The organism is Limibacter armeniacum (assembly GCF_036880985.1).
Classification (GTDB): domain Bacteria; phylum Bacteroidota; class Bacteroidia; order Cytophagales; family Flammeovirgaceae; genus Limibacter; species Limibacter armeniacum.
The window spans coordinates 346,029-403,699 of sequence record NZ_JBAJNO010000008.1; the positions used below are offsets into that span (position 1 = coordinate 346,029).

At 40.2% G+C, this 57,671-nt stretch carries 49 protein-coding genes (2 of these 49 cut by a window edge); 30 read left to right on the top strand and 19 right to left on the bottom strand.

Features of this window, described 5'->3' with window-relative positions:
• Positions 1-838, top strand: partial view of a WG repeat-containing protein gene (locus V6R21_RS07330; protein WP_334242242.1) — the 3' end only. Its footprint begins 1,559 nt before the window's first position; 838 of the gene's 2,397 nt are visible here — the last part of the coding sequence; its start codon lies off the left edge, out of view; the stop codon is at positions 836-838.
• An 84-nt stretch (positions 839-922) separates the two neighbouring features.
• Here V6R21_RS07330 and V6R21_RS07335 read toward each other — a convergent pair whose 3' ends face one another.
• Positions 923-2,548: a T9SS type A sorting domain-containing protein gene (locus V6R21_RS07335; protein ID WP_334242245.1), complete on the bottom strand. Its 1,626-nt coding sequence runs from the start codon at positions 2,546-2,548 to the stop codon at positions 923-925.
• A gap of 522 nt (positions 2,549-3,070) precedes the next feature.
• Here V6R21_RS07335 and V6R21_RS07340 point away from each other — a divergent pair.
• The 4 genes from V6R21_RS07340 (at position 3,071) to V6R21_RS07355 (ending at position 9,914) form a co-directional block, all read left to right on the top strand.
• A complete protein-coding gene (locus V6R21_RS07340) occupies positions 3,071-5,629 on the top strand; it encodes an ATP-binding protein (RefSeq protein ID WP_334242247.1) in 2,559 nt (852 codons plus the stop codon).
• Between the two features lie 173 nt (positions 5,630-5,802).
• Complete coding sequence (pyrH, locus tag V6R21_RS07345) at positions 5,803-6,507, top strand: UMP kinase (RefSeq protein ID WP_334242249.1); 705 nt, start codon at positions 5,803-5,805, stop codon at positions 6,505-6,507.
• 96 nt (positions 6,508-6,603) lie between these two features.
• Entirely contained in the window at positions 6,604-7,167 is a 564-nt protein-coding gene (gene frr, locus V6R21_RS07350) for a ribosome recycling factor (protein WP_334242251.1), read from the top strand.
• Between the two features lie 227 nt (positions 7,168-7,394).
• Positions 7,395-9,914 (top strand): ABC transporter permease, encoded by a 2,520-nt coding sequence (locus V6R21_RS07355; protein ID WP_334242252.1) that lies wholly within the window; start codon positions 7,395-7,397, stop codon positions 9,912-9,914.
• Between the two features lie 49 nt (positions 9,915-9,963).
• Here the strand turns inward: V6R21_RS07355 and V6R21_RS07360 are convergent, their stop codons facing one another.
• From V6R21_RS07360 to V6R21_RS07380, 5 genes are all read right to left on the bottom strand, one after another.
• A complete protein-coding gene (locus V6R21_RS07360; protein ID WP_334242255.1) occupies positions 9,964-10,335 on the bottom strand; it encodes a DUF5684 domain-containing protein in 372 nt (123 codons plus the stop codon).
• A 115-nt stretch (positions 10,336-10,450) separates the two neighbouring features.
• A complete protein-coding gene (locus tag V6R21_RS07365; protein ID WP_334242257.1) occupies positions 10,451-10,951 on the bottom strand; it encodes a PAS domain-containing protein in 501 nt (166 codons plus the stop codon).
• A gap of 191 nt (positions 10,952-11,142) precedes the next feature.
• The gene (locus tag V6R21_RS07370; protein WP_334242259.1) at positions 11,143-13,407 is read right to left on the bottom strand and encodes a TonB-dependent receptor; all 2,265 of its coding nucleotides are present in this window, start codon (positions 13,405-13,407) and stop codon (positions 11,143-11,145) included.
• 67 nt (positions 13,408-13,474) lie between these two features.
• A complete protein-coding gene (locus V6R21_RS07375; protein WP_334242260.1) occupies positions 13,475-13,837 on the bottom strand; it encodes a heavy-metal-associated domain-containing protein in 363 nt (120 codons plus the stop codon).
• A gap of 158 nt (positions 13,838-13,995) precedes the next feature.
• Positions 13,996-14,442, bottom strand: a complete 447-nt coding sequence (locus V6R21_RS07380; RefSeq protein ID WP_334242262.1) for an HYC_CC_PP family protein — start codon at positions 14,440-14,442, stop codon at positions 13,996-13,998.
• A 154-nt stretch (positions 14,443-14,596) separates the two neighbouring features.
• Between V6R21_RS07380 and V6R21_RS07385 the strand changes: the two genes are divergently transcribed.
• The 3 genes from V6R21_RS07385 to V6R21_RS07395 all read left to right on the top strand — a co-directional run bounded on the left by V6R21_RS07385 (position 14,597) and on the right by V6R21_RS07395 (position 17,319).
• Complete coding sequence (locus V6R21_RS07385) at positions 14,597-15,130, top strand: YfiT family bacillithiol transferase (protein ID WP_334242263.1); 534 nt, start codon at positions 14,597-14,599, stop codon at positions 15,128-15,130.
• A 415-nt stretch (positions 15,131-15,545) separates the two neighbouring features.
• Positions 15,546-16,217: a hypothetical protein gene (locus V6R21_RS07390; RefSeq protein WP_334242265.1), complete on the top strand. Its 672-nt coding sequence runs from the start codon at positions 15,546-15,548 to the stop codon at positions 16,215-16,217.
• Positions 16,218-16,629: 412 nt separating this feature from the next.
• On the top strand, positions 16,630-17,319 hold the full coding sequence (locus tag V6R21_RS07395) for a hypothetical protein (RefSeq protein ID WP_334242267.1): 690 nt from the start codon (positions 16,630-16,632) through the stop codon (positions 17,317-17,319).
• Between the two features lie 71 nt (positions 17,320-17,390).
• On the opposite strand, the gene folE is transcribed toward V6R21_RS07395, so the two are convergent.
• Positions 17,391-18,122, bottom strand: coding sequence for a GTP cyclohydrolase I FolE (folE, locus tag V6R21_RS07400; protein ID WP_334242269.1), 732 nt, complete (start codon positions 18,120-18,122; stop codon positions 17,391-17,393).
• Complete coding sequence (locus V6R21_RS07405; protein WP_334242270.1) at positions 18,082-18,492, bottom strand: 6-pyruvoyl trahydropterin synthase family protein; 411 nt, start codon at positions 18,490-18,492, stop codon at positions 18,082-18,084. The genes folE and V6R21_RS07405 overlap by 41 nt, the downstream gene beginning before the upstream one ends.
• A 501-nt stretch (positions 18,493-18,993) precedes the next feature.
• On the opposite strand from V6R21_RS07405, the gene V6R21_RS07410 reads away from it, so the two are divergent.
• The 3 genes from V6R21_RS07410 to V6R21_RS07420 all read left to right on the top strand — a co-directional run bounded on the left by V6R21_RS07410 (position 18,994) and on the right by V6R21_RS07420 (position 22,185).
• Positions 18,994-20,463: a phytoene desaturase family protein gene (locus tag V6R21_RS07410; protein WP_334242272.1), complete on the top strand. Its 1,470-nt coding sequence runs from the start codon at positions 18,994-18,996 to the stop codon at positions 20,461-20,463.
• A gap of 66 nt (positions 20,464-20,529) precedes the next feature.
• The gene (locus V6R21_RS07415; RefSeq protein WP_334242275.1) at positions 20,530-21,468 is read left to right on the top strand and encodes a hydrogen peroxide-inducible genes activator; all 939 of its coding nucleotides are present in this window, start codon (positions 20,530-20,532) and stop codon (positions 21,466-21,468) included.
• A gap of 129 nt (positions 21,469-21,597) precedes the next feature.
• Positions 21,598-22,185, top strand: a complete 588-nt coding sequence (locus tag V6R21_RS07420) for a 1-acyl-sn-glycerol-3-phosphate acyltransferase (protein ID WP_334242277.1) — start codon at positions 21,598-21,600, stop codon at positions 22,183-22,185.
• A 54-nt stretch (positions 22,186-22,239) separates the two neighbouring features.
• Here the strand turns inward: V6R21_RS07420 and V6R21_RS07425 are convergent, their stop codons facing one another.
• Positions 22,240-22,896, bottom strand: a complete 657-nt coding sequence (locus V6R21_RS07425; protein ID WP_334242278.1) for a winged helix DNA-binding protein — start codon at positions 22,894-22,896, stop codon at positions 22,240-22,242.
• A 199-nt stretch (positions 22,897-23,095) separates the two neighbouring features.
• Here V6R21_RS07425 and V6R21_RS07430 point away from each other — a divergent pair, with 199 nt between their 5' ends.
• Positions 23,096-25,513 carry a TonB-dependent receptor gene (locus tag V6R21_RS07430; RefSeq protein ID WP_334242281.1) on the top strand — a complete coding sequence of 806 codons (2,418 nt, stop codon included), beginning with the start codon at positions 23,096-23,098 and terminating at the stop codon, positions 25,511-25,513.
• 183 nt (positions 25,514-25,696) lie between these two features.
• Here the strand turns inward: V6R21_RS07430 and V6R21_RS07435 are convergent, their stop codons facing one another.
• The gene (locus tag V6R21_RS07435) at positions 25,697-26,221 is read right to left on the bottom strand and encodes a DUF3124 domain-containing protein (protein ID WP_334242283.1); all 525 of its coding nucleotides are present in this window, start codon (positions 26,219-26,221) and stop codon (positions 25,697-25,699) included.
• Positions 26,222-26,242: 21 nt separating this feature from the next.
• Complete coding sequence (locus tag V6R21_RS07440) at positions 26,243-26,761, bottom strand: GNAT family N-acetyltransferase (protein ID WP_334242285.1); 519 nt, start codon at positions 26,759-26,761, stop codon at positions 26,243-26,245.
• 255 nt (positions 26,762-27,016) lie between these two features.
• Here V6R21_RS07440 and V6R21_RS07445 point away from each other — a divergent pair, with 255 nt between their 5' ends.
• Positions 27,017-27,391, top strand: coding sequence for a VOC family protein (locus V6R21_RS07445; protein WP_334242287.1), 375 nt, complete (start codon positions 27,017-27,019; stop codon positions 27,389-27,391).
• Positions 27,392-27,554: 163 nt separating this feature from the next.
• Here V6R21_RS07445 and V6R21_RS07450 read toward each other — a convergent pair whose 3' ends face one another.
• From V6R21_RS07450 to V6R21_RS07460, 3 genes are all read right to left on the bottom strand, one after another.
• On the bottom strand, positions 27,555-28,250 hold the full coding sequence (locus tag V6R21_RS07450) for an HAD family hydrolase (protein ID WP_334242289.1): 696 nt from the start codon (positions 28,248-28,250) through the stop codon (positions 27,555-27,557).
• Positions 28,251-28,274: 24 nt separating this feature from the next.
• Positions 28,275-28,898 carry a chloramphenicol acetyltransferase gene (locus V6R21_RS07455; RefSeq protein WP_334242291.1) on the bottom strand — a complete coding sequence of 208 codons (624 nt, stop codon included), beginning with the start codon at positions 28,896-28,898 and terminating at the stop codon, positions 28,275-28,277.
• A 152-nt stretch (positions 28,899-29,050) separates the two neighbouring features.
• Complete coding sequence (locus V6R21_RS07460; protein WP_334242294.1) at positions 29,051-30,118, bottom strand: type I restriction enzyme HsdR N-terminal domain-containing protein; 1,068 nt, start codon at positions 30,116-30,118, stop codon at positions 29,051-29,053.
• A gap of 481 nt (positions 30,119-30,599) precedes the next feature.
• Between V6R21_RS07460 and V6R21_RS07465 the strand changes: the two genes are divergently transcribed.
• Entirely contained in the window at positions 30,600-30,899 is a 300-nt protein-coding gene (locus V6R21_RS07465) for a hypothetical protein (RefSeq protein WP_334242296.1), read from the top strand.
• 121 nt (positions 30,900-31,020) lie between these two features.
• Positions 31,021-31,344, top strand: a complete 324-nt coding sequence (locus tag V6R21_RS07470; RefSeq protein ID WP_334242298.1) for a hypothetical protein — start codon at positions 31,021-31,023, stop codon at positions 31,342-31,344.
• A gap of 36 nt (positions 31,345-31,380) precedes the next feature.
• Here the strand turns inward: V6R21_RS07470 and hemE are convergent, their stop codons facing one another.
• Both hemE and V6R21_RS07480 read right to left on the bottom strand, forming a co-directional pair.
• On the bottom strand, positions 31,381-32,421 hold the full coding sequence (gene hemE, locus V6R21_RS07475; protein ID WP_334242300.1) for a uroporphyrinogen decarboxylase: 1,041 nt from the start codon (positions 32,419-32,421) through the stop codon (positions 31,381-31,383).
• 78 nt (positions 32,422-32,499) lie between these two features.
• Positions 32,500-33,915, bottom strand: a complete 1,416-nt coding sequence (locus V6R21_RS07480; RefSeq protein WP_334242302.1) for a CCA tRNA nucleotidyltransferase — start codon at positions 33,913-33,915, stop codon at positions 32,500-32,502.
• A 212-nt stretch (positions 33,916-34,127) separates the two neighbouring features.
• Here V6R21_RS07480 and gldG point away from each other — a divergent pair, with 212 nt between their 5' ends.
• From gldG to murI, 3 genes are all read left to right on the top strand, one after another.
• Complete coding sequence (gene gldG, locus V6R21_RS07485) at positions 34,128-35,810, top strand: gliding motility-associated ABC transporter substrate-binding protein GldG (protein ID WP_334242303.1); 1,683 nt, start codon at positions 34,128-34,130, stop codon at positions 35,808-35,810.
• A 31-nt stretch (positions 35,811-35,841) separates the two neighbouring features.
• Entirely contained in the window at positions 35,842-36,765 is a 924-nt protein-coding gene (locus tag V6R21_RS07490; protein WP_334242305.1) for a DUF4340 domain-containing protein, read from the top strand.
• Between the two features lie 105 nt (positions 36,766-36,870).
• Positions 36,871-37,653 (top strand): glutamate racemase, encoded by a 783-nt coding sequence (gene murI / locus V6R21_RS07495; protein ID WP_334242307.1) that lies wholly within the window; start codon positions 36,871-36,873, stop codon positions 37,651-37,653.
• Here the strand turns inward: murI and V6R21_RS07500 are convergent.
• Positions 37,637-37,996: a YraN family protein gene (locus V6R21_RS07500; RefSeq protein ID WP_334242308.1), complete on the bottom strand. Its 360-nt coding sequence runs from the start codon at positions 37,994-37,996 to the stop codon at positions 37,637-37,639. The two genes, murI and V6R21_RS07500, sit on opposite strands and share 17 nt — an antisense overlap.
• A gap of 15 nt (positions 37,997-38,011) precedes the next feature.
• A complete protein-coding gene (locus tag V6R21_RS07505; protein ID WP_334242310.1) occupies positions 38,012-39,145 on the bottom strand; it encodes a transporter substrate-binding domain-containing protein in 1,134 nt (377 codons plus the stop codon).
• Positions 39,146-39,519: 374 nt separating this feature from the next.
• Between V6R21_RS07505 and V6R21_RS07510 the strand changes: the two genes are divergently transcribed.
• The 12 genes from V6R21_RS07510 (at position 39,520) to glgX (ending at position 56,966) form a co-directional block, all read left to right on the top strand.
• Positions 39,520-40,161 carry a c-type cytochrome gene (locus V6R21_RS07510; protein ID WP_334242312.1) on the top strand — a complete coding sequence of 214 codons (642 nt, stop codon included), beginning with the start codon at positions 39,520-39,522 and terminating at the stop codon, positions 40,159-40,161.
• 300 nt (positions 40,162-40,461) lie between these two features.
• On the top strand, positions 40,462-40,932 hold the full coding sequence (locus tag V6R21_RS07515) for a ribosome maturation factor RimP (RefSeq protein ID WP_334242314.1): 471 nt from the start codon (positions 40,462-40,464) through the stop codon (positions 40,930-40,932).
• A gap of 80 nt (positions 40,933-41,012) precedes the next feature.
• Positions 41,013-42,260 (top strand): transcription termination factor NusA, encoded by a 1,248-nt coding sequence (nusA, locus tag V6R21_RS07520; protein WP_334242317.1) that lies wholly within the window; start codon positions 41,013-41,015, stop codon positions 42,258-42,260.
• 256 nt (positions 42,261-42,516) lie between these two features.
• On the top strand, positions 42,517-45,837 hold the full coding sequence (infB, locus tag V6R21_RS07525) for a translation initiation factor IF-2 (protein WP_334242319.1): 3,321 nt from the start codon (positions 42,517-42,519) through the stop codon (positions 45,835-45,837).
• A gap of 232 nt (positions 45,838-46,069) precedes the next feature.
• Positions 46,070-48,394: a peptidylprolyl isomerase gene (locus V6R21_RS07530; protein ID WP_334242322.1), complete on the top strand. Its 2,325-nt coding sequence runs from the start codon at positions 46,070-46,072 to the stop codon at positions 48,392-48,394.
• Between the two features lie 228 nt (positions 48,395-48,622).
• Positions 48,623-49,315, top strand: a complete 693-nt coding sequence (locus V6R21_RS07535) for a response regulator transcription factor (RefSeq protein ID WP_334242324.1) — start codon at positions 48,623-48,625, stop codon at positions 49,313-49,315.
• A gap of 171 nt (positions 49,316-49,486) precedes the next feature.
• Positions 49,487-50,572, top strand: coding sequence for a sensor histidine kinase (locus V6R21_RS07540; protein ID WP_334242326.1), 1,086 nt, complete (start codon positions 49,487-49,489; stop codon positions 50,570-50,572).
• A complete protein-coding gene (locus tag V6R21_RS07545) occupies positions 50,553-51,266 on the top strand; it encodes an RluA family pseudouridine synthase (RefSeq protein ID WP_334242328.1) in 714 nt (237 codons plus the stop codon). Before V6R21_RS07540 ends, V6R21_RS07545 begins: the two co-directional genes overlap by 20 nt.
• Before the next feature lie 211 nt (positions 51,267-51,477).
• On the top strand, positions 51,478-52,848 hold the full coding sequence (locus tag V6R21_RS07550; RefSeq protein WP_334242329.1) for a M56 family metallopeptidase: 1,371 nt from the start codon (positions 51,478-51,480) through the stop codon (positions 52,846-52,848).
• Between the two features lie 118 nt (positions 52,849-52,966).
• Entirely contained in the window at positions 52,967-53,332 is a 366-nt protein-coding gene (locus V6R21_RS07555) for a BlaI/MecI/CopY family transcriptional regulator (RefSeq protein WP_408612975.1), read from the top strand.
• Positions 53,333-53,355: 23 nt separating this feature from the next.
• Positions 53,356-54,729, top strand: coding sequence for a M56 family metallopeptidase (locus V6R21_RS07560; protein WP_334242333.1), 1,374 nt, complete (start codon positions 53,356-53,358; stop codon positions 54,727-54,729).
• Between the two features lie 161 nt (positions 54,730-54,890).
• Positions 54,891-56,966, top strand: a complete 2,076-nt coding sequence (gene glgX / locus V6R21_RS07565) for a glycogen debranching protein GlgX (protein ID WP_334242336.1) — start codon at positions 54,891-54,893, stop codon at positions 56,964-56,966.
• A gap of 390 nt (positions 56,967-57,356) precedes the next feature.
• Here the strand turns inward: glgX and V6R21_RS07570 are convergent, their stop codons facing one another.
• On the bottom strand, positions 57,357-57,671 hold the 3' portion of the coding sequence (locus V6R21_RS07570) for a helix-turn-helix domain-containing protein (protein WP_334242338.1). It continues 237 nt past the right edge of the window; only the last 315 of its 552 coding nucleotides appear in the window; its start codon lies off the right edge, out of view; the stop codon is at positions 57,357-57,359.

Below are 57,671 nucleotides of genomic sequence, written 5' to 3' on the forward strand. Positions count from 1 at the left end.
TGAAATGTATCGTTCCGAAGGTGTAGAACTTCAAGTTAGAGAAGGAGTGGTTTTGAGTCGTTTCAGAGGGAAATATGGCTTGATCAATGACCGTGGGGATGAATGCCTGCCTGCTATTTATGATTCAATATCTGAAGTAAGGGATGACCATACAGTATTTATGTACAAGGATGGGAAGCGCTATTTCAAATACATTTATGGTAAAGGAGTTCCTAAGCCCGATGCATACAAGCAGAATGATTGGATTGGAGAACAGACGGAAGGGTTTGCACCAGTGAAAATGTATGGTAGATACGGTTTTGTTGACTTTTTGGGGAGATTGAGAATATCTGCTCGTTATGAGGCTGTAAAGCAATATTCAGAAGGCTTGGCACCAATCAGACTGGGAAACAGGTGGGGATACCTTAATAAAGAAGACCAAATCATTTTACAACCTTTTTATGAAGAAGCTCAGCCATTTGAAAATGGTATGGCAATCATTAAGAAAAAAGGGAAGTACGGTGTGATTCGTCAGGATGGCTCAGAAGTGTTACAAGCCAAGTTTGACAAAATTGTTCCATTACCAACAGGTAAGTGGTTGGTTTGTGAGAAGAAAGACAGAGTAGGGATTTATGCCAGAAATGGGATGAAAGGTATTTACGGAAAATACGATCAGGTTGAAGATGTCGGAAACGATATGGTGATTACCTTGCTGGATCACCAGTATGGTCTTGATAGGATAGATGGTTTTTCGGTGATTTTCCCGAAATATGATCTCATCAAATTCAACTATTTTGACAATACCTTTATGCTTTATAAAAACGAGGAACCTGAAACGGTCATGATAGGGGTAGAATAGCAATCAAATTTTGAAAATGATATAGAAAAAGGCATTGGAAGCTTATAGTTTCCAATGCCTTTTTTGTTGCCATGATAGGCCATCTTAAAGGTTTCCTACCATGATTTTTTTGGTAGCCGTACCATGTCGGTTACTGACTCTTAACAGGTATATGCCATCTCGAAGGGCTGAGACATCCAATGTTTCATTTAAGAAAGGAGTATCGCTGTTACTGTATTGACTAAGGATAGATTGTCCTCTCAGGTCAAATATCTCAAGCAAGCAAGCCTCTGTAGTCACAGCATCAGATATTATATTAATAATCTTGTTTGTTGCAGGGTTAGGATACACCTGAATATCCTTGGATGAGATCTCACCATCTTCAATACCAACGATAACATCAGGTACTCTACCAATAACATTGGCAATGTTTGAAGACTTTGAAAACCCATTCTGATTTACTGCATAAACCCTGTAGAAGTATTGATCTTGATCAGCTTCAGCAATAGCATCATTGTAAGAGGAAAACCCTTTGCCGAAAGTTACGACCTCAAAATCGTAGTTGTTCAAGCTCCTTTCCAATACATATACCACATTCGCTTCGGTAGAAGTTGTCCATGAGAGTTCAATAGTATTTCCACTGGCATCGATTGTAAGAGCAGGAGTTTCCTGAGGTACGCCTGCGCCAATGGATGGGCGGGCAAATTCAAGAACATCCATCATTCTAACGCGTTGGCAATCAGTGAACAGGTTCATGCAGGCATCTCCAGTATAGTCCATGAAGTTTTGGAACATGGCACTCTCAAAGTTAGATTCTTCAGCACAAGTGGAAGCACTTACATTACAGTTGGTTAAAATATTGGAGTTGCTTTCACTGATTAAAGGTGTATCGTCACAGTAATCATCATTGTTACAACCATTGCTAGCACCCCAAGTATGTAGCAAGCCTAGCCAGTGCCCTACTTCATGTGTAGTGGTTCTGCCAAGGTCATAGATGGTTCTTAGGTTCGGGTATTCGCCGTCACGGTTATTGCCAAATACTTCATAGTGGATGATGACGCCATCTCGGGTACTGGTACTGAAATCCAATCCGTCATTTTGACCAAGGCCTTCAATTTCTTCTGATGTAGGATAAAATGCGAGACCCAAGAAATTCGGATTACTCATATTGACAACCCATATATTGAGATAGTGGTCTGCATCCCAATTATAATTAGGCATTAGTTCACTTTCGACAGTACTTTGCCCCCAATCTGCTCTCGAACCTTTCATTCGGTGGATGCCAGGCTCTGAGAGCAAGTTACCATCAGGATCTATTACAGCAAGCTTGAATTCTATTCCTGTATTGGAAGCAACACTCCTGAACTCAGATGGTGTTTGTGTAGCATCAGGATTTAGCCTGTTGTAATCCTGATTGAGGGCATGTAGCTGAGAGATAACCTGCTCTTCGGATATATTGCTACCTTGTCCTACTGACTCTCCATTGTGAACGACATGAACAATAACAGGAATGTTTTTAATGAAATTAATTGGCTCATTTGTCGTTCGGAGATTAGTGCTTTTTTTGGATAGCCACTCCGAGAAGAGCTGCATATCTACCGCCTGTTTTTTATCGATAAGTTGTTGATGAACTTCATCAGTGATACAACGTTGGATTTGCTGGCTGAAACTTGTAGAAGTAATTAATAAGCAAGCGAATACAAACAGTGAGCGGGAAAATGTGTTTGTCATAGATATAAGGAATCCTGATAAAATTGAATCTCAAAAAAGAATCATTAATTCTAGAATTAATGGAGAAATAAGTTATAATAAAAAGTTATTTATTTTAACTTTGTAAAGGAATAATGCAAGATTTTTGTTGATATACCCAAAGTAAAACAAATGCTATTTTTTATTATGTAAGACAGAACCAAATGGTAGCTGCTTATATAATTCAACGATAAGATCAACTTTTTTAAGTATAAATAGTAAAGGTTAATTTTTTCTTTTAAGCATTGTTAGTTTGTAACTAACACCAAATCTGACAATTATAAGGTGTAATACCTTAGTGATTTTTTAATAATACAGTCAGGACTTTTTACTAGAAATAATCATAGAAAAAGAAGACATACCTGATTGGTAAATGTTAAACCTAGTTTGCTTTTTACAGCATAGGGATAGACCCTAGAACTTATGTTGCAATTATCGGATCATAACCTTAATATTTCCAGGCTAATAGATTTGTCTGATAGGTATCATAAAGGTATTGTCATTATGGATGAAACCCTCGATGAGGTAGTTTATGTCAATAATGCCTTCAGTGCTTTATGGAGAACCTCTGCAGATTATCTAAAACGCAACCCCTTGTCTTGGATTTCATTTTCCAGTCACGCCACCCAGCAATTCACCAAAGCAGTAAATTCAGCACTTCTTAATCAGAATAAGGGCAGTATCACAACTGTTTTTAAGGGGGAGCAAGAGGTGCAGATTGAAGTTTATGCAATCCAGCATAAAGGCCATTCAGCGAAAAATATTCTGATTATTACAAACCTGATGCATACAGCTTCATTGCCATTACCACAATTAAACCAGTTGGGTATAGGCAGATGGGAGTTTAGTATGTCCTCTTTATCTCTGGATTGGACAGGTGAGTTGTTTGACTTTTTGGATGTACCTTCTTCTAAAAGAAACAGTCAGTTAGAGGTGTTTCAGTTTATGGAAAAGGGCACGATGAAACGCCTGAAACAATGTTCTCTAAAGGCACTGAAAGATAATACTGCATTTAGCTTTGAGCTGAAAGCTAAAACAGCATCGGGAAATGAAAAGTGGGTGAGAATTGTAGGGGAAAGCTACCTAAAGTTGGAAGGTCTTCTTTGGAAAGGTTATTACCAGGATATCAGCCATGAAAAAGCCATGGAAGAACGGCTTGATATGGTGATCACTTCGACCAATATTGGAACGTGGGAGTGGAATTTACATGATAAAACCATTTCATGTGACCAAAGAGCTCAGTATATTTTAGGTATAGATCAAGAAAAGCTCACTTTGGATGAGCTGATGCTTATACTGAAGTCAACGCCACCATGGAAGTCGGCGGCAGTACAGCCTAACGGAAAAGGTACCTTTGAGTTGCGAATAGCCCATCAGAAAAAGGGTGAAAGATTGCTTGAAGGGAATTTTCTAACCAAACCAAATACTGGAGAAGGCCCACAAAAGATATTAGGGTATGTGCAGGACATCACAGATAAGCGGGAACAGGAACAGAAGCAAGAACAGGCGATGACCAATATAAAAGAAACCTCTCAAGCTAAGGAAGACTTTTTGGCAACGGTCAGTCATGAGTTGCGTAATCCGCTGAATGCTGTTTTGGGGATGACGTACCTGTTGATGAACGAACCTTTGAGTACAAGTCAGTTGGAAAAACTGAATGTACTGAAATTGTCTGCTGAACAGCTGATGGGCCTGACTAATGATGTTCTTGATTTAAATAGGATAACATCAGGTAAGGTGAGTCTGGAGAAGGAGCCTTTTAGTATTAAGGAACTTTTTGGTGGCATAAAGCAAGGAGCCTCTTTAAAAGCCAAAGAAAAGGGAGTTGACCTGAATGTAAGATTGGTTGGCACTGTGCCTGAGTTGGTAGTTGGTGATCAGGTGAGGCTTAAGCAGATTTTGGATAATTTGGTAACCAATGCGATAAAGTTTACAGAACAGGGGAAAGTAACTGTAGAGGTAAAAGTATTGGCTGACCATGATAATACGGTTGAGCTATTATTTTCTGTGACTGACACTGGTATTGGGATTTCAGCATCTCAACAACAGCAAATATTTGAAAGGTATGTTCAGGTGTCAGAAGAACGTACCCATAAAGTAGGAGGAGCAGGGCTTGGCTTGGCCATTACCAAACAATTGGTTGAGCTTTTTGAAGGCTCAATTGAGGTAGAGAGTCAACTGGGAGAAGGAACTCGTTTTGACATTAGGCTTGAGCTGGAAAAAGGAACGGTAGACCAGGATTCAGACGATACATACAGCGATGATATTTTGCTGCTTACCAAGAGCCTGAATGGGGTGAGAATCCTAGTGGTGGAAGATAATAAGATGAATAGTCTGGTAGTTACCAGTTTTCTTAATAACTGGGACGCTGAAATCGACTATGCATCCAATGGTAAGGAGGCTTTACATAAGATTAGACAAAAAGATTTTGATATAGTTCTGATGGACTTGCAAATGCCCGATATGGATGGCTATCAGGTGACGGAACATATCAAGAATATGGAAGGTGGAAGCTTTTCTAACCTTTCTGTGATTGCATTGACTGCATCCTCATGGACAGAGGTGGAAAAGCGCCGTAAGTCCACAGTTGGGTTTGATGACTATTTGCAGAAGCCATTTGTGCCGGAGCAGCTTTACAACAAGTTAGCTAAATACGCGGCACATAAAATCAATAAGGAAACACAAAAGCGGAATGGCTCTGTCAAAGAGAAAACCCTTGAAATGATTAACCTTCAGGGTGTTCTCGATATGTCAAATGGAGAACCTACTTTTCTAAAGCACTTCCTTGATACGATGCCTCGTACCTTGGAGTACTTTCTGGTAGATTATCAGCATGCTGTTCAGAACCGCAACTATGATAAGCTACTGAAACTGGAGAAGAGAATTCGTTCAACCATTGATTTGCTGGAATTCCATAGCTTAGATGAGGAGATTGTAGCTACGAAAATTTTGCTGCAGAGCGAGCATTCAAAAACGAAACCTTTAAAGGTCATTCAGGAGCGGGTTGAGCATATATGCAAACAGGTAATCGCCTTACTGAAAGAAGAGAGCAAGCACTTCTGATGAAGTGAATTTTTCATGAGAGGAATTCTTTTGGATTTTAAGCTTTTATTTTGTTGAATATGTGTGAATTGTGAAAGAGAGTGCTAATCCTGTCGCTGCTTTAGTATAGACAGGGTTATGTTTTAGATACGATCTTTTTATATTTGCGAGAACTTCAAAAAATCTATCCCACAATGAAATATAAAAGGATCCTTCTGAAACTTAGCGGTGAGGCGCTAATGGGTGATCAACAGTACGGTATTGACCCAACACGTCTTGAGCAATACGCAAATGAGATCAAGAAAGTAGTAGATAAAGGACTGGAAGTTGCCATTGTAATTGGAGGTGGTAACATTTTCAGGGGTATGCAGGCTGATCGTATCGGCATTGATCGTGTACAAGGAGACCACATGGGTATGTTGGCGACTTGTATCAACGGTATGGCACTTCAGAGCTCTTTGGAGCAGCAAGGTGTTTATACAAGATTGATGTCTGGTATTCAGATGGATAAAGTCTGTGAACCATTTATCAGAAGACGTGCTGTACGTCACCTTGAAAAAGGTAGAGTAGTGATTTTCAGTGCTGGAACAGGTAGCCCGTTCTTTACAACTGACTCTGCAGCAAGTTTGAGAGCTATTGAAATTGAGGCAGATGTAGTATTGAAAGGAACAAGAGTGGACGGTATTTATACAGCCGACCCTGAAAAGGATCCAAAAGCAGTGAAGCTGGAAGAGCTTTCATTTGAAGAAGTGCTGAGAAAAGACCTGAAGGTAATGGATATGACAGCCTTCACACTTTGCCGTGAAAACAAGCTGCCAATTGTTGTATTTGATATGAACAAGCCTGATAACCTGATTAGATTGGTTGAGGGGGCAAATATCGGTACAACGGTATCATAAGCATTAGGAGCACACATACAGCCATAACGAAATTTGGTGAGTGGCCAAATTTACTCAAAGCAAAACATTCGGTATTTACTAAACCTATAACATAAGATGGAAGAGGAAATCTCAATGTATCTAGATGACGCCAAAGATCAAATGAATGGTGCTGTTGATCACCTTCATAACGAGCTTGGTAAAATTAGAGCAGGTAAAGCATCTCCAGCTATGCTGGACGGTCTGAAAGTAGATTACTACGGTACTCCAACAGTGATCTCTCAAGTAGCTTCAGTTAGCACACCTGACGCACGCTCAATTGTGATCAAGCCATGGGAGAAAAATATGCTGGCTGAGATCGAAAAGACAATTAGAGATTCTGATCTAGGATTGAACCCAGTAAACGATGGTGAGGTTGTAAGACTTGCTTTGCCTCCACTTACTGAGGATAGAAGAAAAGACCTTGTAAAACAAGCAAGAACGGAAGGTGAAAACGCTAAAGTAAGCGTTAGAAACATCCGTAAGAAAACAAATGACTCGTTGAAGAAGCTTCAAAAAGACGGTGCTTCGGAAGATGCAGTTAAAGATGCAGAAGGCGAAGTTCAAAAGCTGACTGACGCTTTTGTTGCTCAGGTAGACGAGATTTTGAAGAAGAAAGAGACAGATATCATGACTGTCTGATTCATTCAGAAGGATAGCATATATTTATTAAAGCCCCACAGAACTGCGGTTCTCGTGGGGTTTTATTTTATGCAATGAATTCAAAAAAAGTCCATTATTTTACACTTTAAAATCTACTGGAAGAACCAGTTTCAGGGAACTTTTTGACGGTGCGAATATCTCTGTTATCTTACATTTGATAGCTATCAGCTAATCAGCTTTCTCATTACCCAATAACAAAACTGAACATGAACTGGCTTTTTAGGATGGCATGGCGTGACAGTCGTAAAAGTCTGCCCAAGCTACTGCTTTTTACTTCCTCCATCGTACTTGGTATTACTGCTTTGGTCGCAGTCAACACCTTTTCCACTAATCTTCAAAAGGATATAGATAACCAAGCTAAGGAATTGCTCGGTGCAGATATGGAAATCCATGATAACCAACCTGTCCCAGATTCCATCCTTCAGTATTTTAGTGAAAATGCATCAGCTTCTGCCAAGCAATATAATTTTGCTTCAATGGCAGCTTTCCCTGCATCCAATAGATCAAGACTAGTAGATGTGAGAGCACTATTTGGCAGGTTTCCATTTTATGGTGAATTGGAGACACAACCTGCTGAAGCTGTTGAGCAGTTTTATCAGGGCAAGGGAGTATTGATAGATAAGACTGTACTTCTTCAGATGAATGCCGCTGTTGGAGATACTGTCAGGTTGGGAAATGTCTCTTTTGAAGTATTAGGTACGATTGAGAAAGCACCTGGACAGAATACCTTAACAGCTGCAGCTATGCCTGTCGTATACTTTCCGGGAGCGTATGTTGAGCAGACGGGACTTTTGCAAAAAGGTAGTCGTGTCAATTACAGATACTTCTATAAGGTAGCTGGGGATAGAGAAGACCTTGACAAGGAAGCGGAGGCATTTGAGGAAAGGTTTGAAGATGAAGGTGTTCGTACGACCACTGTCAATGAGCGAAAAAGGAGAGTAGGAAGAACCTTTCAAGACCTTAATCGATTTCTTAACCTTGTAGGTTTTGTAGCCTTGTTACTGGGGTGTGTCGGTGTTGCAAGTGCTGTACATGTCTATGTAAAGGGGAAAGTTGAGATGGTGGCATTACTACGCTGTTTGGGAGTAAGTGGTAAACAATCATTTCAGATTTTCCTGATTCAGGTAGCAGGCATGGGGTTAGTGGGAGCCTTGATTGGAGCAATTCTAGGATCTTTACTACAGCTTTACCTTCCTGTACTGTTTAGGGAGTTTATGGTTGTAGAAGTGACGGCAGAGCTTTCATGGTTAGCCATATTGCAGGGTGTCATTACTGGGCTGGTCATTTCGGTGCTATTCGCCTTGCTGCCTTTGCTTGCCATAAGAAAAATATCTCCGCTGAGAACACTTCGAGCCAATGTGCAGGAAAATAACGATCCTGATTGGTTTATGCGTAGTATGTATTTGGTCATCGCACTGTTTGTATTTGGCTTTACATATTGGCAAACCAATAACTGGGGTATTGCAGCAGGGTTTACAGGGGGGGTAACCGTTGCTTTTGGCATACTATCACTTTTTGCTTATGGCTTAATGTCAGGAGTAAGAAAGTATTTTCCCACTTCTTGGAGTTACTTGTGGAGGCAAAGTTTGGCAAATCTGTTTCGTCCCAATAACCAGACGTTAGTCCTGATTGTGACTGTAGGACTGGGTACTATGCTGATTGTAACATTATTTGCTGTACAGGGAATGCTGTTGAATAGGGTAGAGCTTTCAACTTCAGGGAAACAGCCTAACATGATTCTATTCGATATTCAGGATTCTCAACATCAGAAGGTACGTGAGATGATGGCCATAAATCAGTTGCCTGTCATTCAGGATGTGCCGATGGTCACGCTCAGATTAGAAAAGGTGAATGGAATGACAAAGGCAGATGTCAGGGAAGACTCTACCATACATGTACGCTCAAGGACTTTCAACCGTGAGTATCGTGTTACCTACCGCAAAGAGCTGGAAGAATCTGAAAAAACAGTCGCAGGAGAGTGGAAAGGAGCTTGGGAAAAAGGAGAACCAATTGGTATTTCATTCTCGGATGGTTTTGCAAGGTCATCAGGAATTGAGTTGGGAGATACATTAACATTCAATGTACAAGGAGCAAGATTGGAAACTGTTGTGACACACTTAAGGGAAGTGGATTGGAGTAGGATGCAGGCTAATTTCGTGTTGATCTTTCCAACAGGTGTACTGGAAAAAGCACCAAAGTTCCACATTATGTCCACTAAAGTACCTGATAAGGAAGTTTCGGCTCAGCTACAAAGTCAAGTAGTGAGTGCTTTTCCGAATATTTCCATGATTGACTTGGACTTGATTTTAAGGACGCTAGATGATGTACTAGATAAGGTCGCATTTGTTATACAGTTTATGGCATTGTTCAGTATTGTTACAGGACTTTTGGTGCTGATTGGTGCAGTGGTCATTAGCAAGTACCAACGGATGCATGAAAGTGTCCTTTTAAGAACCATTGGGGCGAGCCGTAAACAAGTGTTGGGTATTAATGCTTTAGAGTACTTCTTCTTAGGAGTGTTGGCTGTATTGGTAGGAATTATTCTAGGTTATATAGCTACTTGGGCCATTGGGTATTGGGTATTTGACATGTTTATCTTGCCTGATTTGTTACCTGCTTTAGTAGTTGCAATTGGAATAGTGGCTATTACAGTACTGATTGGGGTACTGAACAGTCGGGAAATAGTAAGTAAACCTCCATTAGCTATCTTGAGAGCCGAAATATAAATTTAAAAGCACTTTGAGTTGATTCTCAAAGTGCTTTTACTGTATTGACCTAGTACCTAGCTGTTTTTGGTCCAAGATACCTGCTGTCACTAAACCCAAGAATGGGAATCATTATGATAGAGAAAAAGACATTGAGAATACAGAATAAAACACCTTTTCCATACCTTCTAGGAAATTCATAATTGACGTAAACAGCAAAGATAATATTCACAAGAGGGATCAGGAACAATAGCACTAGCCAAGGGGAATGACCGATTAACTTGATCATAATGGCAAAGTTCAAAATAGGAATAAAAGCCATCCATCCTGCTTCTCCGGCTTTTCTAAAACACTGGTATAGCCCAAAGGCAATCAGTAAATACCCTATAATACCGAGACCTGTAGATTCAGGCGATACTGGTACATAATCATCTTCAAACATATTCTATAGCTAGTTAAAGTTAGTGTTGTATCAATTCGATTAAATATAAAAATACGAAAAAACAGAGATAAACTCTTTTTAACTAGCTATTGGGAGGGGGTGGGTGTGAATTTTCTTATACGGCCTGTTCAAAAGCTATATAATTGGCAAGCTTCCCTTCTTTATTCAGAATAGGAAAACCTTTGATATGACATTTGTAAGTGCTACCGTTTTTCTTGTAGTTGGTTAGGGTTACCTCAAAAGGAGTTTGGTTGCTTAGGGCATTTCTGATGACGGCTTTGGCGTAATTTTCGGTTGCTTCGCCTTGCAATACTTTTGGAGATTTACCTTCCAATTCTTTGGGGTAATAGCCCGACATGTCATAAAGGTTCTGACTGGCAAAAATGACCTTTTCGTCTTGGTTTACCACCAGTATAGTGCTGTTGTGGTCAAATAGTTCCTTTTCAAAGTCCCATTTCACATCCCATTGATGGCTACATGACAGTGCTTGTAACAGTTCTAAATCCTTTTGCTTTTGTCTATGTTGCATCTGTTCCATTTGGTAAACATCCCAACACAGCAGCGGAGAGGTTTTACAGTCCTGAAACTCTTTTTTTCTTATGTCAAATGCTATCATATTGAAGTTACTTTTATCAGTTGAAAGAAAGTGGTTTGTGTAGGGCGAACTCCGTGTGAAGGGAAATCGTTTTCAAAAATGTGAAAAAAATATTCTAAAGTCTGGCTACAATTGAGGTAACAGGGTTTTAGGGCATAATAAAAGAGGCTGAAACTCATTTGTTTCAGCCTCTTTTTATAGTGATACTACTTTTACAACTTGAACCTAAGTCCTGCATAGGTCATACGACCAAAGATTGGTCCCCATACAATAGAACTGTCAAAGTGTGGATCAAATGGATTTTCAGCAGAGATTATCGGATACTCCTGTGTTACATTGCCAATATTCTCCATACCTAGATATACTTCGAGCCATTGATTTTTTAATGACTTGGTTACCTGTGCATTCATCAGGAAAAAATTGGGCGAATAGTTGTCCATTCGAAACTCTTCAGGGTTACTCTGTGTGTTAGGTAACCTTTTCTGTCCATTCCATTGGACAGTATAGTCAAATAGCCATTTTCCACCTTTCTCACCTTCCCTTGTTTCGTAGGAAAAGTTTGAAAATGCACGGTGCTGGGCTGTGAGTGGCTTTTGCAAGCGTGTTTCACTATAGTCAGTTTTTACATCTAGCCAACGGTACGCCAACTTCACGTCAAACCTACGCAAAGGACTGTAGGTTAGCTCTGCTTGGAGACTATTGGAATAGGAAGTGCCATTGAGGTTGTAAAACAGGATTTCTTGTGTATTATGATCAAGGTCTACCACAATTTGGTTTTGGAAATTGGTGTGGTAAAAGTCCACATTTAAGCTACCATCCTTGTAGAAAAGCTCAAACTCATGTTGCAGTCCTAAACCATAGTTCCATGCAACTTCGGGGTTCAAGCCATATGCCTTTTCCTGTATATTGTCAGCTAGAATATTGACCTCTCTGGCACTGGCAAATACAGCCATATTTTCTGCAAAAATATTTGCAGTACGCTGCCCCCTACCGGCTGTAGCCCTTACTGCTGTACGTTCAGTCAGCGCATAGCGAGCATGAAGCCTTGGTGTAACAAAAGCACCAAACATGTTGTGATAATCTCCCCTTAGCCCTGCAATCAGCTGGAATTTATCCTGAAGGTTCATGGAGTATTCTGCATAGGCACCAAATACTGCTTCAGTACGTCTAAAGTTCGTTTCCTCAAAGGTTGTACTGCCAAATGTTTCATCATAGTCATCATACAGGAACGTCAGACCAGTTTTGAATTTATGGTCTGTCGTGCTGATGATCGATTGATAGATCAAGTTGGTATAAACACTTTTTTGCTGTCCCTGATAAACTGTATTGCCAAAATAGGCGTCTTGATCGTGGTAGGTTCCCGTCAATTGAAAACCGATACTTCTGTAAGGCTTTTCTGGAAATACATAGCCTGTTTTTGCAAAAACTTCAGCATGATCAGTGTTGATTTCTAATCCATAGTATTCAGTTCCAAACTTGTGTACTTCAGGATCGAAATCTACTTGTCCTCCTTGTTTTCTGTCTTGGAGGTATTTAATTCCTACCTGAGCCTCGAGTCCCTTGCCACTTTCATATTTCCATCTATGGATGCCGTTGAACTGACTGGCTAATGGAAAGTCCAGAAAACCATCATCATTATGGTCTTGCTTGGTCGTCCTGCCACTGGCATGTAGAAGAGTAGCAGTTGACCACTTTTCACTGATCTTTTGCATGGTGTTGACATTCAATTCCAGTCTTCCACCTTGGTTGGCGTAGGCATTGACCATCAGCTTTTCACTGATAAATGGTTTCTTTAACTCAGCGTTGATTTGCCCTGTGATGGACTCGTACCCATTGACTACCGAACCAACTCCTTTAGAAACTTGAATGCTTTGTAACCAAGTACCTGGCAAGTAGGTAAGCCCAAAGTTCGAAGAAAGCCCCCGTATGGTGGGTAAAGACTCAGTAGTGATCTGTGCATAACGTCCTGCAAGACCTAGCATTTCGATCTGTCTGGTACCGGTAATGGCATCTGTAAAGGATACATCTACGGATGGGTTGGTCTCAAAACTTTCAGATAGGTTGCAGCAGGCAGCCTTAAAAAGCTCCTTCTCTGTCATGTTTTGGACTCCCACTGTTTCCACAAAATCCATGTAGCTGCTTCCTCTGTCACCTACTACTTCCACTTCTGATAACTGGTCATCAGCATGCAAGGTGATATCAACAGAGGTGTTAGAAGCTACAGAGACCGTATCACTCAGAAACCCAACATAACTGATAACCAGCTGACTTTTTCCTTTAGGAATAGCTAGCAGGAATTTACCATCAGGCTTTGTTGTCGTACCTGTGGTCGTATTGAGCCAATATACATTGGCCCCTGCAAGTGGTAATTTATTTCCCTGCTCATTGATTTCAGACACAGTTCCTTCCACTGTTTGGCCGAACACAAATGCAGGAAACATCAAACAAGCTATCATTAGCTTAATGATATATTTCATAGCGTCATGTTTTGTCTGGGCAGTGGTTTCCTGCCCAGATATATCTTATCGGAAAATCAGTGAAAGCTTAGTGTGTGTGATTGTTTTCTACATAGCGGCAGCAGTGTGGCAGCTTCTGGTAGCTTTCCTTTGTAGGCTTGTTGGTTTCAGTTTCATGTCCCACCTTGGCGACCAAGGCGTGTAGCTCTTCTTCAGTTACCTTATTGGTACGGTAAGTTACTTTAAGCATCTTGGTTTCTTTGTCCCAATATGCGAATGACACTCCCGGAACATCCAAGGCAGTTTCGATTCGTTCTTTACACATTTCACAATTGCCAAGTACCTTAAATTCTGTGGTGACTTTTTTCTTGTCTTGAGCTTGTGCATTGTTTGAAATTGTAGCTATTGCGACAAAAAGGATAAGGGCGAATGTTTTTATAATTGTGTTCATAGAAAATCAAATGAATTACTTTATTGAAAATTGAAAAATAAAAGAAGGGTTGCCCAAAATGGTGTAAGCAACCAAAGCCTAATTACAGAGTTGTAAACTGATAGTCAGTTACAGAGTAAAAGCCACTTTGTAAAAAGGTGAAGTTTGAAAAGTCAATTTCAATTTCTAAGAACACAGAATAGTATATGTAGGGGCGTTTTAGGCGGAGGCAGGTTAAACTGCTGAGGTAAAAACTGTACAATTTTTTGCGAGAATGACAGGATTACTTCCTTGTAGGAAGGCGTTTCTGGTAAGCTGGCAATAAATTGTACTGGTGGAAGCTGTATCAGGTCTGAAGCACGATGTGAGTCCTGAATCTTAATGATTGCCGTTTCAGTCTCGCAGCAACTGTTCTCGTTAGCGCCATGTTCACAGTTTTTGTGATCAGGTTTTTCTGTGATGTGACAGTTTGGGCATTGTGGAGCTTCAGTATGACAAGTGGCTTCCGTTTTTGAGAAAACAGAATAGCTGGTCATCTCGCCTTGGCAATAATGCTGGCTGACCCCGATTCCAATAAAGAGAACCGTGTAGATAGTGGCTACGGCTATGTGCAAAAATTTTCTCATTGAAGCAAAGGTAAGAAAGGAGGGCTTTATCTTCAAAATGTGTGGAATAGATATCAGAAAGAATGTCTTATCAGCAGGATTATTTTAAGATAATTAACATCTTTGTTTAGAGCTGGTTTCAACAATATACTTTCATTTTCAATCACGAATAAACATGTCAACAAACCAAACCGAAAAACTAAAATATCCTATTGGAAAGCTTCAGTTTCCTGATGAAATTACACGAGAGATGGTCAACTTGTGGATTAAAGAAATCGAGGGATTGCCTTTGAAATTGAAGAAAGCAGTTTCAGAACTGTCAGAGGCAGAAATGCAAACACCTTACAGACCAGAAGGGTGGACTGCCTTGCAGGTTGTTCACCATTTGGCAGATAGTCATATCAATGGCTTTATGCGTTTCAAATTAGCCCTTACCGAATACAAACCAACCATAAAACCTTATTACGAGGATCGTTGGGCAGAGCTGCCTGACAGCCATTTAACCCCAGTTGAAGTTTCTCTTGCCTTATTGGAAGCATTGCATCAGCGTTGGACAGTTTTGTTGATGGCTTTAACTGATGAAGACCTGAAAAAGACAGTGATTCATCCAGAACATGGAAAAGAAATTTCGGTAGAAGAACTGATTGCCACTTATGCTTGGCATGGTAATCACCATTTGGAGCATGTCAAGTTGGTAAAGCGACCTTAAAGGTATTGCCCCGACCTAAGATAGGAGTCGGGGTTTTACTATTAGTCTATTTGATTACTCTTTAGCTCTTAGGTGTCTTTTTTTTAAATATTGGGTTTTGTATGCGATCCTTATTCATGCACCCTTACATTCGTTTTTGTATTACCTAATTTTTACAGACACTTATTGACCATCAAATAAGAGGTAGCTTGTTGTATGAGTGATATTATTAGTTAAAGTGTGATAAAGATGTCTTTAATTCTTAATGAAAAGACGCCAACTTACATTAAATTTGTACTATTCAAATTTTAGGTTTTAAAATATATAGTCCAATTACTTCGTTTTTTTGACAACAGAAACCTACAGAAAGGGACTTTCTCATTTAAGAGAGCTCATATTTTTCAACTGAACTTAACTCAACAAGCGAACCTCTAGCATGAAGTTAAAGATTTTTAGCTGTACCTTATTGATTTTCATTTGTATGGTAAGTAGTCTGGCTTTCAGTCAGATTGAGCCCATGATACAGTTGGAACAGGATGAGCGTTTCCAACGGACTAGAGTGGACGGAAAACTACTGTACAGGCTGAAAGAAATACCTGAAGACAGGTCTTTTGTGTCGTATTTTATCCATGTGAATAAAGGAAATGCAGAACTTGGAATTGAATTCCAGTATTTGGGGGATGTGCACCATAATTTGGTGGACGTACAACTAATGCTGGGAGGAAGTCGAACACCAATCAAGCTTTCAGCCGATATGCCAGAACTTTTCGGTTTCGAGTATTGCAATGACACACTGATGGCAGACCTAAATGATAAGCACCGGGAAGTAGTCAGGGGTTATGGTTTAAATGCTTCGTCATTTTTACCTTATTGGAAAGAGATCCAGCTTTGGTATCAGGACTATCAGGTAGATCCATCCTCTATGCAAAACAATAAAGTGAGATTTACTTTTGAAGTAGGTGGAAAGGGGAAGCCATTGGAAGTGACAAGGAACCTGTCAGAGGGTGAAATGGAACAGATGGAAACTGTGATAGTGAAATTTGCTGAACTTAAGGACAGTTACAATAGTAAATCCGTTGAAGGGGAAAGCTATCAGGTGAACTGGTAAAATCCTTATTGGTATACATGTAGAGGAGGTTACACTTAAATGATAACAAAAGTGTAACCTCTTTTTTTTGTAGGAAACTCAAATTTTTTTAAAAGTCTTTAACGCTGTCATGAACAGGGAGTTTAAGGAAACCTTTACAGTTGTTCAGACTTATTTTCAAAACCCATTCTAACAAAACGAACTTTTACTGAGTTCATTCTTCGCAATTGATGTTATTATACTAAGGCCAAATGTTATGACTGTCAGTGTTATAAGTGCAATTGCTAATGAATATTTATAAGAGGTCGTTTTTCTCAATATTACTAAACGCGGGGACTGGCTAGGTGGAAAAGATGGTGACTGTGCCGACTAATTTGTTAGATTAATAGTTACAGCTATCCACATAAGACCAATCAATCAAATTTCACTCACTATGATTAACAACAAGTTTACTACCACCGAAAAATTTATTTTTTCGATAGTGCTTGTGCACATCCTGATCGGTATTTACACATTCTTTTATGATAGCACATTTTTCAATCAATATGTTGTTGAGGATGGTTACATAGAGAATTTTACAGCCGTTATGCTGTTATTGTCAGCAGGCTTTTTCTTTGTTGCCGCCTTCAAAAATCAGAAACAGCTTCGAGCTATGATGATTGTCTTCGGAATGGTCTTTCTGTTTGGAGCGGGAGAAGAAATATCCTGGGGGCAACGTATCTGGGAATTGAATACGCCAGAAGAGCTAAAATCAATCAATACACAAGCTGAGCTCAATTTTCATAATATCAAGGTAGGTGAAGTGAAGCTCAACAAGCTTATATTCAGTACAATCATGTACAGTGGTATTTTTACCTATTTGCTTGTCATTCCATTGCTCTATCAGTTTAGTAGCAAGGTAAGGAACTTCAAATACCTGTTCATTCCAATTCCAAGACTGACACAGGGTGTGTTGTATTTGGCATTTTACCTGTTGATATCAGTTATTCAGGATGGAAAGTTGTGGGAGCTTCAGGAGTTCACTTTTGGTGTTTTTCTGTTTGTAACCTTGCTGTATCAGCAGAATACGCGCTTTGATCAGCTTGTAAGCGGGAGACTGCAACTAAATCAGATATTAGCCTGAATAGTATTATAAAACAAAGGACAGCTTCTGTACGAGAAGCTGTCCTTTGTTTTATTCTTTAGTAAATACTATTACTGAATATATTGAAGGAATTCACTCTTAGCGCTTTCTTCCTTAAACTTGCCACTGTAGTGGGCTGTCACTGTAGAACTGGTTACATCTTCTACACCACGCATTGATACGCAAAGGTGTTTAGCATCAATTACTACAGCCACATCTTCGGTTCCAAGTGTTTTCTTTAGGTCTTCAGCAATTTGAACTGTCAGCCTTTCCTGTACCTGAGGACGTTTGGCATAGTACTGTACAATTCGATTGATTTTTGAAAGACCAATCACCTTTCCATTAGAGATATACGCTACGTGCGCTCTACCAATAATCGGAACAAAGTGATGCTCACAGTTTGAGTAGAAGGTAATGTCCTTCTCTACAAGCATTTCATTGTATTGGTACTTGTTTTCAAACAGCTTGATATCAGGACGGTTTTCAGGGTTTAGTCCGCTGAAAATTTCCTTTACATACATTTTGGCAACACGATATGGTGTGCCACTCAGGCTGTCATCAGTAAGGTCAAGTCCAAGGATATCCATGATGGAACGGAAGTGTTCCTCAATCTTGGCAACCTTAGTGTCGTCATCCATTTCGAAAGCATCCTGACGCATCGGTGTATCATGAGAGGTAGCTACATGCTCATTCCCGATCTCTTCTATCTCAGAAGTACGAGAAGACACCGCAGCCACATCCGTTCCGTTTGAACCGTTTCCGTTAAGATGCTGGGTATTCCACAAAGTTTCGTTCTGTTTCATATAGAATCACTTTTAAATCGAATTTCGGGTCCAGTTGTTCCCGGAGTATATTCCAAATGACCACACAAATGTTTTCCGCAGTAGGGTTGAGTGTCTTAAACTCCTCCACCTCAAGGTTCAGGTTTTTATGATCAAGCTTTTCGAGAACATTTTCATCAATGATTTTGTTCAAGATCTTCATATCGATCACGTAACCAGTCTCAGGGTTTACTTCCCCCGTTACCTTGACTGTCAGGTTGTAATTGTGTCCGTGAAAATATTCATTATTGCATTTTCCAAAAATGAACTTGTTCTTCTCTTCGGACCAATCAGGATTGTGTAGTCTATGTGCCGCATTAAAATGCGCCTTTCTTGAAACTGTAACTTTCATCACAAAGGTTTATTGATAATTGAAGCGCAATGTGTTTATATATAATAATCAGTGTGTCAGTTTAGTTTGCTTAGGTTACCTTTTACTTATGAATTAGTCACGCTGAACCAAAGGACGCAAATTTAACGACTCTTTAGCTAAACTACTAACGATACTGAATCAGACTACTTTTGGTATCAGTAAATATATAGCCAAGGTGAGTTAATCCTTGTTAAATACTGTAAGCTCCAGTTGTACAACACTATTGTAGTCCTTTTTCCACTCGTAATATAACACTCACAGTATAAATTCTATTTATCCGCACATATACGCTATCAATGTCTCGCATATTTTAATTGTCACTTAAACAGGAAAGATACTCTAATTGTTTAATGTCTGAATTAGCAGGTTAAGTAAAATAATCTGAAAGTCAGCGGCTTGTGAGTGGTGATATTTTTAAATGAATTACTTGAATTTCAAAACTGGAACACATTCAGATTAGTAATAGGATAAATCTCTAAGATGAGAAAATTTGATGTTTGTGTAATTGGCAGTGGCATGGCTGGACTAACTGCAGCCTGCCTTCTTGCAAAAGATGGAGTGAAAGTGGGTGTGCTGGAGCAAAACTGGTTGCCTGGTGGGTGTGTCAGCTCGTATTCACGAAAAGGGTTTGTATTTGAGAGTGGAGCTACCACTTTGGTTGGGCTTGACCAACATATGCCATTGCGCTTTTTATTGGAAGAAACCGGTATCAATATTAATCCATTGCACCTGAAACTACCCATGCAGGTTTGGTTGCCAGATGGTACGCTTGTCAACCGCTATGAGCCTTTGGAGAAATGGATTGCGGAAGCGGAACGAGTATTTGGAAAGCAAAGCCAACGGGCTTTTTGGGAGTTCTGCTACAAGGTAAGTGAGTTTGTATGGGAAACATCTCTCAAGCAAACGGCTTTTCCTCCCAGTAATGCATCAGACCTGTTGTTTGCAATGGGGAATGCAAGCCTGAAACAATTTAAGTTTGCCCGATATGCCTTGACTTCAATGAAATCCTTATTGAAGTCCTTTAAGCTTGATAAGCATAAGGAGTTTGTTCGTTTTGTCAATGAACAATTGATGATCACGGCCCAAAACAGGATGGAAGAGGTAAATGTCTTGTTTGGGGCAACGGCACTTTGCTATACCAACTATGGGAACTATTATATGAATGGGGGGCTTATCAACCTTATCAATCCTTTGGTAGATTTTATAAAAGTCAATGGAGGGGAAGTGCTTTTAAGAACTGGTGTAGAAAGTATTGAAAGGGAAAACGGTCACTATACTATTCAGGCAAAGCATAAAACGGAGAAGGAGGAATTCAGTTGTGGGTATCTCATTTCAGCCATTCCGATCAATAATACCTTGGAAGTGTTTAGAAGTAAGCCACGGAAGGTATTTGAAGAAAAGCAGATGGGCTCTGAGAGGTTGAACAGTGCATTCCAATTGGGGATAGGTTTTAATACTGATAAAACGTTTGACGCTATTCATCATCAAATACACTTGAAGACCCCTTTAGCGGAATGTGGAACAGATAGTATTTTCCTGAGCCTGAACCATCCTTCTGACACTTCCCGAACAGAAGCAACAGGACAATGTGTAGCCTCAGTTAGTACACACCTTCATGATCCAGAAAGAAACTATATAAAAGATATTGAGGCTGTAGAGAGTGCGATTGTTGATAAGTTGGAAAGTTTGGGGTTTCTGACTCGTAAGGATATAGTTTACCAGCATTCTGCGACTCCCAAAACATGGAAGAAGTGGACAGGCAGGGCATTTGGGTTTGTAGGAGGATATCCACAGTTTATGAAAATAAAGCCTTGGCAGATGTTGGATGCAAGACTTGATGGAGATAAAGCCTATATTTGTGGTGATACGACGTATCCGGGACAAGGAATTCCGGGAGCGACATTAAGCGGTATCATCGCATATGAAAAAATGAAAAGAGATCATTTTTAATAGAATAGTCTGAAAGAAGCCTGTTTTAGGCCTGTTTATTAATTTTTTGATTTATACCAATTCAAGATGACGTTAACACAACTGGAATATATTGTGGCTGTTGATCAATATGGAAGCTTTTCGCAGGCAGCGGAAGCTTGTTTCGTGACACAGCCAACTTTGAGTATGCAGATCAAGAAGCTGGAGGACTATCTTGGTGTAATGATTTTTGACAGGAGTAAGCAACCTGTTATTCCGACTGAAGTAGGTAGGCCTCTGATTGAGCAGGCTCGTGTGGTTTTGACGGAATCCCGTAAGCTGGATGAGATCATCAAAACCCATCAGAATACAATAAGTGGAGAACTGAAGGTTGGAATTATCCCTACATTGGCTCCTTATTTACTGCCTCGCTTTGCTGGAGAGTTGGTTAGAAGTTATCCGCAAGTTTCACTGATAATCCGTGAATGGCAAACGGATGAGATCGTAAAGGCTCTTCGTAAAGACCTTATTGACGTTGCGATTATTGTCACGCCGCTTAATGAGGATGGCTTAGAGGAGTTACCGCTCTTCTATGAAGAGATCTTGGTGTATACCAACCCGACTTACAAGTTTGAAAAGCAGTTGGAGGTGAAGATTCAGGATATTCAGTCTCCTGATATTTGGCTGTTGAGTGATGGACACTGTTTCAGGGATCAGGTGATTAACCTGTGTTCTTATAATAATAAGGTAGAGCATAACTTGCCTATCACATATAACAGTGGATCATTAGAGACCTTGCGTAAGTTAGTGGATAGAGAAGGAGGGTTTACGTTATTGCCCGAATTGGCAGTCGCTGAATTTGATGAGGATGCCTTGGAGCGTGTGAGAACCTTCAGTGACCAGAAACCTGTAAGGGAAATTAGCCTTGTATATGCCCGCAACTTCGCAAAAGCTTCATTGGTGAAGGCACTGGGAGAGGTGATCCGTAATAATGTACCACAGGATATGCTGCAACGAGAAAGAGGTAATGTTGTGGGGTGGAAATAAAGAGTTGTAAAGAAATTATAAAAAATAGAAGATTTTGTCACAAGTTGTTTTTCTGCCAGTCTGAGGTTGATGGGACGTTATGTCCCGATTTGTTTAAGAACAATGTGTTGAAGTAAAAAAAGACCTGGAATGGTAAGATTGATATTTAGATTATTGTTTTGGTTAAAAGGGTGGAAAATCAAAGTTCATCCAGAAGTAGATTTAAATCAAGCAAGGAAATCGGTTATTTTAGCAGCTCCACATACTTCCAATTGGGATATTGTATTTGCAGTGGAAGCATGTAGGCAAATGGGAATAAAGCTTCGTTTCGCAATCAAAAGAGAGTGGATGCGTTTCCCTTTGAATATTGCAATCCGTCCGATGGGAGGGATTGGAATTGACCGTCGCCCAAAAGATAACCGCAAGAAAAAACTGAGTATGGTGGAAGCCATGGTAAACCTGTTTGAGGGCAGGGATGAATTGGCTGTAATGGTTCCACCTGAAGGGACACGCTCAAGAACCGAAAAATGGCGTACCGGCTTTTATTATACAGCGCTTGAAGCAAAAGTGCCAATTGTATTGTCCTACCTTGATTATAAGAACAAGGAAGCAGGCATTGGCAGAATTTTGCACCCGTCAGGAGATTTAGAAAAAGACATGAATGAGATTATGACATTCTATAAAGATATCCCTCCGAAGTTTCCAGAAATGTTCGCTTTGGATCCACGGTATGTGTAAAATAAAAGCTTGTGTGAATTGAAAACCTCTTTATAACAAATAAAGAGGTTTTTTTTATGTCTCAAGTTCAATGTATTTCTCCACAACGGCTGCCAAGTCATCCAACTGTTCTTGTCGGTGCAAATGCTCATGAAAGTCGCATAAGTACTGAAATTTTTTCATCAGGAATAGTTTGTCCTGTGTTGTCAGGTTCGCATAAAGGAGCGTGTTCACTGGAGAGAAAGCAATTCTGGAATCTCGCATGACAACCTTCCCTTGTTCGGTTAAGGATAACCTTTTGGAACGCTTATCTTTTGTGTCCGCAGTTTCAAGTAACAAACCATCTTTTTGAAGTCTTTTGATCATCTCAAAAATGGTAGTCTTCTCAATCATAGCAGCTCGCATAAAATCCGATTTCAGGAAATCTGACTTGATCGGGTTCCCTTCTCTTTCTACAAAGCTCAGCAGCAGAAATTCTTCCACAGTTCTGAGGGGTAAGTGGTCAAGTACCTTTTTCATCAAGGTGTTTTTATATCGCTCCAAATATATAAACAGGATGCTGAGTCGAATATTCAGGAGGTTACTGTCTATTGGTGGAGTTGCTGGGACAGTCTGTTCCTGTGGTTCATCTTTGGTGAGCCAATTTCCAAAGCCATTAAGCCCTTTTCCTCCTTGCTCTTTGAACGCTTTCCATTTTTCTAGCAGAATGATTACCTCGTTCAGTTCGTTCACTGTTGTAATAGTTATTGATGCTGTTAAATAGAAGTATTACAGTTATTTATAAAAAATATGCCTGTTAGTTAAACATTTTTTAATCCAAAATGTTCCGTTATTGTTCTAATTTATTTCGCTATTGTACTAAATTGGATCCCTGAAAATTATTGAAACCGAAATTGAGAAACAACTTAGCATCGCATTAACAGAAAATGTAATGAAGCAGATCATTGTTATTTTTTTGCTTTTAATATGTCTTCAGCCGCTATTAGCGCAGACAGGTATTATTAAAGGACGTGTCTATGATAAAACTAGTAATGAGTCAGTTCCGCTAGCCAACGTACTGATTCAAGGGACTTCTTCAGGTGTTACATCAGATTTGGATGGTAATTATAAGCTGGAAGGATTAAAGCCTGGGCTTTATAATGTCATTGTCAGTTATGTAGGTTATGAACCCCTGACACTATTTGAAATTGAGGTAACCAATGCCCGTCAAGCTATTGCTGATTTTGGGTTGGTGCCTACAGCCAGTGAACTGGAAGAGGTCGAAGTGGTAGCAGAAGGCTTTTATAAGTCAGAAGAAAGTCCTGTGTCGGTTAGAACGATCGGTTTGGCGGAGGTAAAGCGAAACCCTGGAGGAAATCGTGATATCTCTAAAGTGATTCGTTCATTGCCAGGTGTAGCATCTACTGCGTCTTTTAGAAATGACATCCTGATTCGTGGTGGTGCACCAAATGAGAACCGCTTTTACCTGGATGGGATAGAAGTGCCAAATATCAACCATTTTGCAACGCAAGGGGCTTCTGGAGGTCCTGTCGGAATGATCAATGTAGATTTTATCCGTGATGTGGAGTTTTACTCTGGTGCCTTTCCGGCAGCAAGAGGAAATGCGTTAAGTTCTGTGATGGAGTTTAAGCAAAAGGATGGACGTAATGATAAGTTGACTGCCAACCTGATTTTGGGAGCATCTGATGTAGGTGCGACATTGGAAGGGCCATTGACTCCAAAGTCTAGTTTTATCTTTTCAGCAAGAAGGTCTTACCTGCAATTTCTTTTTAAGGCTTTAGGACTGCCATTTCTGCCTACTTACAATGACTTTCAGTTAAAGTATAAATACAAGTTTGATCAAAAGAATCAGCTTTCAATTATTGGTCTGGGTGCGATTGATGATTTTGCAATCAATGACGATCCTGGAAGTCCAGATGATGAGGACTATGAGCGCAACTTGTATATTCTGGATAATATTCCGATACAGAAACAGTGGAACTATACTTTTGGGGCGAAGTATGAACACTTCCGAGATAATTCTACGATTACGTTAGTTGCAAGCCGAAATATGTTGAATAATGACCAGTTCAAATATCCGGGTAATGATGAGTCAATGCCGAAGTTGTTTGATTATGAGTCTCAAGAGATTGAAAACAAGTTCAGAGCTGAAGTGTTGACTTATCTTCCGGCTGATATGGTATTGACATATGGTGCAGGATATGAATTTGCCAAATACAATAACCGATCTCAAGAACCTCGTTTTGTACCGGGAACGGGCATTACGGATTTCAATGTTTCCAGTCTTTTGGAAATGCATAAATGGGGTGTATTTGCTAACATCAGTAAGAAGTTTTTTGATCAGCGCCTGACATTGTCAGCAGGTTTCCGTACAGATGCCAATGACTATTCTGAGTCTATGAATAACCTAGCTGAGCAGTTTTCGCCAAGGTTTTCGGCTTCCTATGACCTGACAAAACGCTTTAGCTTGAACTTTAATACAGGTATTTATTATCAATTGCCGACTTATACCACATTAGGATATCGTCCTGAGGGAAGTGAAGATTTTCCTAACAAGCAAAATGAGCTGACATATATCCGAAACCGTCATATTGTAGGTGGCGTAGCCTATACAGTCAATGAACGTAACTTCAAAATATCCTTGGAAGGGTTCCACAAGAAGTACAGTAATTATCCATTCTCTGTGACCAATCAAATTGCGTTGGCAAACCTTGGAGCTGACTTTGGAGTAATCGGTAATGAGGAAGTTACATCTACAGCAGAGGGTAGGGCTTACGGTTTGGAGTTTTTGGCACAGCAAAAGTTCTATAGAGGGTTTTATGGTATTTTGGCTTACACCTTTGTAAAGAGTGAATTTACGGACAACACAGGTGAGTTTGTGCCGTCTTCATGGGATAGCCGTCATTTGGTTAGCCTGACGATGGGTAAGAAGCTAGGTAGAAACTGGGAGATCGGTGGACGCTGGTTGTTCTCAGGGGGTACACCTTATACACCATATGATGTGGAGGCATCTATGCAAAAAGAACAATGGGATCAGCGAAACCAGGGAGTCTTGGATTATACTCAATTAAATACAGAGCGTACAGCTAACTTCCACCAGTTAGACGTTCGAGTAGATAAGAATTTCTACTTCAGTAAATGGTCCCTGAATTTGTATTTCGATATACAAAACCTGTATAGCTATGAGGTAGAGCAGCAACCAATTCTGAGTGTGGAACGTGATGCCAACGGTACACCAATTGTGGCAAATCCTGATGCTCCGGTAAGCGAGCAGCAGTACATTCCTAAGTTTATAGAAAACACCAGTGGACAATTATTGCCAACTTTAGGTGTGATTGTGGAGCTATAATAAGTGAGTACATTTTAGGTGCAAAAAGAGCAGAAATCTGAGAATAGGTTTCTGCTCTTTTTGTTTGGTCTTATGCGAAAGAATAAGTCAAAACGAAGTAAGGAATTAAAGCCCAAGGCTTATAAAGATGATGTGTTCTTATTTTCTTGAGTTGAATGATCTATGGAGCTAATGTTTAGGTTCTCAATCCTGCTTCAATACAATCGCTCTACTGGTAAAGGCAAAGCTTTTGTTACCTAGGTTATCGATCATAATAGCTTCAACAAGAGGTTCATGTACAGTTGTGTCAGCATGCCACTCCAACAGCATATTAGCCCCAATACCTCCTTCTGTATCGCTTTGCCTGATCACGATTGTTTGAGACCCCAAAGGGCCCAATTTCAAAGGTTCTTCTAAATAGTTACGTAGAAGCTTGCCGTCATTGTCATAATAGTCTGCAAAGGCAATTGAAATAGGGTGGTTCATATCCGTATTACGGATGCTGACTTGTACATTCAATAGCTTGGAAGACTGGTCTTCCATCGACCTTAACTCAGAGTATATAGGTACATACAGCAGTTGTCCTTTTGATTCGCGAAGACTGCGGGCAATCTTGGAAAATGACTTTTCGACAATGGTTCTGTTCTGCTCGGTTTTCTGGACAGGAGTTGTTTGCTCACAGCCTATCAAAAGGCTGGTAACTATGATAAAAAATGCACAGTATTTCATAATCAACTTGAAAGTGTATTGCTAAACTTGTGAAAATTCATTTGGATAGATAACAGTTCCTTGTACGTTTTGAAGTGCTTCAGGAACGAGTTCCATTGCCATAAAATACTTATTCTCTACAGGAAATGGAGCCTGAATATTCCACTTGCTGGCAGGCTCAAAGCCAAAACGTGGGTAATAGGTATCATGTCCTAATACAACAATAGAATCAAACCCTTCCAGTCTACTAGCTTCTATTCCTTTTTTGATAAGCTGACCTCCAATTCCTTTTCCCTGTAGTTCAGGCAGAACGGATACAGGGGCCAATGCCAGACTTTCATGGCAATCTCCCCGCTGGTTTTCAATATTTATTTTGGTGAAAAGGATGTGTCCTATAGCCTGTTTTTCTTCTTCGGCTACGAGTGATAGGGCAGGGACAAAAGCTGTACTCTGGTAGAGTGCTTCAACTAGTCTAGCTTCATTTGCTTGATTGAAAGCAGCAGTTACAACTTTGCTGATTTGTTGCAGGTCCTCTGTATTGGCAGTTCTGATAATAGCCATTCTTATGTGTTTTTGATTTTAATGCAATATGGTATTGAAGGATTGATAGTCCATTAAATAGGTCTATTATTTTGCTGTAGTATTCATAGTTTTAACATTGTTAATTAAATAAACTTTTATTGGTTAATAAAATTGACATTTATAAAAATAGGTTTAAATTTGTAGCATCATTAGAGTATAACAGATGAAATACAAGGGAATTTTAACGCAACAAGTATTTCAGTTATAATCATTCACCCAAAAACTACCTTAACAATGAAAACTAATGCGGTAAACTGGTTTGAAATCTCTGTGAATGACCTCGAAAGAGCTGTAACGTTTTATAGCAAGCTCTTTCCTCAGAACAGCTTTGAACGCTATGAAATGGAGGAAACCCAAATGGCGATGTTTGATGGAAACCCAGACATTCATGGGGCAGCTGGAGTCTTGATTAAGCATGAACACCTCAAACCCTCAATGGAGGGAACTACAGTGTATTTTCACTGCGACGATGTAAACAATCAATTGGCTATTTTGGAGGAGTTAAAGGCAGAGATTTTGATGCCGAAGACTTCTATCGGCGAACATGGGTTTATTGCTCAGTTTGTAGACTGTGAGGGTAACAGAATATCCTTACATTCTATGAAGTAACACAGCCGAATACTATTGTAACAGTAATAGTGGTTCTACCAAATCTGAAAAATACAACTTCTTAAATGAGTTGGCTAAGGTGACTTAAGGGGCAAGCGATATTCGCATGTCCCTTTTTTATGCAATAAAAAAGAGGTACATATTATTGTACCCCTTTAATGCCTTACTGATTAATTAGGCTGATGATATTTCTAATATTTTCTACTGTGTGGTATTCTTTTCCTTCCAAGGTTTTTTCATCTACCAACTCATGTACCCATGTAGTATGGAATGGAATATGGATGGCTTTTGCTCCTAGTGCAACCATCGGCAGAATGTCTGACTTTAGTGAATTTCCTATCATTAAGACATCTTCTGCTTTGACCTTGTAACGGTTGAATATCTGTTGGTAAGTAGCTTCATCCTTTTCGCTGACAATCTCTACATGGTCAAAAAATGCAGCCAGTCCTGAGCGGGCAAGCTTGGCTTCCTGGTCAAACAGGTCACCTTTGGTCAGTACCATCAATTCATATTTTCCTTTCAGTGCAGCAAGTGTTTCCTCCACCCCTTCAAGCACTTCCAAGGGATGTTGGATCAGGTCTTTGCCGAAATCAATAATCTGTTGGATTTCCTTTCCAGTGATTTTCCCTTCAGAAAGCTCAATGGCAGTTTCAATCATCGACAGCGTAAAGCTCTTGGCTCCATACCCAAAGATGGACAGGTTTTTCTTTTCAGTAGCATAAAGGCGGTCATGCATGTTTTCTACTTCAATGTAGTTGGCAAGCAAGTTTGTAAACCTGTCTTGTGCATGGGTGAAAAACGGTTCGTTTTCCCACAGTGTATCGTCAGCATCAAATGCTATTAGTTTAATGTCAGTCATAATCATTGTGATGAGATAATTCGGTTAAACTCCTTCGTTCAGTAATTGTTGAAAACGCTCAAAGAACTTTCCTACGTGTAAGCCATCAGCCAGTGAGTGGTGTACTTCAACAGATAAAGGCATCTTGACTTTGCCATTTTCCTCAAAATATTTACCAAACACAATTTTAGGTACACAATCATCATTGTTGTACCTGCGGGCATGGTTAAAAGCCGTGAAAGATACCCAAGGAATAGAGGAGTAGTGTAGGGCAGAATCGTCCCGAAGTTCTAGACCTTCCGTTTGTTTGGTTTCTTCAATACTCATCTTACCTGCCTTATGAAACGCCTCAAAGCTTTCTGTCATTGGAAAATAGCAGAAGCGAAAAGTTTCATCATCAGCTAAAATGGTGGAACCGGCATGAACTTCATCCAATACGACTACTTGTTCTCCTCTGATACGGTAGCGAAATTCTTCAATTTCATTAGCCGCTTTCAAAGACAGGTATAGTACAGCAAGAAAATAGGAATAGCCTTTTTCTTTCGTCTGCTTGTGTAGTTGTGTTACATCCACATTCGCTGTAATGCCAAAAAATGGATTATCACAGTCTTTGAAAAAATCAAAATGCACTTTCCGCTTCCAAGTGTTAAGGTCAATTACCCGTGCCATCTGTATGTTTTGGTTATGAGATCAATATTGGAGGACAAAGAAAAATGATTGAACATAAAAAAAACAGGACATTTGTCCTGTTGTATTAGCAAGATCAAGAGGTTGATTATTTTATGCTCAAATCTTGATCTTTATATCTGAAATCAATCTCCTTATGCACTTTTTGCTTTTCTTTTTCGGCTACTTTTCTGTGGAAGTTGAGCAGTTTTGGTATGTCCGAAGCGTAATTGTGAGAGCCAAAGGATAACAGCTACCACGATCATTTGGAGAGGTAAACCAAAGAACATTGGTTCAAGATAAATCCATGCCTTGTGGTTCATATCGCTATAGTGTTGCCAGTTCCACCACACGGAACGGTACTCAGCCCCTACAAACCAGATTGGAATAAATAATAAAACGGTAAGCCAGAAAAGGGTTGAGCGTTTAGGTCTTACTGATTTGGGGAGCAATTGTAGCCTTGAAGAAACCACCATAGCTAGACCAGAAGAGACAAATGCCATTGTATTGTAAATCCATCCGAAATCTGCTCCGTGATTTTCCCAGAAGTATCGTAGTACCTTATATACTTCCGAAAAGTACATAACTGACAGCTTGCTGAAGAGAACCATAAAGGCGACAAACAGTACCGAGTAAGCCAATGTTTGCGTAAACAACGGTTTTTGAAATAAGTACTTTAGAAAAGGAGCCATCTTGAGTGGCGCATTGAACAATCTGTAAAATTGTTTTCTGAACTTATATCCTACTTTCTGCTCACTGTTGTGGGAAGGGATATCAGGCAGTATGTTTTCATCGCGCTCACCTATAGCGTGTGGAAACACCTCGTAATAAGCATTATTATCGCCGTCCGTTACCCAAATAAATTTAGCCATCGTTGCACTGGCATAAGAAAAGCCTTGGTCAACAGCCCCTTCAAACACATTACTTGAAACACCTTTCTTTTTACACTCCACAATTAGATAAGGGGCATTGCAAGCATCATCAGCATAAACGATGATGTCAGCTTCCTTAGTAGCAGACCCCATCTTGACAGGTTGGCAGACACTGATTCTTTCAGCAGGGTAATGATAATCATATACCAATGAAAGGTAAGTGTCCAATTGTACTTCTTCCTCCGGATTGTTTAGTGATCGGGTTTTTCCCGAAAGCAGGTAGGTTACACTGTTGTTTTTTTTGTTAAGGTAGATAATCCTGTCCTTGGTTGCTTTGGCTATTCTCTTCATGTCAAGGGTATTGCAGTGATTGGTAATGTTTCCAGCAAAAGGTATATAATGACAAATATATTAGATAATGAATCTAATTTTGCTCAAAAAATGCTCTTTAATCAATAAATGATTATATAATTCACAAATATGCGGAAAGAAAATGGGTTTTGCATAAGAGGTTAGCAAAATATGTGCAAGAGAAAACAATACTTTAACCTATTTATTAGTTTAGTATTATTGGAAAGTTTATTGACATAGGATGTTTTAATTTTCTAACTCAGAGAGAAAATTAAGACGTTAAAAAAAAACAATAAAAGTTTATAAAAGTTAATATTCTTTTTCCTATAATTGCGACTGCAACATGGTACACACATTTTGTAACATTGTTGTTTTATATTTTTTGTTGGGTATGAACAGGTGTCATTAATACACTGTTTGTATTCTATTTTATAGCATATTTATACCCATCAGGGTGTGAAATTTTTAACATTAATTTTTTATGAAAAAGCATTTTTTACTACTATTCGTTTTTGTTATTTCTCTATTGTCATCTTGTAGCAGTGATGATGAGTCAGTAGACTGTTCAGCTCATATTGCTAAGATTGAAGCATTTGCTGCTTTGGAAGAGGATGATATCACTTGTGAAGAACTGACAGAGATCTACAATGCTGTTGTAGCGGCTAAAGACTGTGAAGATCTGGCAGCTGCATTGGAAGAGGAAGACGTTACTTATGAGGAGTTTGTTGGACAAATCCAATTGGCTCAAGTTTTTGTTTGTGCATTAGAAGAGCAAGAGTAGTCTTAACAGACTCTTTAATATTGAAAGAAGCCATAGATGTATTTCTATGGCTTTTTTTGTTTATAAATTAAATAGAAAGAATAAGTACCTTAAATTTTATTTTGGAATAAAAGCATCAAGTATGGAGCCTGCAAATATACTGAAAATCAACACACTTGATCAGCAATGGTCTGATAAGGATAATGTGATGTTACATGCTTGTTTTCAGCTATTGGTAGATTGTGTTGAGAATGAACAGCTTTTAGATGGACATATTGATTGGTCAGTAGATCAGCTTCATATTCATGCGAGACAAGAACTTTTACAACTGTATAATTGGTGGAGAAAAAGGGTAGAGGGTGAGAAACAAGGGGAAATAGTTCAGACTATGGATGAAGTACAGTATCAGATAGATGATGAAATGCTGATTAGGTTGATCAAAGTAAGGAGATTTTTATGGACATGAAAAAGGAGATGCCGTTCAGCATCTCCTTTTTATGATTTATGCTTTAGAAGCCAACTCAGTGCTATATTCTTTTACCGTCTCGATAAAGACTTTCACCTTCTCAGGATCAATATCAGGATAAACACCGTGACCAAGGTTAGCAATATGCTTATGCGGGCCGAATTGGTCCAGCATCTCTTTGGTTGCTTGTTCCACATCCTTAGCAGAACCGTAAAGGGCACAAGGATCAAGGTTGCCTTGCAGTGTACGATCCCAACCAATGATTTCACGAGATTCCTTGGCGTCCATGTTCCAGTCTAGACCAATGGTATTACAGTTCAGTGCTGCCAGCTCTTTTCTTGCGAAGAAGGCACCTTTTGCAAATACTGTAACAGGTACTTCATTGATGGCATCACAAATCTGCTTGATATATGGAGTAGCAAATGCTGAATACTGAGCAGGAGAAAGAATACCTGCCCATGAGTCAAAAATTTGAATCATATCTGCACCTGCCTTGATCTGTTCTTTCAAGTAAAGGATGGTACTGTCTGTGATTTTTTGTAACAGCTTGTGTGCCAACTCAGGTGCCGTATACAGCATCTTTTTGGCTTTAGAGAAAGTTTTAGAACCACTGCCTTCTACCATATAACAGAAAATAGTGAAAGGCGCTCCAGCAAAACCAATCAGTGGAACGCTGCCGTCTAACTCTTTCTTGACTATTTTGATTGCATCTGTTACGTAAGCAAGGTCTTCAACTGGGTTAGCAACCCTTACCTTATCAATATCAGCAGCAGTTTTAATAGTCTCAGGGAATAGCGGTCCACGTTTCTCCACCATTTCGTATGGGAGTCCCATTGCTTCAGGGATCACCAAAATATCCGAGAAAATAATGGCTGCATCTACACCTAATAAATCCACTGGCTGAATAGTTACCTCAGCTGCCAGTTCCGGCGTAGTACATAGCTCGATAAAACCGCTTACGCTACTGCGTACAGCACGGTATTCGGGCAGGATTCTGCCTGCCTGACGCATCAGCCATACCGGCGTGCGTTCTGTCTTTTCGCCTCTAGCGGCGCGGAGTATAAGGTCGTTCTTCATATTGAAAGATATAAGACAAAAGACATTAGACGTGAGACTGTCCCAAGCCTCGAATCTAATATCTTATATCTAGAAAATTTATTTCACTGGCTGATAACCCAACCCTTCTGCTACATCCAACATATAGGCAAAAGCCTCTTTGTATTCGTTTCTAATTTTGCCATCCAAAATGGCATCACGGACTCTGATCTTGATGTCACCAACGGCTCGACAAGGCTTTAAACCAAAAGTTTCCATAATGACTTCACCTGTAATCACAGGCTGGAAGTTTCTGACTTGGTCCTTTTCCTCTACTTCAACCATGCGTTCTTCTACAAAATCAAAGTTGGAAAGGTAGCGTTGCACTCGCTTATGGTCCTTAGAAGTGATATCCGCACGGCAAAGTGCCATAAGGTCTTCAATGTCATCACCTGCTTCAAATAGAAGTCTTCTGATAGCGGCATCGGTGATTTCCTTTTTCACCAAGGCAATCGGACGAAGGTGTAATCTTACCAACTTCTGAACGAATTTCATTTTCTCGTTCATTGGAAGTTTCATGCGGCGGAAGATTTTAGGAACCATTCTAGCGCCCTTGTCTTCGTGTCCATGGAAAGTCCAACCGATTTTCTTGTGAAAACGTTTGGTCGCGGGTTTGGCAATATCGTGCAGAATCGCCGCCCATCTAAGCCACAGGTCATCAGACTTTTCAGCTACGTTGTCCAATACCTTCAAAGTATGGTAGAAGTTATCCTTGTGAGCCTTTCCATTGATGACTTCCACACCTTTCAGGTCCATCATTTCTGGGAAGATCAGTTCCAGCAACCCAGCATGCAACAGAAGGTTGAAGCCATAAGATGGCGTTGGCGAAAGGACAATCTTGTTCAGTTCATCAATGATACGCTCTTTTGAAATGATCTTAATACGCTCCTTGTTGCGGATAAGTGCATCAAATGTATCAGGTTCAATATCAAAACCAAGCTGTGAAGCAAACCTGATGGCACGCATCATGCGTAACGGGTCATCTGAGAAAGTGATGTCCGGGTCCAAAGGCGTACGGATAATCTTTCTTTCCAAGTCCTTGATGCCATCAAAAGGGTCCACTACTTCGCCAAAATTATCAATCAGGTCTATTGCTAAGGCATTGATGGTGAAATCACGGCGGTTCTGGTCGTCTTCCAATGAGCCGTCTTCCACAATTGGTTTGCGGGAGTCTCTTCTATAGGATTCCTTTCTCGCTCCTACAAATTCTACTTCGCAATCTTCAAGCTTAACCATAGCGGTACCGAAGTTCTTGAAAGTGCTGACAGTTGCATTGCCCTTGGCATTTTTGGCAACCTGTTCAGCCAGCTTAATACCGCTGCCCACACATACTACGTCTATGTCTTTGGATGGACGTTTGAGAATAAGGTCCCTGACATAGCCTCCAACGATGTAGGTAGGCACTTTTAGCTCTTCCCCGCTTTTAGCAATCAGCCCAAAAATTTCATTTTTCTTAAGTGTCTCCGAGAAATTCATCGTATTGAGTGTTCCGTCTTTTAGAATCCCGCAAAATTAGCAAAGCTTTTGCCTAATTAAAAATGATGGAAATATGTATGTTTGCGACATGTCTTTTGCATAGGTTTTGAACATCAGGCAAAAGACAGGACGATTTAGGAAAGAACAGATTATTGAATATAACCGGAATGACAGTGTTAGTCACCGGATGGAGATCAAACCCTTAGATTTTTATGAGACAAAGGAAGTGGGAAGATATCCTGACTTTTTCGGCTATTGTTTTGGCTGCTATCCTGCTCAATATTTATGCAGGTAAATTCTTTTTCCGATGGGACCTGACTGAGGAGAAACGCTATTCAATAGCCCCAGCAACAGAGCAAATGCTTAGTACATTACAAGATGTGGTGTATATAGAGGTGTATTTGGAGGGAGATTTAAATGCAGAGTTCAAAAGGCTTCAGGAGTCGGTAAGGGAAACTTTGGAGGAATTTCAGGTTCGCTCAGGCGGAATGGTGGAGTTCAAGTTTGTTGATCCTAATGAGGCCGTCAATCCACAAGGGCGGCAACGTTTTTATCAGCAGTTGGCGGCAAAAGGCATTCCTCAGACCAACCTTTTTGATGTAACACCTGAAGGTGAAAAAATTCAGAAAGTTATTTTTCCGGGTGCTTTGGTAACCTTTAGAGGCAAAGAAAAAGGCATTTTATTGTTAAAAGGCAATAAAGCAATGTCTCCGCAGGAACAAATCAATCAGTCATTGGAAGGGGTGGAGTATGAATTGGCTTCTGCGGTTCAACAACTGTCAGAAGATGAGAAAAAGCGAATTGCTTTTATCCAAGGGCATCAGGAGTTGACACCTCAAGAGACGATTGATCTAGGGACAACCTTGAATGAATCTTACCTGTTAGATTATACCACTTTGGATAATCCCCAATTGGATGCTTACGATGCCTTAATCTTGGCACAGCCGAAGACACGCTTTTCTGATACGGACAAGTTCTACCTTGACCAATATATCATGAAAGGTGGTAATGCCATGATGCTGATGGACCGTATCCAAATGAATACGGACAGTATTCCGATGGGAGGAACCTATGGTTTTGCATATGACCTAAACATTGAGGACCTGATATTCCGTTATGGCATTCGCTTGAATACAGACTTGTTACAGGATCAGCAAGTAGGGTTGCTGGAAGTTGTAACGGGGAATTTTGGAAACCAGCCAAATGTGCGTCCATTACCTTGGCCTTATTACATTTACCTGAATAATTTCAGTGAGCATCCAGTTGTCCGGAATATGGATGTGGTGTATGGTAAATTTATCAGTTCATTGGATACGGTAAAGGCGGATGGCGTGAAGAAAACACCGCTGATTTTTACCTCACAATATTCTCGTGTGAGAAATATGCCGGGCATGGTGACACTTGATGAGATGCAGGATGTCAAAAACCGTGAGCAGTTCAACCAGCCGAATATCCCTGTCGCATATTTGCTGGAGGGGCAGTTCAAGTCATTATATGCCAACCGTTATGTACCTAAAGGAGCAAGACCGCAAGAAGTTGTCAAGCAAAGTAAGCCTGCCAAACTGATTGTTGTGGGGGATGGAGACATCATTCGAAATGAGCTTGATCGCCAAACAGGCAGAGTGATTCCTATAGACTTTGATAAGTACAGACAGGAGACATTGTCTAATAAGGAGTTTATCTTGAATGCACTTTCATACCTGACAGATGAAGATGGGCTGATCAATGCGCGAAATAAACGAGTGACATTACGCCCGCTAGACCAATTTAAATTAAGAGAGGAAAAGCTTTTCTGGCAAGTGCTTAATATTGCAGGGCCTGTGGTACTGGTGTTGCTGTTTGGTGTATTGCGATATTATTGGAGAAAAAGAAAGTACGAAAATAAGGGACTGTAGTCGATTACTACTTGAGAAAAGAGAACTGACAATGATATCCAAACTGAAAATACTGATTGCCTTAAATTCAATACTGTTGCTGTTGATAGTAGGAACATTACTGTTTGAGGGGCAAAAGACAGAAATAAAGCATGAAGTAGCCAATGAGTTTGTATTGCCTGATACTGCATCTATCAATAAGATTGTATCTGGTAGAAATGTATTAGAAAGAAAGCCGGATGGCTCTTGGGTACTGAATGGGAAATACAAGGCTTCTCCTGCCAAGGTCAAGACTATGATGGCTGTATTGCAGCGGGTAGAGATCAAGCGACCATTGGAGGGAGCATACCGTAAGCAGGTGAAAGAAGTTGCCAAGCAGCAAGGGGTTCGCACACAGATTTACTCCAATGATATATTGGTGCGGGACTTCCTGATTCATGCCGATAATGAAACTGAAGCGATTATGATGCGTGAAGGAGGAGAACCATTTGCGGTTTATATTCCGGGTTATTTCATTAATGTGGATGAAATCTTCAAAGTAACAGAAAGTAGTTGGAGAGATCAGAGATTGTTGCCAACTTCATGGAGAACGCTTAAGAAGCTAAGTGTGAGATATGGAGGACCGATGAAGCAAAACAGCTTTGATATTCACTTTGATGAAGAAAACCAGTTTTATAAGGTGGCTGGTATCGCAGAGATGGATACAGCTGCTCTTTACCAATATGTCTCAAGTTTGGACCGACTTAGGTTCAATGATGTAGTAGAAAGAACCACGCTAAGAGATTCATTGGAAGCTTTCAGTCCATTCAGTAAGGTGACCTTGGAAGACCTTTCTGGGGAAAAATCATTTGATGTTTATCCAACGGACAAAAATGTATATGTCTGGTTGAAAAACACCGATGAGATAGTCACAGTAAGCAGGCAGCCTATGCAGGATGTCTTGGTGACTCCTCAGCTCTTCAGTGCAAAAAAATAGGATAGACATTTAGGTAGTAGGCATTAGATACGGAATAAAGGCAAACTTTATATTTTACTTATCTGATGCTTACTCTCTCAAAATCTTATATCTAAAACCTAAACCATGATTGGCGTATTTGATTCGGGTGTTGGTGGACTCTCTGTCTTGAAAGAGCTGGTGAATATGTTTCCGCAAGAGTCAATTGTCTATTATGCGGATAATGCCAACTGCCCTTATGGAGAAAAAAGTGCAGAGGAAGTGAGCCAACTTTGTGACGATGTTGTGAAAATTCTTTTGTCAGAAGGTTGTACACTTATAGTAGTAGCTTGTAATACAGCAACAGCTGCCGCAATTGATTACCTGAGAGAAAAATATCCAGATATACCTTTTGTCGGAATGGAGCCAGCAATCAAGCCTGCTGCAAAACTTACTAAAACAGGTGTGGTTGGGGTTTTGGCTACTGAAGGGACTTTTAAGGGAAGACTTTATCAGCAAACGAGTCAGAAGTATGCATCCCATGTAAAAGTGGTTGTGCAGCCAGGTTGGGGTTTAGTAGACTTGGTTGAGCATGATAAGATTGAAACAGCAGCTGCGGATGCTCTATTAAGGAAATACATAGAGCCTATGATGGCAGCCAAAGTGGATCAGCTGGTTTTAGGATGTACGCATTATCCTTTTCTTTCGTCTGCAATCAACCAAATAACAGGTGGGGTTATTAATTTGATTAACCCTGCTGAAGCCGTATCTAAGCAAGTGGATCGGCTATTGGCTAAGTTTAACCTGAGAGATTCAAAAGAAGTGCCTTCCTATAAGTTTATGGCTTCAGGTAATGAGGTAACCTTGCTGGAAATGGTAGAGCGAGTGCTACCTGAGTTTCAGAAGCAACATCTCAAAAGGCATCCTTGAAGTGTGTGATTTCATGCTTCCCGTTACGAAGCATAACCGAGACAATGTCAAACCTTAAAAACAATTGGGTGGGGCTTTTTGAAAGATAGGCTTCGGCAGCTTGCCTGATGTGCTGCTTTTTTGATTCCTTGACACTAGCCTCTGGGAATCCGAATTTTGAACTACTTCTTGTTTTGACTTCTACAAAAACTAGAAACTGCTTATCACAGGCAATAATATCAACTTCCATTCTACCTGTTCTGTAGTTTTGCTCAAGAATCTCATATCCTTTAGCTGCTAGGTACGCCGTTGCCAATTGTTCTCCATGTATACCTGTTTTAATGTTATGTGCCGTTTCTTTCATTTTTGAATATTGGGTTTATTCATCAAGACTGTACCGCCGCAGTGTCCTGTTCCATGACTCTCGACTGATATGGTCTACAAGAATAGGGTTTAGCTTTCGGTGAAGTGAACTGTTTTTAGGCATCAGTAAAGAAAAATAGTGCCTATTGAAGGTTGCAGGGAGCATTCTGATACTGTTTTGCCAATTGTTTTCATGAATTAGGTACCGGATAACAGGCTTTTCATGGGCAAAAACTTGTATTTCACCTTTTTGAAGGGCTTCGAGTCCTTCAGTCGGGCTATCAAAATGTTTACTCACATTGATTTGTCTGTCAAATAAGAAATCAGCACTGCTAGAATGTTTGACGGCTCCAATCCTTCCAAATTTTTCCAAATCCTTTAGCGTATTTACTTGGTTGCCTAATTGATCCAAGGTTAGTTTGGACGTGATGGTAGCTGTGAAGCTGGAAATCAAACTGATAGCTGCAAACATCCATACCATAGAAATAATTCGTCCTAGAACTGTTTTGGGAGTTTTATCTCCGTACCCTACAGTTGTGATGGTTACGGTGGACCACCATATTCCATCAAGAATTCCCATTGGCCCATCCCGAAACTCGCTGTGATTGGATTTTTTTTCCACAAACCAAACGATGGTGCCAAAAGTAAATACAATGACAATCAGCAGTGAAATCAGTTTTAGAAACCCTAATGAAAAGAGGTTGGATATGAAGAGTTGAATCTGATTGTTTTCATCATTGCGTATGGCAATCCCCATACTTGATGTCAGGAAAGGGTGGGAGACATCGAGCTGACGTAGTCTTGTTCCACTCACAGACATTGGGTTTAGAACAATATCAACTTGTTTACGGCTCAAAGCAAGCATCAGTCCAGGTACATGCTCATATTCCTTGAACTCATAGACCAAGTGCAGTTTGTTGCTGATGCTTTCCCAAAGGTCAATGCTGATACCGTAAAATGAATCTTTACCGTCTTTGATAATGAATGGAGGATCTTCTTTGATGCCGACTATCAGTACTTTATCCTGCTGGTCATTCAAGTATCTTACGAGTGCGGCTTCATTTGTCTGGTAAGCATATATAGGGCTTATCAAGATAAACAATAGGCTAAAGAGTAGCAGCACTTCCTTCTTCATATGGTAGTCGTTCACGGGTTTGTTTAATCAATAATTAACCTAGCTGCTTAATTGATGACGCTAACGGGGTACCTGCTATTGGTTGAATTAGGTTGCAGTACATTAGTGACAGTATGGCTTTATACTTAAAGAATAAAGCGATCGCAGTTGAATATATCTTGTATATTCATAACAATCCTGCCATTGCAAGGTTAACACAGGCGGAAATTGTATCAAGAAAGCAGAATAAAGGCAGGAATATTCCTCAACAGCTAATAAATATATAGAAAATTGATATCAGAGTTGGAAATTAGCGTAAAGTATTTTTGAATTGCATGCCGGTTAGGAGGGATTGACTTGGAACTGGATGAATGCACAAGAATTTTTTGACATATAACAAAAATTAAAAAATGAACTTTGAAAAAATCTACACAGGGCTAACACATACACATAAGCTAGTGGTAACTTTGTTTTTACTGATCTATTTGATCAAGACGGTTTTGTTGCTGCTAAATAAGAAAGAGGCGCTGCGATCTTTCTCCAAAAAAGTCAAGGTGCCTGAAATGATCATTTCATTCCTGTTTTTGGCAACCGGTATTGCAATGATTATAGAGTTGCCTCAAGCAACCACATTTTTCATAATCAAGTTGGTGGCTGTATTTGCATCTATTCCTATAGCAATTGTTGGTTTCAAAAAGGAAAATAAAGGATTGGCAGCACTTTCTTTAATTTTACTGTTTGGAGCTTACGGAATGGCTGAAGCACACAAAGGTAAATTGAGAAAAGGTGGTGAAGTACATATTGAGGCAGGGCAAGATGTAGTCACTGTAGGTAAAGCTGTCTATGAAGTGAAGTGTGTAGTTTGTCATGGTGAAGATGGAGCAAGAGGTGCTGGTGGAGCAAAAGACTTGACAGTGAGTGAGATGTCTCAAGAAGAAGCTCATGATATAATTTTGAATGGAAAGGGGCTAATGGCTTCTTACAAAGATCAGCTTTCGGAAGAAGAGATTCAGGCGGTTTCCACATATGTGATGACCCTGAAAAAACAATAGGTAACGGCAAGTTGCATTAGCAATGCCTGAACTAATTACCAAAGGACTTTTATTTAAAAAGGCATTTTGGAAAAATGAAGAAAAAGGGTTTTATTTGCACCATACATGGGGCAAATAAAAACGGAAAAGGGGGCAAACGCTCCCTTTTTTCTTTGCCTATTGAACAAGACAGCTACTGAAAAGACTTTATATTGTAAAAGAATTTCCAAGCAGAATACCAATGAATTAAAAAAGGTGGTAGCTTGTAAAGTAGCAGTAGCTATTGGGTAAAAGCTTCAAATCAAAAATAGATTCGCTGAAATGGAACTAGCTCAGGAAGTACAGGAAATCGTGGAAAGACATCTGCCAAGCGAAGAGCTGTTTGTGGTGGAAGTACAGGTGACCGGCACAAAAAAACTGGTAGTGAAAGTAGTGCTTGATGGCGACAAAGGTGTCACGGTTGAGCAATGTGCGAAAGTAAGCCGTGCAACTGGCAATGAACTTGAAGAAAGAGAATTGCTGAGTGATGCTTACAACCTGGAAGTCTCTTCTGCTGGAGTAGGTGAGCCGTTGTTGCTGCATCGCCAGTACACAAAGAATGTAGGCAGAAAGGTGAAGGTTTTCTTGAAGGAAGGAGACCCGTTGGAAGGTAAGCTGGAAAATGTGACGGACGAGCACATTGAGGTGGCTGCTGAAATACGAGAGAAAGGAAAAAAGAAGAAAGTAACGATTGAGCCAAAAACCGTTGCTTTTGATGATATAGATAAAACTGAAGTACAAATTACGTTTTAAGTGGTAAGGACTTCCGAGCCGGAAAAGGAAAGACTTTTCCGGTTCGGAACACCTGATAACCTGATAAAGAATTTTTGAATATGAACAGTTCAGAACTTATTGAATCGTTTAAGGAGTTCGCAAAACTCAAGAACATTGACCGTCCGACTATGATCCGTATTCTGGAGGATGTATTCAGAACGATGATCAAGAAGCAATACGGCGAAGACTCCAACTACGATGTAATTATCAACGTAGATGCAGGTGACCTTGAAATCTGGAGATACCGTCAGATCGTGGCTGATGATGCGGAAGACTTTGATGAAAACACGCAGATCAAGCTGACTGATGCCAAGAAAATCGAGGAAGATTTTGAAGTGGATGAGGAAGTGGCTGAAGCAGTACAAATCGACTTCTTTGGAAGAAGAATGGTTCAGACTGCAAGACAGACACTGATTCAGAAGGTGAAAGACCTTGAAAAAGGACTCCTGTTTGATAAATACAAAGATCAGGTAGGTGAGTTGGTGAACGGTGAAGTTTATCAGGCTTTGGGTCGTGAACTGATCATCAGAGATCAGGAAGGCAATGAGTTGAGTCTCCCTAAAAATGAACTGATTTCAAAAGACCGTTACCGTAAAGGTGATTCTATCAAAGCAGTTATCGCTAGGGTAGAAATGGTGAATAACAACCCTAAAATTATTCTTTCTCGTACTTCAGAAATGTTCTTGGAAAGACTTTTCGAAAATGAGGTGCCTGAGATTTTTGATGGACTGATTACGATCAAGAAGATTGTAAGAGAGCCAGGAGAAAGAGCGAAGGTAGCGGTAGAGTCTTACGATGACCGTATTGACCCAGTAGGGGCATGTGTGGGTATGAGAGGTTCAAGAATCCACTCTATCGTAAGAGAGCTTCAGAACGAAAATATTGACGTTATCAACTATACGGATAACTTGGAGTTATACATTGCTAGAGCTTTGAGCCCAGCAAACATTAACCGTATCTCAGTTGTTGAAGAGAAGAAACGTATTTCTGTATTCCTAGATCAGGATCAGGTATCGTTGGCAATCGGTAAAAACGGTCACAATATCAAATTGGCAAGCCGATTGATCGGTTATGAGATTGACGTGTTCAGAGATCTCGGAGAAGGAGAAGACTATGATGATGATGTAGAATTGGATGAATTCTCAGATCTGATCGAGCAATGGGTAATTGACGAGTTCAAAAAAGTAGGTCTTGATACAGCTAAAAGTGTATTGAGTATGAACCGCAGTGACCTAATCAGAAGAACCGATTTGGAAGAGGAAACCATAGACGGTGTTCTAGAAATACTTAAAACCGAATTTGAATAAAATAAAGAAGGTCAGGTGAAAACCTGACCTTACTTTATGGATCAATGAAAATTAAAACACTGTGCTTATTTAGATAAATTAAGACTTTTTGAAGCGAAAACATCATAAAGTTTAACTTTTATCAACATAAGTAATATCTTTGTAACTCAGTTTGGTATAGTTCAATATTATAGAATTCACATTTTCAAACTAAAATACAGGACGCATCAGACTATTGCTGTGAAGCAATATCGTCAACACACCTAGTAGATTATATATGGCAGATCAAAAGATGGTCAGACTTAGCCAGGCGGCTAGAAATTTTAACGTAGGTAAAGATACCCTTATAGATTATCTTGCCAATAAAGGGCATGAAGTAAAAAACTCTCCCAATACTAAACTTACAGGGGAGCAATACGGCTTGCTAGAGAAAGCCTTTGCCTCATCGAAAGCAGATAAAGAGGAAGCCAAGAACATATCTATTGCCACTAAAGTAGGCAATACGGTCATTGATAGTTCGACCAGAAAGCACGAGGAAGGTGAAGAGGAAGATTATATCCCAGTAAAAGAGCCTGCATCGGCAAAAGAAACTGAGTCGTCAAAGGTTGAGAAGAAAGTAGAGGAGCCTGAAACTTTTAGTGCAAGACCTGAACTGAAAGTTGTCGGTAAAATTGATTTGGATGAAGTAGGCAAGGCCAAAAAGAAAGAAGAAAAGCCTGCTGAAGAGCCAAAAGCACCAGAGCAAAAAGAAGAAAAACCTGCTCAGGAAAAAGAAGCTACGTCTCAGCCAACCGCTACTGCTAGCACAGAGAAGAAAGAGCAAAAAGAAGAACCTGCTCCTAAAAAGGTAGAAGAGAAAGAACCGCAACAACAGCAACCTGTTGCCCCTGCTGCTAAGCAAGAAACAGCCAAGAAAGAAGATAAAACTGAAAATAAATCCACTGCTGATGTACCTGCTTCAACCAAAGCAGCTGCACCAAAAGAGGAAAAGAAAGTAGAAGACAAACAATCTGTAGAGCAAACAGAGGGTAAAGTAGAAGCACCTGAAAAAACAGTTGCCTCTGAAGAGAAGAAACCAGCCGCTGACCAACAAACTAAACAAGTTGACCAGGACAAGGACGTTAGCAAACAAACCCCTCAGACGGCTGCTCAAGATAAAGCCGATAAAATGGAAGTAATCAATAAGGAAGTAAAGCCTGAACAAAAATCTATTGAAACTTCGGAGAAGCCGGAGTCAAAAACAATTGAGGCAAAAGCTGACAGTCTGCCCGGTTTGAAAGTGCTTGGTAAGATTGAGCTACCTGAGCCAGGAGGAAGAAGAAAGAAAGCAAAACCGATTGCATCTTCTGATGATACCAACAAAGACAAAGGTGGTAGAAGGAAGAAGAAACGAGGTCCTAAGGATCAGCACGACAAACCAGCTCATGCTAAAGCTGGTGGACCTGGAGCAAGAGGAAAAGATGCTGCTGGTACAAATGATAAGAAGAAAGAGGCAGCAGGCAACGATAAGAAGGACAACAAAGGCGCTACTACGACAGCAACTTCTGGAAAACAGAAGACTGGTACTGGCGGTGGACGTAACGACCGCTTCAACCGTGGAGACCGCAACGATGGTGGCAACAGACGTAAAGACGGCGGCGGAAGAAAGAAAAAAGAAGAAATCACGGATACAGATATCAAAAAAGGTATCAAGTCTGCCAATACACGTATTGGTGCTAAAGGCAACAAGGCTAGCCGTGGTAAATACAAGAAAGAGAAGCGAAGCGCTGCCCAAGCTGCTGAAGAGCAAAGAATGCAGCAGGAAATGGCAGAAGCAGCAGTATTGAGAGTAACAGAGTATATCTCAACTAACGAGCTGTCAACGCTAATGGGTGTAAGCGTGAATGATATCATTGCCAAGTGTATGCAACTGGGCATGTTTATCTCAATTAACCAGCGTCTGGATGCTGAAACGATTGAACTCGTAGCAGAAGAGTTTGGTTTTGAGGTGAAATTCACTTCGGCAGAAGAAGAAACAGATGTACTGATCGAAGAGCATCAGGACAAAGAAGAAGAACTGGAGCACAGAGCGCCAATCGTTACAATCATGGGTCACGTTGACCATGGTAAAACATCCTTGCTTGACTACATCCGTAGTGCAGACGTAGCAAGTGGTGAAGCTGGTGGTATCACACAGCACATTGGTGCTTACGATGTAATGACTAAGAACGGAAACAGGATTGCATTTCTGGATACTCCAGGTCACGAAGCCTTTACAGCGATGCGTGCTCGTGGTGCGAAACTGACAGACGTTGCGATTATTGTAATTGCAGCTGATGACCGTATCATGCCACAAACAATTGAGGCAATCAACCACGCACAGGTTGCAGGTGTTCCGATTGTATTTGCATTGAACAAAGTAGATAAGCCAGCTGCTGAACCTAACAAAATTAGAGAAGGTCTGGCGAATATGAACATCCTTGTAGAGGATTGGGGTGGTAAGTATCAGGCTTACGAAATCTCAGCTAAAACAGGTATGGGTATCGACGAACTATTGGAAGGCGTATTGCTTGAAGCTGAAGTATTGGAACTGAAAGCAAACCCTAACAAGAATGCTATCGGTACAGTGGTAGAGGCATCCCTTGACAAAGGTCGTGGTTACGTAAGTACTATCATGGTACAAGCGGGTACTATGAGCGTAGGTGATGTAATGTTGGCAGGTCCTTACTATGGTAAGGTGAAAGCCATGACTGACCACAGAGGTAATCGTTTGGAAAAGGTAGGACCATCGACACCAGTACAGGTATTGGGTCTGAACGGAGCACCACAAGCAGGTGACCGCCTGACAGTAATGGACTCCGAGAGAGAAGCAAGAGAACTTGCGACCAAACGTGAGCAAATCCAGAGAGAGCAAAGTATCAGAGCTACTCAGCGTACAACGCTGGATATGATCGGTAAGCGTATTGCTCAAGGTAGCTTCGAACAGTTGAACGTAATTGTAAAAGGTGACGTGGACGGTTCAGTAGAGGCACTTTCTGATTCACTATTGAAACTGTCAACTGATGAAGTGGAAGTAAGAATCATCCACAAGGCAGTTGGTGCAATTTCAGAGTCGGATATCATGTTGGCATCTGCCGATAAAGACAGTGATGCGACGACAATCGTAATTGGTTTCCAGGTTCGTCCTACAGCCAATGCGCGTAAGATTGCAGAACGTGAAGGTATCGAGATCAGAACTTACTCTGTGATTTATGATGCAATCAACGAAGTGAAAGACGCGATGGAAGGTCTACTTTCTCCAGATATTGAAGAGGAAGTGGTTGGTAACATCGAGGTTCGTGAAGTCTTCAAGATTAGCAAAGTGGGTACAGTTGCAGGATGTTTCGTAACAGAAGGTTATGTGAAACGTAACTCGAAAGTACGTTTGATCCGTGACGGCATCGTAATCTACGGTGGTGAGCAAGGTGGAGAAATCCAAGCACTGAAGCGCTTCAAGGATGATGTGAATGAAGTGAAGACAGGTTACGAATGTGGTCTGAGTCTTGCAAACTACAACGACATCAAAGTCGGAGATAATATTGAGGTATTTGAGGAAAGAGAAGTGAAGAGAACACTTTAATCGGACCTTATTCACATAGATTAATGGCTATCACTTGCTTTGGCAGGTGATAGCTTTTTTATTAGGGAGATTTTTTATCGTTATACCTATACAGTAAATAGAGGAGTGAGACCTTTTATAGTTGTTAAAGTATAGGGAAATTGCTTGAAAAACCCTTTTAATAAAAAATACTGAATCACCAATGTCAGATATTCTTTATCATAAACTTAAGTTAATCCAAGACCAGTCTGCTATGCGCAAGTTTAAGATATTTATAAGCCGTTTGCAGGTGGCTGTTTTACTGATTAGCCTTGCTGCTTGTACTACTAGCAAAACCGGAAAACAAGCACAGGTAATTAAACAGGAACCAACTCTCATGACTGTAGGAGACCGAGAGGTACCAGTTTCAGAGTTTAAGTACCTGTACAATAAAAACCACCAGAATGATGACAATGCTTACTCTGAGAGTAGCTTGAGGTCATACCTTACCCTTTTCACCAACTTTAAATTAAAAGTTGAAGAAGCTTATGCTCAGCATATTGATCAGGATGAGGAGTTCATCACTGAGTTTGAGCTTTATCATAAACAGTTGGAAGAGCCATACCTGACAGGGAAAAGGTTTTCGGAGAAACTGGTAGAGGATACATACAATAGGCTAAAAACTGAAGTTAGAGCATCCCATATCCTTATTCGTTTTCCTGAAAAGATGGAAAATAAAGCCGATACCCTAAAAGCATATCAAAAAGCCTTGGAGGTAAAAGCAAAAGTGGATAGTGGAGAAGACTTTGCTTCCTTAGCAAAGAAATATTCAGAAGACCCATCAGCAGCTGTAAATAGTGGTGACTTAGGGTATTTTACTGCTTTGCAAATGGTTTTTCCATTTGAAGATGCTGCTTATACTACACCTATAGGAAGTGTAGCTGGTCCGGTAAGAACCCGCTTCGGATACCATTTGATAAAGGTGTTGGATAAGAGGGATGCACGAGGAGAAGTGAAAGCGGCGCATATTATGTTGAAGCTATCACCTGAGTTAAGTGCAGAGGAAAGAGAACAGGTAAAGCAAAGAGCAGAGGAAATATACGTTAAGGCAAAAGCTGGAGGAGATTGGGAGAAGTTATGCAGACAGTATTCTGAAGACCCAGGTACGGCACAAAAGAATGGAGAACTACCACTGATTGCTACAGGAAGAGTTCCTGAAGAGTTTGCAGCGGCAGCTTTTGCTTTGGAAACACCAGGAGATGTAGCGGCTCCTGTAGAGACTTCTTTTGGATGGCATATTATCAAGTTGATAGAGAAAAAGCCGTTACCTCCTTTGGATGAAATGAGAGAAGATCTTTCCGCTCGTGTCAATAGAGATTCCCGTTCTCAGATGTCCACAGCGATGCTTATAGACTCCTTGGTAGTTGAAAATCAATTTGTGGAAAATCAGAAGGTAATTGACAAGGCTTTCGAACCGTTGGATACAACGCTTGTACAAGGTAAGTGGACTGTACCTGAAAATGAGACAAAGCTGAAAGAGAAATCAATTTTTACAATAGCAGGTACACCTATAACGGTTGAAGCATTTTGGGACTATGTACAGCGTCATCAGCAGGCTAACCAGAATACAATAAGCCAAAACAGGGAACAGCTTTACAAGGCATTTTGGCAACAGTCTTTGATAGATTATGAAAAAGCGCACCTTGAAGAAAAGTATCCAGAGTATAAATACTTGCTTCAGGAATACCATGATGGTATAATGCTTTTCAGAGTAATGGAAAAAGAAGTTTGGGGTCGTGCCTCCAAGGACGAAGTAGGTTTACAGGCTTTCTTTGAAAGTCATAGGGATCATTACCTGTGGGGAGAGCGACTGTGGGCAACGATTTATGATGCGGGTAATCAAGTTGTCTTGGATAAGGTGAAAAATGCCTTAGACTCGGGACGTTATGAAATCTTCCCTTCAGAGATTGTAAGAATCAAATTTAATCGAGATCAGCAAAGCCTGAACAAATACCTCCGTCGTGATTTGAATAAGGTAGTTGAGTTGCTGCAAAGTTATAAAGCAATGCAGATTGACTTGACAGGCCAGTATGTAGGAAGGGAGAGTAAGCAGACAGCAGATAAACGCTTGGTATCCGTAAAGAATTACCTTATCAGTAAGGGTATTGAAGCGGAGAGAATATTTGAGAACCCTTCAGAGAAAACAGAAGGAGTAGGAAGAGGTTATAGAAGGGGTGGTTATGTAAGGTTGAGATATTATTCACAAGACCTTGATAACCTTGAAAACAATCTTAACCGTGAGAGTGCTTTGGCGCTGAAGGTAACAACAGATACCTATGATAAAGGTGATAATTATATTATAGATCAAGTGCAGTGGAAAGAGGGACGTTATACTGTACAGTCTGATGACCGTGTTAGTTTGGTAGTAGTGAAAAAGGTTATTCCACCTACACCAAAGTCACTGAAAGAAGCAAAAGGAGAAGTGATTTCAGACTATCAGGAGTTTTTGGAACAGCAGTGGTTGGAAGAATTGAGGAGTAAATATCCTGTAAAAGTAGATGAGAATGAGCTGCTTAAATTGGTCAGTAAAAAGAGTTAATTGAAAACTGAAAAGCTGTTGTCTTTTAAAGACAGCAGCTTTTTGTATTTTAGTGCAATAATTATTAATTATCTGATAATGTTTTGTAAATCAGTAAGATCAATCTTATTGTGAATGGAGTGTTACAGGAATATTAAGAATTGCCCGAAAAGATAAATTGCATTTTTAATAGCTTTATTATAAGAAAAGCATGGTGTATTTTTGGGTCGTCAAAAACAATAGATGGATATGAGCAACGAAAACTACAAGGTGCTAGTCGTAGATGACGAACCGGATATCGTAGAGATCCTTACTTACAACCTAAGCAAAGAGGGCTACCAAGTAGCATCTGCCAATGATGGCAAATCAGCTGTGAACAAGGCAAAAGAGTGGAAGCCAGATCTGATCCTAATGGATATCATGATGCCAGGGATGGACGGAGTGGAAGCTTGCCGCCAGATCAAGGATGTATACAAACTCTCTGAGACCCATGTTATTTTCTTAACCGCACGATCGGAAGAGTATTCCGAAGTGGCAGCATTTGAAGTTGGTGGTGATGATTACATTACCAAACCTATCAAGCCAAGAGCTTTGATGAAGCGAATTGACGCGATCTTCCGCAGGAAATCAAGAACGGTTTCTGAAGACAAGAATGTGATCAAGATTGGTCCATTCGTGATCGACAAGTCAAGCTATACACTTTTTGTGGAAGAAGAACCAATGTCGCTTCCTAAGAAAGAGTTTGAGTTGCTTTACTTCTTGGCTCAAAGCCCTAACAAAGTATTTAGCCGTGATGAACTGCTTCAACATATTTGGGGTGCTGATGTATATGTATTGGCAAGAACTGTCGACGTACATATCAGACGTGTCCGTGAGAAGATTGGTGAAGGTTTTATCAAGACGGTAAAAGGTGTTGGCTATAAGTTTGAAGCCAATAACTGAGAGAATTAGCTTGAGTTTTACAATTCTGAAAATACCCAACCCTGCAGGTACTTAAATCTTGCAGGGTTTTGTATTTTTGCAGAGTTGTTACCATTGCGACAACGGAAAAGCAAGCCTGTTTAAGCTGTGCTTAGAAAGAAAGGAACAAAAGATTAACTATAATAACGGACCATGTTTTTTAATTCAAGAGCAGTGGCATTTCTGCTTGCCGCATCTACTGCCCTTACTACAGTGGCATTCTTAACCTTGGTAGACGATATACCAATGGCAGGATATATTGTTGGTGGTGGTATTGCATTTTCAGCAGCATTCCTACTAACTTATTTTACATTGGAGTTTATGATCTTCAGGGAGCTTAACAAGATCTACTCAAAAGTGGATAAGCTAAGACAGAAGCAACTTTATCCAACCAACAAAAAGTTAGGTGATGATTATGAAGTGGACCTGTTTGAAAAAGATGGAAACCCACTGAAGAGGATCAACCAAGAGATTACGGAGTTTGCTGTAAAGACAGAGCAGGAGATTGACAAACTGAAGAAAATGGAAATTTTCAGAAGGGAGTTTATGGCAAATGTATCTCATGAGCTGAAGACTCCTATCTTTGCAACCCAAGGTTATATCCTGACACTCTTGGACGGTGCGATGGATGATGAAAATGTGAGGGAGAAGTTTCTGAGACGAGCAGCCAAGAGCTTAAATCAGCTGAATCACTTAGTGGAAGACCTGCTGACACTTTCTAAAATAGAGTCAGGACAGATCAAGATGGAGTATGAGTACTTTGATCTGCAAACCTTAATGGTGGATGCCATTGAGCAGGTAGAGCACAAAGCTTCCAAAAAAGAGATTTCAGTAATGTATGAGCCACCGCACGATGAGGTCATTGCAGTACATGCAGACTATAACCGAATCATGCAAGTAATGCTAAACCTGATGACCAATGCCATCAAGTATAATGACGAAGGTGGTTGGGTGAAGCTGCAGCTGGAAGATGATGAGGACTCAGTGAAGGTAACTGTTAGGGATAATGGAATGGGAATCCCTGAAGAGGACCAGCGTAGAGTATTTGAACGCTTCTATCGTGTAGAGAAAAGCCGTACCAAAAAGCAGGGAGGTTCAGGATTGGGACTTGCAATTGTAAAGCATATATTAAGCGAACACAATTCATATATTACGCTGAAGAGTAAATTGGGAGAAGGAAGTGCCTTCAGCTTTATACTGGAAAAAGACAATCAGGCTAATGAAAGTACCGAATTTTAAAAAACTGATCGTATTTGAAAACGATAACTATATTCTGATTAATAAACCACCTCATATTTCTACGCTGGAAGACAGGGATAAAACCCAAACCAGTATCTATGAGATGGCCAAAAAGTATTGGGAAGAGGCACAGCTTTGCCACAGACTTGATAAGGAAACTTCAGGGATGTTGGCGATTGCTAAGAATCCAGAGGCATATCGTAACCTTTCCATGCAATTTGAAAATAGGGAAGTAGATAAGGTCTACCATGCTATAGTAAATGGCGTACAGGAATTGGATAGGATTCTTGTAGACAGAAATATTGCTGTGTCAGGTAGAGGCAATGTCCGCATTGACATTGAGGGGAAGCCAGCACAGACAAAATTTATGACTTTGGAAGCTTTTAAGTTCCATACACTGGTTGCATGTAAACCAGTTACAGGAAGGATGCACCAAATTCGTATTCACTTGGCATACCTTGGGGCTCCAATCGTAGCAGACGAAACTTATGGCGGTAAGATGGCATACCTGTCACAAATCAAAAGGAAGTTTAATCTCAAGAAAGGAACGGAGGAAGAACCGCTGATCAAGAGGGTAGCATTGCACGCTTATGAAATCACATTCAAGGATATTGATGGATCAGAAGTAAATGCAATAGCAGATTATCCTAAAGATATTAGAGCGTTGCTGACACAGCTTAGAAACAATAGCTAGGCAAGATATGATAGTTAAGTTTGAGGCAGGAAAATCACTTTCCTGCCTTTTTTTTTATCTTATCAACTAAAAAAATAGTTGATAAAATTTTTAAACTAAAGTTTTAGTTATACATTGCTTTCACAATCAGGGAAGCAGTTTACTTATTGAAGAAACCCATAAAGGCCCAAGGCTTTTTTTAGACTAATAGATTCCTAAAATCAACATTGTTATGGTTGCATATATCTTAAAAGTAATCGGGAGTCAAACACTCTTTTATTTATTGTATTACTTGCTGTTTAGGAAAGAGCCATTTTTTGAGCGAAACCGTGTTTACTTGCTATTAACTCTTTTAGGAGGGTTTATAATCCCATTATTACCAATACCATCATTTCAGGTTGAAGAAAGTATTGGACCTGTGTCAGACTCTGTATACCTCTTAAAAGGTATTACAGTGAGTACAATGCCTATAGAACAGACCATTCACTGGTGGGAAGGCTGCTATATATTGATTACCGGAATAATGGTTTTTCGCTTCTTATCTAGTTTGGTAAAAGTAATGAACCTGATAAGGAAAAATACTAAGCAGGTTTTATACGGCTACAAGGTTGTACTTACGAATGGGAATTATCCTTCAGCTTCATTTCTGAATAATATACTGTGGGATGAGACAGTAAAATTGGACAGGGAGGATGCAATTCGAGTACTTCAGCATGAACAGGCCCATATAGCAGGGAAACATTCGCATGATATTTTACTCATAGAAGCACTGAAAGCAATAATGTGGTTTAATCCATTAGTGTACCTCTATGCAAGTGCATTGAGAGATCAGCACGAATATATAGCAGACAGGACGGTATTGCAGGATACACCACAGCAAGCTTATCGCCGTCTGATCGTAAAGACACTGTTTAACGAGTTAGGCCTATCAGTTGTACACAGTTTTAATCAATCTCAAATCCAAAAACGACTGAACATGATGAAGAAAACCCATAAACCCAAATACTTGAAATTAAAAATAATGACTGTAGTGCCATCCGTAATCATGTTGTTGTTTATGTTTTCCTGTATGGAAAATATAGCAACAGAACCTTTACAGGAGCCAATAAGAGAGTTAGAAGCTATAGTAACCATAGGTGATGTGGAAAAAACGTTTACTGATGAAAAGGAAATGACTACATGGATGGATGAATATATGTCAATGCACCCTACAGAAGATGTTACTTTCCATATTGAGTTTATCAAAAGTAATTGGAAGTTAGTCAGTCCCTCAGGAGAGACAAGGGTTTTAGCTGCTGAAGGTATAGATGCAATGGCAGAACCTAAAGAGGACATTGATGAATGGTTCAGTACTTTTACTCAAAATCTAGAATACCCTGAAGAAGCAAGATCAAAAGGAATTGAAGGAACCGTTGTAGTGAAAATACTTATCAACGAAAAAGGGAATGCAGAGAGCTTTCAAGTACTAGAAGGAGTAGATCCAATTTTGGATGATGCTGCTATAGCAGCATTGGAAAAAAGTATCAAAGGATGGAATCCGGCTATGGAAGACGGAAAGCCTATACAGCATATCCACTTATTGCCAGTGACATTTAAACTTTAATAAGCTAAAGGGTAAAGGTTGGGGGTAATGCTTCCTCAGCCTTTACTTCAATTGAATTTACCACTCAAGAAAATCAGATTTGAATATGAAAAAACTAACTGCGGCAGAAGAACAGGTAATGCAAATTTTATGGAAGCTAGAGAAGGCATATGTAAAGGAGATTATCTCAGAAATGCCAGAGCCAAAACCTGCGTACAATACCATCTCTACGATTGTGCGAATACTGGAGCAGAAAGGTTTTGTTGGACATGAACCGATAGGGAAATCTCATCAGTACCACCCTTTGGTAGATCAGGAAACCTATAGCAACAATTACCTGAAGAGCTTTATCGGAAGTTACTTTGGTGGTTCATTTGAGAAGATGGTATCCTTCTTTGTCAAGAAAAACAATATGACAATTCAGGAAATGGAAGAGTTGATGAAGGAGCTGGAAGACCAAAAAGAAGATGATAATAACGATGAGGAAAAAGCGGACAATGCTTAATTCCAAATTAAACGATCCTTGTTATGACTATGTACCTTTTAGAAGTAGTGGCTTGTCAGCTGTTGTTTTACCTGTTCTACTATATCCTGTTGAGAAAGGATACCCTTTTTGAGCGGAACAGGATTTACTTGTTACTGTCTCTGGGGACTTCATTTGTATTGCCTTTTTTGCACTTACCTGAGTCCGTTGAACTTCAAGGTAACATCATGAAGCCAATTTCTGATGCGACATTGCTGATGTATGACCTGATGTGGCAAACAAATGCAACGGATACAGCAACAAGTGGAGGTTTTATAAACTGGTGGCAACTTGCCTATTCTCTGGTCATGATTCTGATGATGTTAAGGCTGCTGGCAAGTTGGAAAAAGATAGACAAGCTGATTAGTAGTAACCCAAAGACAGAGCTGTACGGCTTTGAAGTTGTACTGACAAATGGAAAGTATCCGGCTGCATCTTTTATGGACAATATACTGTGGGATGAGACAACAAGCCTGAATAAAGATGATGCAGTCAGGATACTTCAGCACGAACAAGCGCATGTTGCAGGAAAACATACTTATGACATTATGTTGATCGAGGTGTTGAAGGCACTAATGTGGTTCAACCCTTTAGTGTACCTCTATGCAGGTGCACTGAGAGATCAGCACGAATATATAGCAGACAAAGCGGTATTGCAGGCAACACCACAGCAAGCTTACCGACGTCTGATCGTAAAGACACTGTTCAACGAATTAGGCCTATCAGTTGTACACAGTTTTAATCAATCTCAAATCCAAAAACGACTGAACATGATGAAGAAAACAAATCAATCCAAGTACCCAAAACTGAAGATGCTGACTGTTGTGCCTATGTTGGCTGTAGCACTTTTTGTCATTGCCTGTGTGGAAAACCAACAAGAAGATGCTGAGCCTGAAATCCAGAAGACAATGGAGATAACAGTAGGGGAGCTGAAAAAGAGTTTTACCGACGTTGATAAGGCAACAGTTTGGCTGGATAATTATTTAGCGGAACATCCTGACATGAAATCTCAGGTGAAGGTTAACGTAATCAATCCGAATCTAGAAGATCAATTGACAAAAGATACAGTATTTGAGATTGTAGAGAAGCCTGCAGGACCTAAGGAAGGAATAACAGAGTGGATGAATGATTTGGCGCAAGACATTCATTACACAGAAGAAGCCAAGCAAAAAGGAATTGAAGGGAAAGTGTACATTCAATTTATAGTGGATAAGGAAGGCAATGGAACTGACCTCAAAATTTTGAAAGGAATAGATAGTAATTTAGACCTTATAGCATTGGAAGCGCTTAAAAAACATATCAAGGACTGGAGACCTGCTTATCAAAGAGGTGTTCCTGTTAAGCAGCGAATGGTTATACCGGTCGCTTTTAAACTCTAAATAATTAAATTGCTACGGTAGTTGAAGTCCTGTCATAAACTGGCAGGGCTTTTTTTGTTTCTCCCCATCTAAAATTTTCCATCTCCCGTCTCTCATCTAATATCTCAAATCTTTGTGCTATTTTTAGCTAACCAAAAATCTTTGACTGAACAATACCACAAATGGCTGAAATAATTAAACCTGGAAATAGCTTTCCGCTTGGAGCGTCGGTTTCGGAAAAAGGAACGAACTTCTGTGTTTTCACCAAGAATGCAACAAAGGTAGAGCTATTACTTTTTGACGATAAGGATGCACCACTGCCTAGTCAGGTGATCGCACTGGACCCGAAAGTAAACAAGACCTTTTATTACTGGCATGTATTTATTGAAGGGATTGGTCATGGGCAGGTATATGCCTACCGAGTTTATGGTGATTACAAACCGGAAGAAGGAATGTACTTTGACGGGACCAAGGTGTTGCTGGATCCATATGCAAAGTCTGTTTACATGGGAAGCAACTACAACCGTAAAGCGGCGATGCGTCCTGGCGACAACTGCGTACATGCCCCAAGGGGAATTGTGATTGAAGACCATTATGATTGGGAAGAAGACTTGCCTTTATGTCGCCCTTTTTCTGAAACAGTGATATATGAAATGCACGTAGGTGGCTTCACAAAACATGAATCGTCAGGTGTATCTAAAGAGAAGCGAGGAACATACAGCGGTCTTGTCGAGAAGATTCCATACCTGAAAGAGTTAGGAGTGACCGCAGTGGAGTTGTTGCCCGTTCATCAGTTTGATATATACGATGCTCCGGCAGGCAAGATCAATTACTGGGGGTACAGCACAATTGGTTTTTTTGCACCACACTGTGGTTATGCAACCAATACGGATGATCCTACCGCTGTAGTGAGAGAGTTTAAGGATATGGTCAAGGCACTGCATAGGGCAGGGATTGAGGTGATTTTGGATGTGGTGTATAACCATTCGGCAGAGGGACCTGCTGAAGGACCTACACTTTCTTTCAGGGGTTTTGAAAATGAAGCTTATTACATGCTTGACCGTGAAGATAACTATGCTTACCGTAACTATACAGGTTGTGGGAATACAGTCAATGCCAATCATTCTATAGTCAGGCGTTTAATTATGGATTCACTCCGCTACTGGGTTTCTGAAATGCATGTGGATGGTTTCCGTTTTGACCTTGCCTCTGTGCTTTCAAGAGCTGAAGATGGTACGCCGTTAGATAACCCACCAATTCTTTGGGAGATAGAGTCTGACCCTGTGCTGGCAGGAACCAAGATGATTGCAGAGGCTTGGGATGCTGGAGGACTTTATCAGGTAGGAAGCTTTATCGGTGATAAATGGAGTGAGTGGAACGGAATGTTCCGTGACATAATGCGGAAGTTTATCAAGAGTGATGGTGGAATGCTCGGAGCATTTAAGGATAGCGTGGAAGGTAGCAGAAATGTCTACTACCACAAGGATGGCTGGGATCCCAACCGAAGTATCAATTTCATTACTTGCCATGACGGTTTTACCATGAATGACTTGGTAAGCTATAACAGCAAGCATAACCTGGCCAATGGAGAAAACAATCAGGATGGTAGCAATGACAACCAGAGTTGGAACTGTGGGGTAGAAGGACCATCGTTTAACCATGATGTGGAGTTGCTGAGAAAGAAGCAGATCAAAAACTATTTTGTGATGCTGTTGCTGGCGCAAGGAACACCAATGTTGTTAATGGGGGATGAGGTAAGGCGCTCACAGCAAGGCAACAATAACGCTTACTGTCAGGATAACCATATCAGTTGGTTTAATTGGAAGGATGTTGAGAGAAACAATGATACTTTCACTTTTGTCAAGAAGCTGATCAAGTTTAACCTTTCTCACAAGTTATTTCAGAAGCAGGAGTTTTGGAATTCGAAGCTGAGAGCTAAAAAGTCTATTATTTCTTGGCATGGAGTGACAGATGTAGATGAGCCGGACTTTTTGGATGAATCAAGAGCCATCTCTTTTATGCTCACTGACCCCGAGGAGAAAGAGCAACTGTATGTGATGGTAAATGCTTTTTGGGAGCCATTAATGTTTGAGCTTCCTGAGCCTTCTATCCAAACTGAGAGAATCAAATATGGGAAAGTGATTGATACATCAGCCTCACATCCTTATGATATTGTGGAGGAAGACCAAGCTAAAATTATAGAAGAGGACAGAATTATATTGGCACCTCGATCGATTATCGTATTGAAGTCAATGTAAGCAGCAGGCATTGAAAACCCTGAAAGGGTTAGAATAGAGATTTCCTACGCTAATCCTTTCTCATATTATGAGGTACTAAATGATGTTATCCTGTTCAACCCTTTCAGGGTTATGATATATTGATTGCTGTAAAATCCAGATTGCCATCTGGAGCTAATATGGTTTGTTTCCTTCGGAAACGGTGTTTTCTATATGAAAAATAATCCCGAAGGGATTATTTTCCAAATTTTAAATTACTAGATGTCAGAAAGTTAAGCGAGCGCTTAACTGGGGTGATACCAGGACTGTTACCAAAAAGTGATTAAATAACCCTAGAGTTACACAATCCCGCCGGATTGTGTAACACATCCCGCACTTTTTTGGTCAAGTTTTAGTATCCTGAACCTGGGGTTAAGCAGCAACATTGTGGTTACGCTTTGGGTATTCTTCTACCCAATAGTTCAAGGATTCTATCTCTTTTTCAGCCTCTGACATATCAGTATCACCCGCCAGCTTTCCCGACTGCCTATTAGCAGGCTGGTCATCCGCATTAATGGTCAATTTCATTCCATTATTCTTCGCCATCTGATTTAGCATCTGGAACATTGCCAAAAAAGGGTCTACACCTCCTGAAGCTAAATTAGATGTATCATCCTTAGTTTTAAGAAGTTGATCAATCTTATTCTCTAATTCAGATAATCTATTTTCAACTGAAGATTCATTATT

Bases quoted from the DNA above. Each gene is read 5' to 3' on its own strand.
- V6R21_RS07335 (WP_334242245.1), bottom strand. From the start codon at position 2,548: ATGACAAACACATTTTCCCGCTCACTGTTTGTATTCGCTTGCTTATTA.
- V6R21_RS07340 (WP_334242247.1), top strand. From the start codon at position 3,071: ATGGATGAAACCCTCGATGAGGTAGTTTATGTCAATAATGCCTTCAGT.
- pyrH (WP_334242249.1), top strand. From the start codon at position 5,803: ATGAAATATAAAAGGATCCTTCTGAAACTTAGCGGTGAGGCGCTAATG.
- frr (WP_334242251.1), top strand. From the start codon at position 6,604: ATGGAAGAGGAAATCTCAATGTATCTAGATGACGCCAAAGATCAAATG.
- V6R21_RS07355 (WP_334242252.1), top strand. From the start codon at position 7,395: ATGAACTGGCTTTTTAGGATGGCATGGCGTGACAGTCGTAAAAGTCTG.
- V6R21_RS07360 (WP_334242255.1), bottom strand. From the start codon at position 10,335: ATGTTTGAAGATGATTATGTACCAGTATCGCCTGAATCTACAGGTCTC.
- V6R21_RS07365 (WP_334242257.1), bottom strand. From the start codon at position 10,951: ATGATAGCATTTGACATAAGAAAAAAAGAGTTTCAGGACTGTAAAACC.
- V6R21_RS07370 (WP_334242259.1), bottom strand. From the start codon at position 13,407: ATGAAATATATCATTAAGCTAATGATAGCTTGTTTGATGTTTCCTGCA.
- V6R21_RS07375 (WP_334242260.1), bottom strand. From the start codon at position 13,837: ATGAACACAATTATAAAAACATTCGCCCTTATCCTTTTTGTCGCAATA.
- V6R21_RS07380 (WP_334242262.1), bottom strand. From the start codon at position 14,442: ATGAGAAAATTTTTGCACATAGCCGTAGCCACTATCTACACGGTTCTC.
- V6R21_RS07385 (WP_334242263.1), top strand. From the start codon at position 14,597: ATGTCAACAAACCAAACCGAAAAACTAAAATATCCTATTGGAAAGCTT.
- V6R21_RS07390 (WP_334242265.1), top strand. From the start codon at position 15,546: ATGAAGTTAAAGATTTTTAGCTGTACCTTATTGATTTTCATTTGTATG.
- V6R21_RS07395 (WP_334242267.1), top strand. From the start codon at position 16,630: ATGATTAACAACAAGTTTACTACCACCGAAAAATTTATTTTTTCGATA.
- folE (WP_334242269.1), bottom strand. From the start codon at position 18,122: ATGAAACAGAACGAAACTTTGTGGAATACCCAGCATCTTAACGGAAAC.
- V6R21_RS07405 (WP_334242270.1), bottom strand. From the start codon at position 18,492: ATGAAAGTTACAGTTTCAAGAAAGGCGCATTTTAATGCGGCACATAGA.
- V6R21_RS07410 (WP_334242272.1), top strand. From the start codon at position 18,994: ATGAGAAAATTTGATGTTTGTGTAATTGGCAGTGGCATGGCTGGACTA.
- V6R21_RS07415 (WP_334242275.1), top strand. From the start codon at position 20,530: ATGACGTTAACACAACTGGAATATATTGTGGCTGTTGATCAATATGGA.
- V6R21_RS07420 (WP_334242277.1), top strand. From the start codon at position 21,598: ATGGTAAGATTGATATTTAGATTATTGTTTTGGTTAAAAGGGTGGAAA.
- V6R21_RS07430 (WP_334242281.1), top strand. From the start codon at position 23,096: ATGAAGCAGATCATTGTTATTTTTTTGCTTTTAATATGTCTTCAGCCG.
- V6R21_RS07435 (WP_334242283.1), bottom strand. From the start codon at position 26,221: ATGAAATACTGTGCATTTTTTATCATAGTTACCAGCCTTTTGATAGGC.
- V6R21_RS07440 (WP_334242285.1), bottom strand. From the start codon at position 26,761: ATGGCTATTATCAGAACTGCCAATACAGAGGACCTGCAACAAATCAGC.
- V6R21_RS07445 (WP_334242287.1), top strand. From the start codon at position 27,017: ATGAAAACTAATGCGGTAAACTGGTTTGAAATCTCTGTGAATGACCTC.
- V6R21_RS07450 (WP_334242289.1), bottom strand. From the start codon at position 28,250: ATGACTGACATTAAACTAATAGCATTTGATGCTGACGATACACTGTGG.
- V6R21_RS07455 (WP_334242291.1), bottom strand. From the start codon at position 28,898: ATGGCACGGGTAATTGACCTTAACACTTGGAAGCGGAAAGTGCATTTT.
- V6R21_RS07460 (WP_334242294.1), bottom strand. From the start codon at position 30,118: ATGAAGAGAATAGCCAAAGCAACCAAGGACAGGATTATCTACCTTAAC.
- V6R21_RS07465 (WP_334242296.1), top strand. From the start codon at position 30,600: ATGAAAAAGCATTTTTTACTACTATTCGTTTTTGTTATTTCTCTATTG.
- V6R21_RS07470 (WP_334242298.1), top strand. From the start codon at position 31,021: ATGGAGCCTGCAAATATACTGAAAATCAACACACTTGATCAGCAATGG.
- hemE (WP_334242300.1), bottom strand. From the start codon at position 32,421: ATGAAGAACGACCTTATACTCCGCGCCGCTAGAGGCGAAAAGACAGAA.
- V6R21_RS07480 (WP_334242302.1), bottom strand. From the start codon at position 33,915: ATGAATTTCTCGGAGACACTTAAGAAAAATGAAATTTTTGGGCTGATT.
- gldG (WP_334242303.1), top strand. From the start codon at position 34,128: ATGAGACAAAGGAAGTGGGAAGATATCCTGACTTTTTCGGCTATTGTT.
- V6R21_RS07490 (WP_334242305.1), top strand. From the start codon at position 35,842: ATGATATCCAAACTGAAAATACTGATTGCCTTAAATTCAATACTGTTG.
- murI (WP_334242307.1), top strand. From the start codon at position 36,871: ATGATTGGCGTATTTGATTCGGGTGTTGGTGGACTCTCTGTCTTGAAA.
- V6R21_RS07500 (WP_334242308.1), bottom strand. From the start codon at position 37,996: ATGAAAGAAACGGCACATAACATTAAAACAGGTATACATGGAGAACAA.
- V6R21_RS07510 (WP_334242312.1), top strand. From the start codon at position 39,520: ATGAACTTTGAAAAAATCTACACAGGGCTAACACATACACATAAGCTA.
- V6R21_RS07515 (WP_334242314.1), top strand. From the start codon at position 40,462: ATGGAACTAGCTCAGGAAGTACAGGAAATCGTGGAAAGACATCTGCCA.
- nusA (WP_334242317.1), top strand. From the start codon at position 41,013: ATGAACAGTTCAGAACTTATTGAATCGTTTAAGGAGTTCGCAAAACTC.
- infB (WP_334242319.1), top strand. From the start codon at position 42,517: ATGGCAGATCAAAAGATGGTCAGACTTAGCCAGGCGGCTAGAAATTTT.
- V6R21_RS07530 (WP_334242322.1), top strand. From the start codon at position 46,070: ATGCGCAAGTTTAAGATATTTATAAGCCGTTTGCAGGTGGCTGTTTTA.
- V6R21_RS07535 (WP_334242324.1), top strand. From the start codon at position 48,623: ATGAGCAACGAAAACTACAAGGTGCTAGTCGTAGATGACGAACCGGAT.
- V6R21_RS07540 (WP_334242326.1), top strand. From the start codon at position 49,487: ATGTTTTTTAATTCAAGAGCAGTGGCATTTCTGCTTGCCGCATCTACT.
- V6R21_RS07545 (WP_334242328.1), top strand. From the start codon at position 50,553: ATGAAAGTACCGAATTTTAAAAAACTGATCGTATTTGAAAACGATAAC.
- V6R21_RS07550 (WP_334242329.1), top strand. From the start codon at position 51,478: ATGGTTGCATATATCTTAAAAGTAATCGGGAGTCAAACACTCTTTTAT.
- V6R21_RS07555 (WP_408612975.1), top strand. From the start codon at position 52,967: ATGCAAATTTTATGGAAGCTAGAGAAGGCATATGTAAAGGAGATTATC.
- V6R21_RS07560 (WP_334242333.1), top strand. From the start codon at position 53,356: ATGACTATGTACCTTTTAGAAGTAGTGGCTTGTCAGCTGTTGTTTTAC.
- glgX (WP_334242336.1), top strand. From the start codon at position 54,891: ATGGCTGAAATAATTAAACCTGGAAATAGCTTTCCGCTTGGAGCGTCG.